This window comes from Paractinoplanes rishiriensis, from assembly GCF_016862375.1.
Lineage (GTDB): Bacteria > Actinomycetota > Actinomycetes > Mycobacteriales > Micromonosporaceae > Actinoplanes > Actinoplanes rishiriensis.
On the sequence record NZ_BOMV01000024.1, the window covers coordinates 1 to 51,947 of the forward strand.

Genomic DNA, 51,947 nt, shown 5'->3' on the forward strand with positions numbered 1-51,947 from the left:
AACCGCGCGGTCCCACCGGACCAGCCCACCGGACTGGGCCCACCCAACCGACCCCACCCGGCCCGTCCCACCGAACCCACCGAACCCACCGAACCCACGGAACCCGAGCAATGCCCGAGGCCCCCGCCTTCGTTTCGTTCCTGCTGCCACCCGCCGGTCCTGGAACGCGAGCCAAATGCGCATTGGCCCGTTTTGCCTAGTTCGCGCCAGCCCAAAAGCAACCACCGGCGAGGACAGATCACCCAAATCGCCCTCCTGTCGCCGATCTTGTGGAGTAGCCGTTCGTCAGTGACAGTTCGTCAGTGACCCGAAAGACAAACTCCGCGCTGACCGCCATGACATTTCGGACATCCTAGTCAAAGACGACAGCACAAGACATAGTTAAGCCTGATATATCCGGCTAAGCCGACCGGCCAACCGATCCGTGGGTGGGCGGAAAGAAGGGTGGCGGTCAGCTTCGCGTTCGGTGCGGCCAAGCTACGGCTCGGTCCGCCGGCATGCCCGGGTGCCGACCACCTGGGCCTGCCCGCGCCCCGAAAGGTGGAGCCAACTCGCCGGGGACAGGCCCAGCGCGGGAAAGCGCCAACCAGCGCGGGAAAGCGCCAACCAGCGCGGGAAAGCGCCAACCAGTGCGGGAAAGCGCCACCCAGCGCGGAAAGCGCCAACCCGACACGGGAGCGCCAACCCGCCCAAAACCGTCACCGCCGCGGTGTCGGGCCGCGGCTCCGGGGCCACTCCGGCGGCGTGAACCGGCCCGCCCGCACCTTCTCCGCCAGCAACCGCCGCCTCCTCGCCCGCGCGTCGGTCTCGAGCCCGAACCGCTCCCCCGGCAACATCACGCCACCGCCCGGTCGTCGGCCACGCCGGCCGGGGCCGCGCGGTGGATGCGGATGTGGCCGCTGACCGTGCGCACCCGCAGTTCCAGCTCGACCGGGCCGTCCGCCGGCGGCACGTCGCCCTGCGCCGTCAGGTCGGTGGTGGACCGGCCCGACACTGTGTTCAGGTCCATCCACAGCGCCGACCCGGCCGCGACGCCGACCTGGACGTCGCCGGACACCGTGCGCACGCTCGCCTGGCCGCGCCGGAGCCGGCCTACCTCGATGGTGCCGCTCGCCGAGCCGGCCCGCAGCGAACCACCGACCGCGTCGAGGCGGATCCGGCCGCTGGCGGTCTCCACGGTGACGTCACCCGTGACGTCACCGGCGTGCAGCTCGCCCGAGGCGCTCTTGAGGTGCAGCGCGCCGCCGACCCGGCCGACCGTCAGATCGCCGCTGGCCGCGTCCAGGCGCACGTTGCCGGTGGCCTCCGCCAGGTTGACCGCGGCCGAGGCCACCCCGAGCTGGACGTCCGCGAACCGGCCCGCCAACCGCACGTCGGCCGAGGCGCTCTCGCCGGCGACGCTGCTGCCGGCCGGCACCCTCGCGACGATCCGCAGTCTCGGCGATCGGCGCCCGGCCGGTGCCCGGATCACCAGGCTGTCGCCCTCGAGCACCACCTGGGTCTGCGACGCGTCGCCGCCACCCGGCGCCGCCACCTCCACCTCGATGCCGTCCCGGTCCTCGGCGGTGATGTCCACCGACCCGCTCAGTGCCCGCAGCACCACGGTCACCGGGGCCGCTCGCTCAAACTCGTACATCTCCTGCTCCTAAGCTTGGAAAAAGCCACTGATCCGCCGACCCGGCCCGGACGCCCGGTGCGGCCCGGAGACCGCCGCGGTGACCGCCCGCACCAGCCACGCGTTGACCGAGATCCCCTCGGCCGCCGCCAACTGCTCGACGTGCGTCTTGAGCGCCTCCGGCATCCGCAGCGTGAGCCGGGTCAGGTCGCCGCTGTCCGGCGGTGGCGCCGCCGGCGGCACGTGCGTGGCCTCCTGCTGCGTCACCACCAGATCGGCCTCGCGCCCCCGCAGCCGCACCTCGACGCTGGCGTCGGACAGCCGCGTGGTGATCTCGGCGGCGGCGTCGGACAGCGCCTCCAGCAGCGCCAGCCGCGCCGACGCCGCCAGCGAGTGCCCCAGCAGTTCGGCCGCCCGGGTGGTCTCCGGGCCACCCGGTGCAGCCGCCGCGGCGAGGTCGGCGCGGAGTGTTTCGAGGTACGGCGTCAGGTCCATGTCACCACTATGACGTCATAACTGACGTCATGCAAGTGCCACTATGACATCTCAGGGACGCCCCTGAGTCCGGGTTGGGGTGCTCCCCGTACCCGAATCTCCTTGCGCCCTCCCCCGCTGGACGGACGATTCGGCGCCGGACCGCCGAAACACTGAGTCAGCCGGCCGGGCAGGTCTGCCCGGCCGGACCAACGGCGGACGGACGGGCCGGCCTGACGGGGGCGGCGCCGCACGTGCATGAGGGGCGAAGGGGCACGACGGATGGATGGGACAAGGGCGCTGGAACCGGTGGCGGCACGCGCCGACGAGGTGTGGAAGGTGTACGGGACCGCGGAGGCGCGGGTGGTCGCCCTGCGCGGCGTGAGCGCCAACTTCGCCCGCGGGAAGTTCACCGCGATCATGGGGCCGTCCGGCAGCGGCAAATCGACGTTGATGCACTGCCTCGCGGGGCTCGACACGGTCAGCCGCGGCACCGTGCACATCGGCGGCACCCAGGTGACCGGGCTCGGCGACAAGGCGCTCACCCGCCTGCGCCGGGACCGGGTGGGCTTCATCTTCCAGCAGTTCAATCTGCTGCCGACGCTGACCGCGGCGGAGAACATCCGGCTGCCGCTGGACATCGCCGGCAAGAAGCCCGACCCGCAGTGGTGGGACACGGTCATCGGCACCGTGAACCTCCAGGACCGGCTCGACCACCGCCCGAGCCAGCTGTCCGGCGGCCAGCAGCAGCGGGTGGCGTGCGCGCGGGCGCTGATGAGCCGGCCCGACGTGATCTTCGCGGACGAGCCGACCGGCAACCTGGACTCGAAGTCCGGCGCCGAGGTGCTGTCGTTCCTGCGGTCCAGCGTGCGCGAGCACGGCCAGACCATCGTGATGGTGACCCACGACCCGGTCGCGGCCAGCTACACCGACCGGGTCGTCTTCCTGGCCGACGGCGAGATCGTGCAGGAACTCGACCGGCCCACCCCGGAGTCCGTGCTGGAGGCCATGAAGCACGGGGAGGTGCTGGTCTGATGCTGCGCGCGACGCTGAAGAGCCTGCTCGGCCGCAAGCTGCGGCTGGTGCTCTCCGGTCTGGCCGTGGTGCTCGGGGTGATGTTCGTGGCCGGCGCCTTCGTGCTGACCGACACCCTGGGCCGCTCGTTCGACCAGGTCTTCGCGCTGGGCTACTCGCAGACCGATGTCGGCGTGACGGCCAAGCCCAAGATCGCCGTGTCCGAGATGGAGGGCGAGCAGGTCGACGCCACGCTGCCGGCGAGCGTGGTCGACGACGTCCGGCAGATCCCCGGGGTGCGGACCGCGACCGGCATGGTCGGTGCCGACGGCGCCCGGGTGATCGGGTCGGACGGCAAGGTGCTGCAGAGCTTCGGCCCGCCCCGGCTGGGCGTGAACTGGGTCGGCACCGACGATCTCACCCGGCTGCGCGAGGGCCGGGGGCCCGAGAAGGACACCGAGATCGCGGTGAATGCCGAGGTCGCCAAGGCCGCCGGGCTCAAGGTCGGCGACCAGGTGGGCGTGCTCACTCTGGAGCCCAAGAAGACGTTCACGCTGGTCGGCATCTGGGGCTACAACAGCGACAAGGACAGTCTCAGCGGGGTGCAGGAGGTCGCGTTCACCGACGCCGCGGCGCAGCGCCTGATGCTCGGCGAGACCGGCGTCTACAACATGGTCAGCGTGCGGACCGCCGACGGGGCGGATCCCGCGGAGGTACGCGACCGGATCGCGGCCGCCCTGGGCAGCGCCTACGAGGTAAAGACCGGCGAGCAGCTGGCGGCCGACGACGCCGCCGAGCTCAAGGAGTTCCTCGGATTCTTCAACCAGGTGCTGCTCGGCTTCGCGGCCGTCGCCCTGTTCGTCGGCATCTTCCTCATCCTCAACACCTTCTCGATCATCGTGGCCCAGCGGACGCGCGAGCTGGCCCTGATGCGGGCCCTCGGCGCGAGCCGCCGCCAGATGATCGGCTCGGTGCTGCTGGAGGCCGTGGTGATCGGCCTGCTCGCGGCGGCGATCGGCCTCGCGGCCGGGGTCGGCGTGGGCGCGGGCCTCGGCTACCTGTTCAGCGCGATGGGCGGCGGCATCGACCTGGCCCCGGTCGGGGTGCCGATGGCCGCGGTGCTCAGCTCGCTGATCGTCGGCGTGGTGGTGACCGTGGTGGCGGCCGTGCTGCCCGCGCTGCGGGCCTCGCGGATCGCCCCGGTCGCGGCCATGCAGGACGTAGCGACCCCGGACCGTCCGCTCACCAAGGTCAGCGTGGCCGGTGCGCTCGTCGGTGCGGCCGGCGCCACGACGCTCGGCATCGGCCTCTACGCGACCAGCTCGCTCTGGCTGATCCTGACCGGCGTACTGGTGAGCTTCATCGGCGTGGCGCTGCTGACGCCGCTGATCTCGCGACCGGTCGTGGCCCTGCTCGGTCGCATCTTCTCCTGGTCGGTGCCGGGCCGGCTGGGCCGGCTCAACTCGGGCCGCAACCCCCGGCGTACGGCCATCACGGCGGCCGCCCTCATGGTCGGCATCGCGCTGGTCACCGGCGTCACCGTGGTGATGAACTCGGCCAAGACGAGCCTCGCCGCGCAGGCCGAGGACACCATCAAGGCCCAGATCGTGATCGGCGGCGAGCAGGGCGGCCCGCGGGCACCCACCTTCGACCCGGAGGTGCTGGCCAAGGCCCGCCAGGTCGACGGCGTGCAGGCGGTCGGCGGGGTGTGGAACGACCAGGCGCTCATCGACGGCCGGCTCACATACGTGAACGCGACCGACGACCTGGCCCAGCTGGCCGCCGCATATGGCAGCCCCGCGCTGCCCACGCTGCGACCGGACCAGATCGCGCTCAGCACCCAGCAGGCCACCGAGCACAACTGGACCATCGGCAGCGTGCTGACCGTCCAGACCGCGCGCGGTGACCCCACGAAGCTGACCGTAGCGGCCACCTACGACGAAAACGCGATGCCCGGCAGCTACCTGCTCCCGGCGGCGCTGACCAAGGACTTCGGCCTGACCCAGCCGATCTTCGGCTTCGTCCGGCTGGCCGACGGGGTGACCGTCGAGCAGGCACTACCGGCCGTCAAGCAGCTGGTCGCGGACAGCCCCGAGGTCACCGCCACCGACCGCACCACGTTCGTCCAGCAGCAGGTCGCCGACTTCGACACGGTGATCACCATGGTGCAGGTGCTGCTGGCGCTGGCCATCCTCATCGCGGTGCTGGGCGTGGTCAACACGCTGGCCCTGTCGGTGCTGGAGCGCACCCGGGAGCTGGGCCTGCTGCGGGCGGTCGGGCTGAGCCGCGGCCAGACCATGCGGATGGTGACCGTCGAGGCCGTGGTCATCTCGGTCTTCGGGGCCCTGCTGGGGGTCACCGTCGGCGCCGGCCTGGGCGCCGCCGTGGTCCGCGCGCTGGACGGCGAGGGCATCACCCAGCTGGTCCTGCCCTGGGGCGGGATGGGCCTCTACCTCGGCCTGGCCGCCCTGGTCGGCGTCCTGGCCGCAGTCCTACCGTCGATCAAGGCGGCCCGGCTCAATGTTCTGGCTGCAATAGCTCATGACTGATCAGTAGCGACGTCAGGTAGGCGGGGTCCACACCCACCAGCGAGGTGCGGAGGTGGACCCCGTCGGTCGCCGGCAGCTCCAACTCGGCCGGCACCGCCAGCACCACCGCACCGGAGGCGAGCGCGCTGGCCACCCCGGTGGGCGAGTCCTCGACCGCGATGCACTCGGTGATCGGCACCCCGAGCAGGGCCGCCGCGGTGCGGTAGGGCTCCGGGTCGGGCTTGGGCATGGTCACCTCGTCACCGCAGACCACCACGTCGAAGTTTTCCCGCCCGAGCGTGTCGAGCGCCGCCTCGACGAGCAGCCGCCCGGTCGAGGTGACCAGGGCGGTCGGCATCCCGGCCAGCTTGACCGCGCGCAGCAACTCGGCCGCGCCCGGCCGCCACACCAGCCCTTCCCGGAAGAGCTCGAAGACCCGCGAGGTCAGCCACTTGACGTCGGGCTCCTCGGGCCGGTCGGGCTGGCCGAGATCCTCGCGCAGGATCCGCATGCTGTTGGCCATGCTGTTGCCGACCATCGCGTGCCGGGCGCCCTGGGACAGCTCGCCCCCGGCCCGGACCGCAAGTTCGTACAGCGCGATGTCCCATACTTTTTCGCTGTCGACCAGGGTGCCGTCCATGTCGAAGAGCACCGCGGCCGGTCGTTGAGAGTTCATCGCTCCCGATTCTCCCCGCCCCACCCGCCGATCGGGGCACAGAATCAACGATCGTCCTGTCAGCTGCATCACGGCAGCAGTAGCTTCCGCTCATGGAGCTGCACGCCGAGGACGTGACCCCCGAGACCGCCCGCCCCGTCCGCAGCCCCCTGCTGCTGCAACGCTGGGCGGATCTGGCTTTCCTGCACTGGCCGGTGGCCCCCGAGGTGGTCGCCCCGCTGCTTCCAGCCGGCACCAGACCCGACACGCTCGACGGCGTCACCTACGTGGGCCTGATCGGCTTCCGGATGGAGGGCTTCGGCTTTCTGGGCGGTCCCGGCGTCCCCTATCTGGGCACGTTCTGCGAGACCAACGTGCGCCTGTACAGCGTGGACCCCCAGGGCCGCCGAGCCGTGGTCTTCCGCTCACTGGAAGCCGAACGTCTGATCCCCGTGCTGGTGGCCCGCGTCTCGCTGCGCCTGCCCTACATGTGGTCCCGCATGCGCCTGGCCCGCCACGGCGACGTCCGCACCTACTCGTCGCGCCGCCGCTGGCCCGCTCCCCGAGGCGCGCGGAACGCGATGTCGATCCGGATCGGCGCCCCCATCACCGAGCCGACCCCGCTGGACCACTTCCTGACCGCCCGCTGGGGCCTGCACACCCGAGCCTGGGGCGCCACCCGCCATCTGGCCAACGAGCATCCCCGCTGGCCCCTGCACCGGGCCACCCTGTTGTCGCTGGACGATTCCCTGGTCAGCGCGGCCGGTCTGCCCGCACCCGCCGGGCCCCCGAGCAGCGTCCTGTACTCGCCCGGCGTCCCGGTGATATTCGGAAGACCCAAAATTCATAAGGTACGCGCGACCCCGGCGCCAACCGCACAAACGCCCGAACCCGATCGAGCGACCGGGCCGTAGCCACCCCGGGCCATACCGGCCACCGGCCCGGCGGGTGGTCACCGAGGCGGCCGTGGCCCGGAACCGGGCCACGGCCGCTGGTGCGCACTACCGTCAGACGCTGATCCGGCCGGCGCCGGCTCCGCCCGACACGATGGACTTCACGTTGCACGCGGTGTCCAGCGCGTACGAGTACGGGATGCTGGCCACGCTCCCGCCCTGCTGGCCCGAGCCCGAGCCCACATGGCAGTTGTTGCGCGCGACCAGGGTGCCCGGCCCCGAGTCGCCCTCACCCAGGTGGAACGGGTCGTCGGTGTTCTCGAAGTAGTTGCCTTCGACCAGCACGCCCGCGCCCTCGGTGGACGCGACGCCGTACCCGCCGACGTTGCTGTACAGGTTGTTGTAGACGTGCACCGGGTTGCCGAAGCGGACCCGGGGGTGCCGCTGGTTCGAGCCGTCGAACCAGTTGTGGTGGTACGTGACCCGCAGGTGGCCACGGTCCTGGCTGCCGTTGTCGTCGCTGTGGCCCAGGAGCATCGACTTGTCGTGGCCGAACACCCGGTTCCAGGAGATCGTCACGAAGTCGGAGCCGCGCTTGACGTCGACCGCACCGTCGTAGCCGTTGGTGAAGCTGTTGTGGTCGATCCAGATGTTGGTCGCCGACTCCTGCACGTTGATCGCGTCATCGTCCCAGTTGCGGAACGTCAGGTTGCGGATGATGACGTTGCGATCGCCGTTGATGTTGAAGCCGCAGCCGGAGATCGTCGCGCCGGCGTTGCCGAGGACGGTCTTGTTGGACCGCACCCGCAGCATGCCGGAGCAGGAGATCGTGCCGGACACCCGGATCACCGCGGCGTTCGTCGAGCCGAGCGCCGAGGTCAGCGCGGACGCGCTGGTCACGGTCGTGGCCGCGGCGCTGCCGCCACCGGTGGTGCCACCGTTCTGCGTCGCCCATCCGGCCAGTCCACCGGACGAGGGAGGCGGGTTGGTAGGCGGGTTGGTGGTGCCACCGCCGACACGGATCAGTTGCCACTGCTGGTTGAAGCCGTCCAGGTCGCCGAACTGCGAGACGATGCCGCCGTCGGCGGTGGACCACTCCCACAGGTCCAGTGCCTTACCGCTGTGCCGGCTGATGAACCGGACGTAGCCGTCGGCCGAGTCCCGCAGCGCGAAGTGCTGCTTGTTGTCGCTGCTGGCCGTGGCCTGGACGACCTGGGCCCCGTCGGTCGCGTTGGGCACCGCGACGACCTTGCCGCTGTGCCGGTTGCGCAGCTGGTAGTAGCCGCTGCCGACACTGACGAACTGGAACTGCTGGTTGGTGGCATCGGTACGGGTGAACTGGCGGATCTGACCGCCGTCGGCCGTGGACCACTCCCACAGGTCCATGGCCTTGCCGCTGTGCCGGTTGACGAACACATACTGGGCCGACGTGTCGACGGTGGCCGCCTGGGAACTGGTGGCCAGCACCGCCAGCGTGGCGGGAATGGCGACCACGAGGGCCGCCGCCGGAGCCAGCCGGCGCAGCACCCGGTGCCGCGTCAGCCGGTTGAGGAATGTGGAACGATCGGTGGACATGACGCTCCTTCAGAACTCATACGAAGGAAGGGCAATAAGCGCGCACATCACCTGCCGGATCGCAGTTCAATGCGATTCCGGAACGGGGGGCGGTACGGTTGATTCACACGGCTACGAGCGGAAACAGCGCCACGCCGGCAGGGACGACTGCCTGGATGGACGCCCACCAATACCCGAAGCCGGCCGGAAGCCTCCTCTCATGAGATCGTTAACATCCCCAGAGTGTATTTGCGGTATCGAATGGAGTCGATACCCATTAGTTGCAGGTTATTTGCAGCCCATTCACAAATATCGATGGACTATTAAAAGCGTCCCAGAATTACGCCAGATGCCGCCCAAAACCACCGATGTCCACATGATCAGCCCGCACTCGCGAGGCTGACGGGAACGACAGAGGCCCTCGATGATCCACTCCGTGCCGACCCGCCCGCAGACCGTGGCCTGCGAAACCGCCACCCGCGCACCCCACCCGGCCCTGCAAAGGTATGTCGTCGGCTACGGCGCCTTCCGCTCCGGCACCCGGCACGCCCTGGCCCACCGTCTGCTGCCCTTCGGCCTGGTCACGCTGATCCTCGACCCCGACGAGGAACTGCTGGCCACCGGCGCCCGCCCGCGGATGACCGAGGCCGGCCCGACCCGCTGGGGCAGCGGCGTCACCGTCGCACTCACCCCGGCCGGCGTGCCGGCCCTGCTGGGCATCCCCATGAGCGAACTCACCGGCCAGACCGTGCCGCTCACCGACCTGCCGGCTCCCCGAGCCACTGACCTCACCGAGCCCCGCACCGCCGGCCTCACCAGGCCCCGCGCCACTATCCTCACCGGGCCCCGCGCCACTGGCCTCACCAAGCCCCGCGCCACTATCCTCACCGGCCGCCGCGCTGTCGAACTCGCTGACCGGCTCGCGGCCGCCCCGGACTGGTCGGCCCGGTTCACCATGCTCGACGACCTGCTGACCGGCGCGTTGTTCCCCGGCGCTCACCTTGCCGGCACACGCACCGGAAGCCGCGAGCCGCAGCCGGAACCCCGCGCTCCGCACCCCGGCGGCCGGAGACTCGGGCCCGACCCCGCGACGCTCGCGGCCTGGCGCCTGCTGCACCGATCTCGCGGCCGCCTCCGAGTGGGCGCCGTCGCGACCGAGGTCGGTGTACCGCGGCGTCAGTTGGAGCGCGCGTTCCGGCAGCACTTCGGCATGTCGCCGGGGGCCGTCCAGCGGGTCGCCCGGTTCCAGCGGGCCGCCGACCTGATCGGGCTCGGCGTTCCGCTCGCCGCGGTCGCGGCCCGCAGCGGCTACGCCGACCAGTCGCACCTCAGCCGCGAGACGCGCGACCTCGCCGGGTGGACGCCCGGGGAGCTGCGCGCAATCGTCCAATACCGGGAGATGGCCGCCGCCTAGCTTCGGCGGCATGACGCTGACTGGCAAGACCGCGATCGTGACCGGTGGCTCGCGCGGAATAGGGCGCGCGATCGTGCGCCGCCTGGCCGACGCCGGGGCACGCGTGGTCTTCACCCACGCCGGAGCACGGCGCGTGGACGCGTACCCGGGAACCCAGCCGATCGTGGCCGATCAGAGTGACCTCGCCCACCTGGCCGTGGTTTTCGACCAGGTCCGCGACAGCGGCCTGGACATCCTCGTCAACAACGCCGCGATCAGTTCGCCGACCCCGATCGCCGACCTGACGACCGCGGAGCTGGAGCGGGTGATGACCGTCAACTTCACGTTTCCGCTGCTGGCCATCCGCGAGGCGCTGCCGCTGCTGCGCGACGGTGGGCGCATTGTCAACCTGTCCAGCCTGAACACCGTGATCCCGGGGCCGGGCCTGACTCTCTATTGCGCCAGCAAGGCAGCGTTGGAGCAGGTCACGGCCGTGGCCGCCCGCGAGCTCGGGCACCGTGGCATCACCGTCAACACCGTCTCCCCGGGTGCCACGGACACCGACATGTTACGCGCCACCAACCCGCCCGAGGCGCTCGCGCAGACCGCCGCGCTGACCGCTCTGCGACGCCTCGGCGAGCCGGACGACGTGGCCGCCGTGGTGGCTTTCCTGGCCGGCCCGGACGCCCGCTGGATCACCGGCCAGAACATCCGGGCCACCGGCGGCCTGCTGGTATAGACCCATGAGACCGCCACGATCGGGTCGGGCGCCGTGCTTGTACCGTGCCCCGCATGCGGATCCTGCACCTCTCCGACACTCACGTCCGCCGCGAAACCGGCGCGGACGCCCGTGGCGTGGACGCCCGCGAGTCGCTCCGGCGCATCCTGCACGACTGCGCCGAGATTCCCGGCCTGGATGCGCTGGTGCTGACCGGCGACGTCGCCGACGACGGGTCCCGGGAGGCCTACGCCGACGTCCGCGACCTGCTGGCCGCGTTCACCAGGGAGCAGGGCATTCCCGCGTACGTCACCACCGGTAACCACGACGAACGCCACGCCTTCACCCAGGTCCTCGGCACCGGTCACGCCGACCGCCCGATCACCCACCTGGAATCGGCGGACGGCGAGCGGGCCGCGGTCAGCACCGTGCGGGGCGTCCGCATCGTCACGCTGGATTCGCTGGTTCCCGGCAAGGGTTACGGCCTGCTGAGCCGCACCCAGCTCGACTGGCTGCGCGCCGTGCTGGCCGGCCCCGCCCCGCACGGCACCGTCGTGGCGTTCCACCACCCGCCGATCCACGTGCCCGGCGTGGCCGTCCAGCGCGCCCTGGGCCTGCAGAATCCGGCGGAACTGGCCGAGGCGATCGCCGGCAGCGACGTCCGCCTGCTGCTCTGCGGCCACTTCCACCTGCAGCTCACCGGAGCACTCGGCGGCGTACCGGTCTGGGTCACCCCGGGCGTGGTCAACCGGATCGACCTGACCGCCGCGCACGGCACCGAGCGCACCGTCCGCGGCGCCTCGGCCTCAGTGGTCGACCTGCCGGAGGACGGGCCGCCGGTAATGCACACCGTGCACGCGCATGACCCGCGGGCCGGCGCCACGCTCCATCACGCCGACGCCGTCGAGGTGTCCGAGATCATCGCCAAGCTGGGCCCGGAGCCGTAGCGGCCCCCCGCGTCGCAGTCTCTCCCGGCGCCGCGGCGGTTCCCGGCCCCGCGGCGGTTCCCGGCCCCGCGGCTTTCCCGGAGCCGTAGCGTTCGGCGATCGTGGCGAAGGCGGCCTTTGGTTCCCACGGCAGCCCGGTCGCGGCGGTGCGCCCGTCGAGCACCTTCACGATCCCGAGGCTCGCCAGGTCGAGGTCGTCCCGCGGAGCGCCGCCGGGCCGGTGCGGCAGGTTGTGCAGGGCGAAGAGATGCACGAATGCGCTGTCCACGCCCTCACTGTCGAAGATCTCCAGCAGCTCGCCGAGGTACGCCGCCTGGCCGGGCTCGTCCCGCTCGTACTCCCCGTTCAGCCGCAGCGGCAGACCGGTGACCTCGTCGAACTCCAGGATCTCCATGCTGCGCGGTGCGACGTCACCGGCGCCGCGCCAGGTGGCGGTGCCGAACCCGGTGACGGCGACGGGCTTGGGCTGCGCCACCAGGCTGCGCACGCCGGCCCGGAACTGGTCGGCTACCTCGGCGGACCGGATGAGTTCCACGGTCACGACGTCGAACAGTTCCCAGTCGACCCCCTCGAACGGGATGGCGGCGTACGTGACCTTGCCTTTGAAGATCTGCCGGATTTCTGCCACCGCGGCGCGCAGGAACTGATCGAGCCGGCCGCGGACCTCGGCCATCCGGGCGGCAGGGTCGGCGAACAGCCAGCCGAGCCGGTCGCCGAGCCGGTCGCCGGGGATGAAGCCGCGGTTCATGATGCTCAGCTCGACGCCCGCCACGAACACCACCTCGGCACCGGCCATCCGGATTCGCTCGGCCCGTGCGGCGCAGTCGAGGAAGAGTTCGCGAATCTCGCCGTCCGTCAGATCGAGCGGGTACGGCGAGAACCAGATCTCCAGTCCGAGATCGGCGGCGGTTCGAGCGGCCGCTTCCAGGCGCTGGGGGTCACCGCCGACCAGGTGAACGGCGGTGCAGTGCAGGTCGTCCCGGATGATCGTCAGCTCGCGCCGGATGAGCTCCGGGTCGAGGTTCTCCAGGGAGTTGCGCCCGTGCTGGACGAATCCGGTGTCGTAGGTGATGCCGTTGGCTCGCATAAATCTTGCGTACACGCAATTTTGCGCGCACGCAAGTTTCTGGCAGGATCACGGCGTGACACGCGAGCAGAAGAAGCAGGCCACCCGGGAGGCCCTGCGGTCGGCGGCCCTGAGGCTCGCCCTGGAGCGCGGCCCGGAGAACGTGCGGGTCGACGACATCGCCGAGGCCGCCGGGGTGTCCCCGCGGACCTACAACAACTACTTCGCGAGCCGTGAGCAGGCGATCGTCGCCGCGGTCATCGCCGGCCGGACGGCCGGCTTCCGCACCGCCCGGGTGAGCCTGACCGACGCCGTCGTGGGACTCTACACCGGCGAGAGCGACCAGTCGCCGCGCGTGCTGACGATGCTCCTGTCCACCCCGGCCCTGCGCGACTGCTACGTCGACGCCGCGACCATGATCGAAATACCGCTGGCCGAAGCGCTCACCGCACGCCACCCCGGCATCGACCCGCTGACTGCCGAGGTGCTCGCCGCCGCGGTCAGCGCCGCCGTCCGGGTCGCCCTTCGCCGCTGGCTGCAAGAGGCCACCGCACTGCGAGCGGCCACCGCGCCCGATGAAGGCAGCGCGCCCGATGAAGGCAGCGCGCCCGATGAAGGCAGCGCGCCCGATGAAGGCAGCGCGCCCGATGAAGGCAGCGCGCCGCAAGAGGGCAGCGCGCCGACGTCGACGCCCGGTTTTGTGGTGCCGTCCGGCTCGCTGCCCGATCTGATCCGCGCCGCCCTGCGCCCGCTCGCCCCGGCCCTAGACCTTGGTCGGCAGCCGGCGGTGTAGCTCGGCGATCAACACGTCCGGGCCGGGGGACATCAAACCCACATCGACCAGGTACGCGACCTCGCCGCCGCGACGGCGCATCCGCGGACGGCGGCCGGGACCGTCGCCGATCGTGGCGAAGTCCTCGGCGACCGGGGTGACGACCAGCTCCCGGAACGGGCCCCAGTGACGCAGCGACACCGTGGCCACGCCGGCCCACGGCAGGTGCACCGGCTTACGGCCGGTGGCCGCGAAGTCCAGGCCGTGCATCGAACTGTGCAGCCAGCCGAGCCGGCGCCAGGCGACCAGCAGGATCAGCGCCGCCAGCACGACCGGGACGATCAGGGCCAATTCCAGGCTGGTCACCAGGTCGCCCGCGGTCGGCGGGTAGCCCATGACCAGGCGGATCAGCAGGTGCAGCACCAGACAAACCGACCAGACGGCGGCGATCACCCAGAGCATCGTCACGTAGACCATGGCCCGGGGCTGGAAGAACGTCACGGTGTCGTCGGCCGGTCCGAGGACTTGGTCGATGTGCGCCACCGTTGCATTATGCGGGTTTTTAGGGCTATTTGCGGTGCTCACCGCGATTATGACGCTATGACCGTGACGGCGCGGCTCACCGCGGCCACCGAACCGCTGTTCGCTGGGGCGGCCACGCTCTTCGACGAGTACCGGCAGCACTACGGTGCCAATCCGGCTCCGGAGACCGTGGCCGATTGGATGCTCGAGCAGGTGCTGTCGTCCCGGGCGCGGATCTATGTGGCGGGACAGGGCGTGACCGCGTACGGGATCTGCTCGGTAGCCGTGGTCCCGGCCGCCTTGACGCTGCGTACGGCCTGGTTGGTCCGGGATTTGTATGTCCGGCCCGAGTCCCGGCACCAGGGCGTGGCCCGCGCGCTGCTCACCCAGGTGGCCCAGGAGGCGCGCGCCGGCGGGGCCCACCGGCTGTCGCTGCAGACCGACCTGGCCAACGCGCGCGCCATCGAGTTGTACGCGCGCAACGGCTACAGCGTGCTGACCGACGTCGCCGTCATGGAGCTGACGTTTTAGAGAACAGGCACGCCGTCACGGTCCGCAGCGGGCGCGGGAATCCGCGGGCCGGCGGCTACCTGCCGTGCGTACGACTTCGTCGCGATGTAGAGCTTGTAGATCAGCAGCAGTTCGAAACCGGCGAGCAGGGCCGCCGAGATCAGCGTGGTGCCGATGATCCCGTTCACCACCGGGCCGACGATGAATACGAACATCATGAACTCGATGCCGCTGATCACGTGCGCCCGGATGCGCTGGCGGATGAGCGCGTTGCGAATCCGGATGAACAGCCCGAAACGCGTCCGAAAATCGCCGTAGACGTCGGCCACGTCCGGCGACTCGACCCGCTCGGCCGGGTGCTCGTCCTCGCCGTCCTCGACGAACACGACCGGCGGCGCGTCCTCGCCCCGCAGCGCGGCGAGCCCGGCCTTCATCTCGTTCTTGACCTTGCCCATCTGGAGCGCGTTCAGATAGCGGAACATGTCCAGGAAGAGCACCAGACCGGCTAGCCAGACGTACGCGAAGTTCCCGGTCAGCACGTACTGCCCGCCGAAGAGGCCGATCGTGCAGACCGCCACCCGCAACCGGTCGAAGACATAGTCGAGCCAGGCGCCGAACACCGATCCGGTCCCGTTCAGGCGAGCGATCTTGCCGTCCATGCAGTCCAGCACGAAGCTGAGGTGGAACAGCAGCGCGCCGGCGAGCAGCCACGCGTACGTGCCCTGCCAGAAACAGACGGCCGAGACGATGCCGATCAGAAACGCCGCGGTGGTCAGCCGGTTCGGCGTGACCCAGCGCCACGGGGCGACAAGCTGGACCAGACGGGAGGCAAGCGGATCAACCAGCCAGACGGTCCACCACGCGTCGCGGCTCTTGTAGGTCCGGGTACGGATCTCGTCGAGGGTTACCCGTTGCGCCATGAGACAACCCACCTGGTGCTCTGAACATGAACTTTCGAACGCGCGGACATTACCGGAAACCAACGCCCGGTGAGAACCCGTACGCGAAATGACCTTTGTGTGGGCTTTGACCGCCGAGCCGAGTCACTTTCCGTTCACCCATCCGTGATCCGAGGGGGCAGCAGACATGGAGGCCAGCCACGTGGCCGGCGACCTCGAGACGGTGATCCTCACCGAGGAGCAGATCCTCGCCCGGGTGACCGCCCTCGCCGACGAACTCCACCGGCAGTATGAAACCCGCGCGCCAGTCCTGGTCGGCGTGCTCGGCGGCGCCGCCACGTTCACCGTCGACCTGGCCCGCGCGTACCCCGGACAGGTCGAGATCGGCTGGATGGCGCTCAAGTCCTACACCACCGGCAACCGCGCGTCCGGCTCGGTCCGCCTGCTCAAGGACCTGGAGGTGGACATCGCCGGCCGCGACGTGGTCATCGTCGACGGCGTGATCGACACCGGCCTGACCATGCGCTGGCTGATCAGCAGCCTGCGCCAGCGCGACCCGGCCTCGATCACCGTATGCGCCCTGCTCCGCAAACCGGACACGGCGCGTTTCGGGGACACGCCGACCTTCGTCGGCTTCGACGTGGGTCCGGGGCTCATCGTCGGTTACGGCCTCGACTACCAGGGCCAATATCGAAACTTACGCTGCGCGGCGGTCCTCGCCGCGCACGCGTACGCCTGAAATGCCCGCCCCGGCACCCCGGTGGGCGGGCCGTGCGCGGCGCGGCCGCCGGGTGCCCTGCACGGTCCGCACGTAGGCTGTCACCTATGACTGAGTTCGACGGCCTCCCGCTGCTCCGCTCCCCCGTGGCTATCGCCGCCTTCGAGGGCTGGAACGACGCTGCGGACGCTTCCACCGCGGCCGTGGAACACCTCGAACAGGTGTGGCAGGCCCGGGAGATCACGACCATCGATCCCGAGGACTTCTACGACTTCCAGGTGAGCCGGCCCACCATCACGATGGCCGAGGGCGAAACCCGGAAGATCGAGTGGCCCACCACCCGCTTCATGGTCGCCTCGCCGGAGGGCAGCGACCGCGACGTGGTGCTGATCCGCGGCATCGAGCCGAGCATGCGCTGGCGCACGTTCTGCGAGCAGGTCCTCGAGGTGTGCCACAGCCTCGAGGTCAACCGCATCGTCCTGCTGGGCGCCCTGCTGGCCGACGTCCCGTACACGAGGCCGCTGCCGATCAGCGGTTCGGCAAGCGACCGCGAGGCCGCCGACAAGTACAACGTCGTCCCCACCCGCTACGACGGCCCCACCGGCATCGTCGGCGTCCTGCACGAGGCGGCCGGCCGCGCCGAGTTGGAGGCGCTGAGCTTCTGGGTGCACGTCCCGCACTACGCCAACAACCCGCCCTGCCCCAAGGCGACGCTGGCCCTCCTGAGCCGCCTGGAGGACGTACTGGACCTGCCGGTACCCATGGCCGACCTGGCCGAGGAGGCTGACGAGTGGGAAAAGCGCGTGCGGGTGGCCGCCGAACAGGACGCGGAACTCGGCGAGTACGTACGCGAGCTGGAGGAACGCGTGGGCGACGAGGGCATACAGCCCTTGACCGGCGACGAGATAGCCAGCGAGTTCGAGAAATACCTGCGCCGCCGGGGCGGCTCAGCCGGCCCGACCGCCGGCTCCTGGTGATGCGCTAGTCGCAGTCACCACGCTTCACGCCGTTGGGGAAGCATTCCCACAGGGGCGTGAAGCGCAGCCCTCCCGACCAGACCCTAGACTGGGAGGCAGTTGTCGATCTTGAATGCGACCAACGTGCCTTCCTCTATCCAGGCAAGGAAACCGGCCCAATCAGGTCGGGTGAAAATTATGGGCTCGGAATCGCGGTTCTTACTGTCGCGCATGGCTACCCGATCATCGTCGAGCACCGCGACCTCCACGCAGGCGTTGTCGGCGCAGTAGCTGCTTCGCGTCCACTCCTGATCATTCAATTTAATACAACCTCTCCCTACTCGTTTTTGGGTATGCCAAAGGGACCCGCTCGATGCACGAACCGAGCGAGGCGAGACATGTTCAACCCTGCGGCACGAGATATGGCCGACCGGTCGGCGGATCGCCGAGGTTATCTATTGTGTTATACGTCGCAATTGTTCATATAGCATCCTCACGGTCCAGCGCGGCTCGCAACTTCGCCGCTCGAGCCATGATCAAGCTCAGACTGGCGTTCTCGTTGAGTGAGTTCGCGCTGATATCTTCGAAATAGGCCCGATGTGTGGCAACCACCTGCGGATCATCGATTATCTGGTCGCCGTCCCAGCTTTCCCGGTAGAGCACGGCGTCCCGGGTGTCCTCGTCATCCAGGTCGACCAGGGTGAATCCGCCCAGTAGTCCTAGCACCCCACGATCCAACGGCAGAATCCTGATGTGCACGTTCGGCCGGCGGGCAGTTTGTTCGAGCGCCACCATCTGATCCGCCGCCAGTTCCGCGCCGCCGATGTCCCGGGAGAGCACGGACTCGTCCAGGACCAGCCGGTAGTCGGGCGGGTTTTCGCGATCCAGCAGGAATTTACGCCGTAGCACGCGAGATTCGGTGCGGACCCGGATGCGATCCTCGTTATCGACGGAATTCCAGATCTGCAAGATCTTCTCCGCCACCGCGGGCGTCTGCAAGGGACCCGGGATCACGACGGGCTGGAACACCCGGATCGCTTTCGCGGAAGCCTCGAATCCCATCAGTTGAATCGTTCCCGGCGTCAGATGGTCGCGAAACTCGGGCCGGGTCAGCCACCGGCTCCGCCGGGACAGCCGGGCGTCCTCCGCGAGCGCGCTGAAGCGCTCGCCGGAGATGCCTCCATACAGGTCGATGAGAGCGCGCAGATCCGTGCCGGAGACCGCGACCTCGCCACTCTCGATACGTTGCACCTTGGAGAGGCTCCAGCCGAGCCGATCGGCGACATCGCTCTGGCTGCGACCACTTGCGTGCCTGGCTTCACGCAGTGCACGCCGCACGCGTCGGCGCGCGACGGCCGGGTGCTCTCCGAAGTAGGCAGTCAAGCTCACGCCACCTCCGCCATCTGCAGCACAGCTATCAGCCACACTGCTGTTTCGTCTGGCGGACGCCATGCTACGTCACACGCACCGGTCCTGTCGCCGGTCAAATCCCGGCTAGACATGCCGCGCCCGGTCCTCACGATGCTCGAGAGCGCGTCGTAATCCTCGCCCGACCTGCTGAAACTCGACTCGGTTCGAGGTCTCGACGAGAGTCGTCCACTCCTCGTCGACCAACCCGTTCAGTTGATATCGCACCCGCGGCCGCACCCGGATACACGCACCGGCGTAGCCCAGCAGAACCACGGCCACCACCACCGCCAGAATGATCGACACGCCGCCGAGGGCCGGGCCGGCAACAACCAGGCCGAACAGCGCCGTGCCGCCAAGAACACGGTGTTTGTACTGGTCACTCGCGGATCCGAGCTCCACCAACTGCACTGCGGTCAACTCGTCGAACCGCACAATTCGCCGTTCCGTCCGGGAAACAGCGATCATTTCGTGGGTGATTGTCGCCAGCCGTCCGCGGTAATAGACAGGCATCTGCGCTTCTCCATCTCTGCATGGAAATCGAAGCCCGACTTGGGCGACAGCACCCAATGGATCGAGCCTCCCGGCATGGGGCCTGCGCTCAGTGTGTGTATGAACAGGACATGATTGCTAGGCAGCAACCTGCGGTATAGCTGATAGCGCGAAACGACCTCTCTACCGCTACGAAGACGCCATCGGCGTGTCGATGCCACAATCCGCACCCGGCCATGCATCCTAGGAACCTAGGGTCAAGGAGGACATCCCATGGCGATCAACCCCGGAGCTGCCGAGTTCCCGCACCGCCAGATCGCGACCCAACTCCGCGAACGCATCCGCCGCGGCGACTGGCAGCCCGGCGAGCGCCTCCCCTCGATCCCCGCCATGGCCGAGATGTTCGGCGTCGCCAAGCAGACCGTCCAGCGCACCGTCGACCAGCTCCGGGTCGAAGGCCTCCTGATCACCAAGCCCGGTTCGGGAACCTACGTCCGCGGCACCCGCCGCCGCCTGAACCGTCTTTCTCGCGGTCGCTACGGCGCCCACCGCGGCTACCACGCCGATCTCGCCGCGCGCTATCGCCAGCAGCTGGTATCCGTCGGCCGGGAGCCCGCCCCGCCCGAGGTGGCCGACGCATTCGGCGTCCGCGACGGCACCGAGATGCTGGTCCGCCGGCACATCGTCCGCACCGACGACGCCACCGTCGAGCTGGGCGCGTCCTGGTTCCGGGTAGCCGAGGCGTCCGGCACCTCCCTGGAACGCGCCGAGGCGTTCGGCCGCCCCCTCTATCAGGAGGCCGAGGAGGTGCTGGGCAAGCGCTACGCCTCGGCCACCGACACGATCAGCGCCCGCCAGCCCAGCCGCGACGAGGCCGAGATTCTGCAGATCCGCCCGGACACCCCGGTCCTGCACCTGCTGCACGTGGCCTTCGACGAGACCCGCAAGCCCATCGAGGTGGCGCAGGCGACCTGGCCGGGCCCGATGACGACGCTCACCGAGGAGTACAAGATCCCCGCGCCTACCCCGGCGCCCGATCCGGGCCCGGGCCTCGCTCTCGCCTAGAACCCGTAGAAAGCACCCGCAACGCCCGCGCCGCCGCCACGCGAACCCGGGGCACCTCATCCGACAGCAGCTCCACCACCACCGGTTGCGCGTCATCCACCCCGTACCGCGCAATGATCTTGAGTCCCTGCTCCCGGACCCGCCACCAACCGTCCCCCAACGACGTCAGGATCGCCCCCACGATCGCCGGCTCGTCCGCCGCCGGGGCCCCCGTCACCCCCAGCGCCCACCCGAGCCCGCGCGTCCCCCAGACCCGCAGCCAGTACCGCTGATCATCCGGCGCGTGCAGATACTGAGGCGCATCCGGCCCACCGAGCACGAGCAACAGCGCCGGATCCGCCTCCCCGCCCTCGATCAGCTCCACGCACGCCGCCACCACCTCGCGCACGCCCCGCGCAGCACAGGCCACCTCGATCTTCTGCCGCGGCGTAGACATGGCTGGGAGCGTAAAACAATCAAAAGCAAGAGGAGGTACGCGTCGGCACGAGTCCCGTGGCGCACGACCGGCCGGGTGGGTGGTCACCCCCGCCGCCCGGCTGCCGGGCTGTCCCGGGGGGCTGAGGTCAAACCAGGAACCTGAGTTGTAGCTCACGGTCCACGGCTTCTGTCACAGGCGCTGGATAGGCTCCTGACCATGGACGCTTGGAGCGGGCACGACATTCCGACGCTGCCGGGAGACGCGCAGTTGCCGCGGCTGTACGACTCGGCGCGGCAGTCGGTGCAGGCCACCGCCCCCGGCGACGTCGCGACCATGTATGTCTGCGGCATCACGCCCTACGACGCCACCCATCTCGGGCACGCGGCCACCATGATCACGTTCGACCTGATCAACCGGGCCTGGCGGGACGCCGGCCGCACGGTGCGATATGTGCAGAACGTGACCGACATCGACGACCCCCTGCTCGAACGCGCCCAGCGCGACGGTGAGGACTGGGTGGTCCTCGCCATGCGGGAGACCGCCCTGTTCCGGGAGGACATGGAAGCGCTGCGGATCATCCCGCCGGAGCACTACATCGGTGCGGTCGAGTCGATCCCGGCCATCGCCGCGCGCGTACGCGACCTCCTGGCGTCCGGCGCGGCCTACACCCTCGACGACGGCACCGGCGACGTGTATTACCCGATCGCCGCCGCGCCCCAATGGGGCTACGAGTCACACCTGTCCGGCCCCGAGATGATCGCGCTGTCCGCCGAACGCGGCGGCGACCCGGAGCGCCCCGGCAAGCGCGACCCGCTCGACCCCCTGCTGTGGCGCGGCGCCCGCGACGGCGAGCCGGCCTGGGACGGCGGCGACCTGGGCCCCGGCCGCCCCGGCTGGCACATCGAGTGCGCCGTGATCGCCCTCGACCTGCTGGGCGACACCATCGACGTGCAGGGCGGCGGCAACGACCTGCTCTATCCCCATCACGAGTGCTCCGCGGCCCACGCCGAAACCCTGACCGGCAAGGCCCCCTTCGCGGCCCACTACGTACACGCCGGCATGATCGGCCTGGACGGCGAAAAGATGTCCAAGTCCAAGGGCAACCTGGTCTTCGTCTCCCGCCAGCGCGCCGACGGCGTAGACCCGATGGCGCTACGCCTGGGCCTGCTCTCCGGCCACTACCGTGCCGACCGCGAGTGGACCGACGAGGTACTGAAGGACGGCCAGCAACGCCTGTCCCGCTGGCGAGCGGCCGCCGCAGCCCCCGCCGGCCCGTCCGGCGAGGGCTTACGAGCCGCAGTCCGCGAATCCCTGCACAACGACCTGGACTCCCCCACCGCACTGGCCATAGTCGACGCTTGGGCCGAGTCCGCCCTGACCGGCGCCGGAGACGACGAAACCGCCCCAGCCGCGATGGCCCAAACAGTCGACGCGCTGCTGGGCGTCCGCCTCTGAGCGTCAGACCACCCAGAGCCTGACCAGGTTCGCCCGCCAGGTCAGCTCACTCCACCGTCGCGGCCGCGCCCCGACCCAATCCACACCGGGCGCAGCGGACACGCGTTGCCGGGCGCCGTCACGCCCCAGGGCGGCGGAAGCGCTGTCATCCCCATGCCGATTCACCCACTCCCTGAACCCGGCGGGGCGGGCGGTGCTGCTGTGCCGGCGGGATTCAAGAGACGACGGCCCGCGCGGACTCTAACCGCCAACCGAGGACGCCGGGCCCTTTTGCCGAAAAAGAACGCCTTTGTCTGGACTTAGCGGCAAACGGCCACATTTTGCTAACAAGACCGCCAGACTGTTCGTGGTCCTAATCTCGTTCGAAAGGAAACATCATGCGTCGTCCGGTTATGTACCTCGCTGGCATGCTCCTGGCCACCGGCGCGAGCCTTGCTCTCGCGGGACCCGCGTCCGCCGCCCCCGGACACACGCCGTGCCCGTACGGCCAGAGCTACTACGCGGGCTACCCGAGTGGTTTCGGCTCCGACTACGAGCAGAACTCGTTCAACGGCATCCAGCTGCTGGGCAACCAGGGCAGCGGCAACCAGGGCGGCCTCATCCCGATCCTGTCGCCGTTCAGCTGACCCGCCCGCCGCGCGACCGGTGAATGCCGGTCGCGCCGGCCGATAACCCTCGACCCGAGGAGCCTGCCTGGCTCCTCGGGTCGTGCATTTTCGCCGGTCAGACCGGAGGCCAGGGAATCGCCGGCCAATCCTGGGGCGGCTTGGGGAAACGGCCCGCCCGCAGGAGGCGTTTCACGCGCAGCCGGATGTGCTGGACCTCGGAAAGCGTCAAGTGGCCTTCCAGGATCTCGCCCAGTTTGGACTCCAGGGCGACGGCCAGGCGCGGCAGGATTTCGCACGCCTCGGCCGGTAACGGCCTTCCGGTCCAGCCCCATAGGACAGTGCGCAGTTTGTTTTCGGTGTGGAAGCTGATGCCGTGGTCCACGCCGTGTACGGCGCCGGTGGCGGGGTAGAGGACGTGCCCGCCTTTGCGGTCGGCGTTGTTTATCACCGCGTCGAAGACCGCCAGGCGGGCCAGCCGGGGGTCGTCGGCGTGGGCCAGGGCGTAGGCGTCGCCGTCCTCGTCCCGGGCGTTGGCCACCGGAAGCCAGCCCGGCGGTACGTCGTAGGCGGGGACGAAGCCGATCATGGACTCGGCCTCGGCGGGCTCGTCTATCCACAGTTGCAGCGCGCCCGCACCGAGCGGGCCGTCGCGGAGGATGGTGGGTGGCACCAGATCCCAGCCGGTGGCCTGGGAGACCAGGTAGGCGCTCACCTCGCGACCGGCCAGGGTGCCGTCGGGGAAGTCCCAGAGTGGTCGTTCGCCGCGGACCGGTTTGTAGACGCAGCGGCGGGTCAGGCCGTGCAGGGTGATCTCGGCGCGCAAGGTGGTGTTGGAGGCGTCCACGAGCCGGCCCTCAATCTCGATCCGCCCGTGGGTGAGCAGGTCCAGAGCATCGCTCTCGGCGAGCGCGGCGGCCGGCTCGGTGGTCACCGGTGGTAGCCGTTGTGGCGGGGACAGAGGTGACCGGCCGGGTCGAGTGGCTGGCCGCAGAGCGGGCAGGGTGGGCGGCCGGCGGCCACCACGCGGCGGGCCCGGTCGATGAACGCCCTGGTGGCCTCGGGGCTGAGGCGGACGCGGAGACGGTCGAGGTCGTCGTCGGGCTCGTCGTCGTCCTCATCGGCGTCGTCGGGCTCGTCCGGGTCGTCAGGGCCCAGCTCGATCTCGACCTCGGCGTCGCCGGCCTCGATCGCCTCGATCACGACGGTGCTGGTGTCGACGTCGAAGGCCAGCCCCAGGGTGCCCACCCGGAATTCCTCGTCGACCGGAGTGTCGAGCGGCTCGTTGTCGTGGGTGCTGGTCTGCGGCAGGTCGGGCAGGGAGACGCCGAAGCGCTTGTTGGCCTCGACGAGCAACTCCTCGAGCTTTTCGGCGAGGAGCGACACCTGGACCTTCTCCAGCGCGACGCTGATCACCCGCCCGCCGCCCCGCGCCTGGAGGAAGAACGTCCGGTCGCCCGGCTCGCCCACCGTCCCGGCCACGAACCGCTCGGGCGGCTCGAACGAGTGCACCTGGTGGGTCATGCCGTCAACCCTATCGAGCCGGGCCCAGGATCGCCCATCCTGCAGGACCGGGTTCGCCTAGGGCGCAACGCCGTGGACCTGCGGTAACACGGATGTCACGCAGTGTGCCCGGCGCCACCGCCGACCGCCGCGTCAGATTCCTTCGGGGGTACGAGCGACGCCAGGTCGGCGGTGTCGTTCATCCGCACCACGAACGGCCTCGTCGGCGTATAGGAGATGACGCTCACCGAGGCGGGGTCGGCCACGATCCGCTGGAACTGGTCGAGGTGCAGGCCCAGCGCGTCGGCCAGGATGGCCTTGATCACATCGCCGTGCGTGCAGGCCAGCCAGAGGGCGCCGGGGCCGTGCTCGGCACTGATCTTGGCGTCCCAGCGGCGGACCGTGGCGATCGCCCGGGCGGACATCTCGGCCATCGCCTCGCCGTTCGGGAACACCACGGCGCTCGGGTGGGCCTGCACCACCGGCCAGAGCGGGTCCTTGGCCAGCGTCTTGAGCTCCTGGCCCTCCCAGTCGCCGTAGCCGCACTCGATCAGGCCGTCGTCCTCGATGATCTGGGCCTCGGGCAGGGCCAGTTCGACGGTACGACGGCAGCGCGGCAACGGGCTGGACACCACCGCCGACAGCGGCAGTTGACGCAGCCGCTCGCCGGCCCGCACGGCCTGGGCCCGGCCGGTGTCGTCGAGGTCGACCGGGCGGCGGCCGGCCAGTTCGCCGGTGGCGTTGGCCGTGGTGCGCCCGTGCCGGAGCAGCAGAACGGTGGCCACTACTCGCCCACGCCGGACTCTTCGTACGCCTCGAACACGATCCGCAGCGTGTCGATGCCGCTCTTGAGGTCGCCCACGTACGGGCTGACCGACAGCGTGCCGACGCCGGCCGCCGCGTACTGCCGGATCCGCTCGACGATCACCGGCTTGGGCCCGACGATCGAGGTGCGCTCGATGAACTCCTGCGGCACCGCCTCGGCGGCCTCGGCCTTCTGCCCGGACAGGTAGAGGTCCTGAATCGTGCGGGCCGCGTCCGGGTAGCCCATCCGGACCGCCAGCTGGTTGTAGAAGTTCTGCTCGCGGCTGCCCATGCCGCCGACGTACAGCGACGCGTACGGCCGGATGACGTCGGCGCACCAGGCCACGTTGTCGCCGACCACCACCGGCACGGTCGGCGCCACGTCGAAGCCGGTCAGGCCCAGCCCGTGCTTGGCCCGGCCGCGCTCGATGTGCTGGAGGTACTCGCCCGCGGCGTCCGGCGCGAAGAAGATCGCCAGCCAGCCGTCGGCGATCTCGCCGGCCAGTTCCAGGTTTTTCGGGCCGACCGCGGCCAGATAGATCGGGACCGCCGGGCGGGGCGGATGGAAGCCGAGCTTGAGCGGCTTGCCGGGGCCGTCCGGCAGGGGCAGCGTGTAGTGTTCGCCGGCGTACGACACCGGCTGCCGGGCGACCGCCATCTTGACGATGTCGACGTACTCCCGGGTGCGGCCCAGCGGCTTGCCGAAGCGGACCCCGTGCCAGCCCTCGGACACCTGCGGGCCGGAGACACCGAGGCCGAGCCGGAACCGGCCGCCGGACAGGGTGTCGATGGTGGCCGCGGTCATCGCGGTCATGGCCGGGGTGCGGGCCGGGATCTGCATGACGGCCGAGCCCAGGTCGATCTGCTCGGTTTGGCCGGCGATCCAGCTGAGCATGCTGACCGCGTCGGACCCGTACGCCTCGGCCGCCCAGACCACCGAGTAACCGAGCCGGTCGGCCTCCTGGGCCATCGCGAGGTGGTCGGCCGGCGTGGTCCACGCCGACTGATATCCGAGGTTGAGTCCGAGTCGCACGTTTGCAGCCTACTGACCTACGGAGCGTTATTTCCCGTCCGGTAACCGACGCGGTTGACCTGGGCCGGAGCATTTCGTCAAGGGGCGTCTCTGAATAAGGTTCACTACATGCAACAGCGACCGCTCGGCCGAAGCGGGCTGGGGGTCTCGCGGCTCGCCCTCGGCACCATGACCTGGGGCCGGGACACCGACCCCGACGACGCGGCCGCCCAGCTCAAGCTCTATCTCGAGGCCGGCGGCACGACGCTCGACACGGCCGACGTGTACGGCGACGGCGACGCCGAGTCGGTGATCGGCTCGCTGCTCGACCACCTGGTGCCGCGGGACGAGGTGGTGATCGCCACCAAGGCCGGGCTGACTCCGCACGGTTACCGCCGCCGGGACGGTTCCCGGGGCAATCTGCTGCGTTCGCTCGACCTGTCGCTGCGCCGGCTCGGCACCGACTACGTCGACCTGTGGCAGGTGCACGGCTACGACCCGCAGACCCCGGTCGAGGAGACCCTGGCGGCCCTCGACCACGCGGTGACCAGCGGCCGGGTGCGCTACGTCGGGGTGTCCAACTTCGCCGCCTGGCAGACCGCGCGGGCCGCCACCTGGCAGTCGGCATACCCGGGCCGGGCCCCGATAGTGGCCGCCCAGATGGAATACTCGCTGCTCGAACGCGGCATCGAGCGGGAACTGCTGCCGGCCGCCGCGGCGCTCGGCTTCGGCGTGCTGGCCTGGTCGCCGCTGGGCCGCGGGGTGCTGACCGGCAAATACCGCAACGGCCGCCCGCTGGATTCGCGGGCTGCCACCGAGCACCTGGCCCCGTTCGTGCAGACCTACCTGGAGCCGCGCAGCTCGAGCATCGTGCAGGCGGTGGTGACCGCGGCCGCCGGCCTCGGGGTGTCGCCGCTCGAGGTGGCCATCGCCTGGGTGCGCGACCGGCCCGGGGTGGCCGCGCCGATCCTGGGTGCCCGCACCGCGGCCCAGCTGCAGGGCGTGCTGCAGAGCGAGGATCTGACCCTGCCGGCCGAGATCGCCACGGCGCTCGACGACGTGTCGGCCATCGACGTGGGCTATCCCGAGCGCGACGGCGAGGGCTGAGGCGCTCGTGCTGCTGCGGCGCGCGGTCTTTCTGCTGCTCGGTGCGGTGGTGCTGCTCCCCTGTGCGCTGGTCGCCGGGGTGCTGGTGCAGGCGGTCCGGGCCGGCGACCCGGGCGGCCTGATCACCGGACTGGTGGCGCTGACCGCGGCGGCGGTGCCCCCGTTCCTGGCCGGCACCCGCGAGTTGGAGATCGCCGCGACCCGGGCCCTGCTCGGCACCGACCTGCCGCCGCCGGAGCCGGGCCGGCCGGCGCTGGAGACCCGGTTGCGGGCGGCACTGTGGTTCGGCCTGCATCTGGTGACCGGTGGCCTGGTGGCCGCGGCGCTGGTGGTCGCGGTGCCGCTGGCCCTGCTGGCCTTCACCGAGCGGCTCGGCATCACCCGCGGCCAGCTGGGCGGCGACCGGTGGCTCTGGACCGCGGCCGGGGTGGCGCTGCTGGCGGCCACCTTCTACGCGACGAAGTGGCTGGGCGCGCTGGCCCACGCGATGGCGCCGGTGCTGCTCGGGCCGTCGCCGGCCGAGCGGGAGGCGGCGCTCGCGGCCCGGGAGCGGGCGCTGGCCGACCGCAACCGGCTGGCCCGCGAGCTGCACGACTCGGTGGGGCACGCGCTGACCGCGACCACCCTGCAGGCGGGCGCGGCGCGGGCCGTGTTCGACCGCGATCCGGAGTTCGCCCGGCGCGCGCTCGGCGCGATCGAGGAACTGGGCCGCACCGCACTCGACGAACTGGACGCGGTGCTGGGGGTGCTGCGCGACGACGCGCCCGACCGGACTACCACGCCCAACCTGGGGGTGCTGCGCGACGACCCGGCCGGCCGGACCACCGCGCCCACTCTCGACGACCTGGGCCGGCTGCTCACCGACGAGATCACGGCCGAGGTCGCGGCCGTCGACGTGCCCGAGCCGGTGTCCCGGGAGGCATACCGGATCGTGCAGGAGAGCCTCACCAACGCGGCCCGGCACGGCGCCGGCGAGGTCCGGCTGCGGCTCGGCGTGGAGGGCGATCGGTTGATCATCGAGGTCCGGAACCGGCTCGCGGCCGGCCGGGGTGTCACCGGGATGCGCGAGCGGGTGATGCTGCTCGGCGGCGACCTGACCGCCGGACCGGACGGCGAGGAGTGGCGGCTCCGGGTGCGGCTGCCGTGCTGAGCGTGCTGATCGTCGACGACGACGAGCTGATCCGGGCCGGGCTGCGGGCGATCATCGAGGCCGAGGACGACCTCACCGTGGTCGGCGAGGTGCCGGACGGCTCCGAGGTGGTTGCGGCGGCGGTCCGGCTGCGCCCGGCCGTCATTCTGATGGATGTACGCATGCCCCGGGTCGACGGCATCCAGGCGACCCGGTTGCTGCTGGACCGGGTGCCCGACCCGCCCCGGGTGCTGGTGCTCACCACGTTCGAGAACGACGAGTACGTGTACGAGGCCCTCCGCGCCGGCGCCGGCGGCTTCCTGCTGAAACGGGCCCGGCCCGCGCAGATCGTCGAGGCGGTGCGGGTGGTCGGCGGCGGCGAGTCGCTGCTGTTCCCGGCGGCCGTGCGCCGGCTGGCCGCCGCGTACGGACCGGCCGAGGCCCGGCTGCCCGGCGCGCGGCTGACCGAGCGGGAGGCCGAGGTGCTGGCCCTGATGGCCGACGGCCTGTCCAACGCGGAGATCGCCGGCCGGCTGTTCCTCGGCGTCGAGACGGTCAAGACGCACGTCGGCAGCATCCTGGGCAAGCTCGGGGTCCGGGACCGGACCCAAGCGGTCGTGGTCGCGTACCGCTCCGGATTTATCTCCCCCTAGAGAGGGACGCGCCCCGCTCCCCGGAGGGATCACCCAGGCTCGCGTCTTCGCGAGTGTCGAGGCATGACCAAATTTCTCGCGGCCGGCTGGTCGGCCGCCTACGCCACGATCGCGCTCGGCTGGACGATCACCGGTCGCGGCTTTCCGTTCGGGCCGGACGACCCGGGCCGGGACGGCAGCCCGCTGCGCAACCTGGACCCGGGAATCGGGGCGCCGCTGTTCGCCGCGGTGCTGGCGATCACCACGGTGGTCCTGCTCGTCATGGCCGGACGGGAACTGCCGCGCGGGCCGGCCCGGACCGCGCTGCTCACCTGGATGTGGCTGGTGATCGCCGCCCTGCTGCTGGTGGTGCCGGACATCCGGCTGCTGATGATCACCGGATACGTCCCGATCCTGATCGTCGGTTTTCCCTTCGGCTACCCGCCGGTGGACTACTCCGAGATTCTCACCTGGGTCCTCGGCAACCAGGCCTTCGCGGTGGCCGGTGGCCTGCTGCTGTGCCGGACCGTGCTGCGCTGGCAGTTCCGCACCGCCGGGGCCTGCGCCGACTGCGGCCGGCCGGCGCTGTCCGGGCCGGTCCGGTGGGGACCGGCGGTCACCTACGTCGCCGCGGTGATCCCGCTGCTCTACGCGGTCAGCCGGGTCGGCTGGGCGCTCGGCATCCCGGTCGGCGTCACCCCGGAGTTCCTCGACGAACTGCGGCGCACCGGCCTGGTCTGGGCCGGCCTGGGCCTCGGCCTGTTCGCGATCGCCGGCTCGATCCTCACGCTCGGCCTCGTGCAGCGCTGGGGTGAGGTGTTCCCGCGCTGGATGGTGGGGCTGGCCGGTCGTCGGGTGCCGATCCGGCTCGCCACGATCCCGGCCACGCTGGTCGCCGTCTTCGTGGGTTCCGCCTCGGTGGCGCTGGCCGCCGATCCGGAGAGCTGGCGCACGATCCTGACGCCGGACGGCCTGGCCAGCGCGCCGTGGGTCACCTGGCCGGCGTGGAGCGTGGCGCTCGGTGCCGCGACCCTGGCCTACTATCTGCGCCGCCGCCCGGCCTGCGAAATGTGTGGCGTAGGAGATCCCCCCGCAGGGGTAGTGCCGGTCACGCAGGCGGGCGCATATTAGACCGCATGGACTACGAATACGCGCCGCTGCGGTTGCCCTCAAATGTCGACAGGTTGACCGCGGCGGCGCAGCTCGCCATTCAGGCGGAGTTTTCCGGATGGGAGCTGGCGCGGGTCCAGCTCTTCCGGGACGGCACCCGCAAAGTGATGCTCCGCCGCCGGATCCAGCCTAACCCCCAGCCGGGACTCAGTTACTAGCCAACCCTCAGTGGTTGTGCCCGGCGTGATCCTCTTCCTCGTCCGACAGGAAGGGGTGCTCGTCGAGCCTGCCCACCAGCAGGTCGCCCTCCCTGGGCGCGAACGGCCCGTCGCCGTCGGAGTCCTCGTACGCCTCCAGGTCGAGCGGCTCAGTGATCTCGCTGACCGTGAGCAGCCCGTCGAGCGGCTCGAGCTCCGGCACATCCAGCGACGACAGCGATCCGTCGCCGGCCTGGAGCAACTCCAGCACCGCCTCGCCGACCGATTCCACGGGGCCCGCGTCCTCGTCCTCCGGCACCGAGTTGCGCCGCGCCACGTCGGCCACCCGGAGCAGCGCCGACACGCTCGGCACCCGGTAGTCGCGGCGCTGCCGCACCGAGATCACCTGCGGGTACGGGTCGGTCGAGTCGCCCGGCTCGGAACCGTCGATGCCCAGGCCGAACCGGTGGTCCGCCTCGTCCGGGTCGATCGACTCGACATCCCAGGGCGTGACCTCACCGAAGGCGTCCAGCAGCTTCTCGTCGTACGCGAACGAGGCGTTGTTCAGATCGACGTACGCCTGCCAGACGTCGTCGTCGTCGATTCGGCCGGCGGCCGACTTGACCGCCGCGAGGTGCGCCCGGGCAGCCTCCACGACACGGTCGAGGGCGGCGTCGAGCTCCGCGTTCTGGTCGGTCATCGATGTAGGTCCTTCCGGGAATCAGCTGTTTCGGAGCAGACGGTCGAGCACACGCACGCCGAACTTTAGTCCCTCCACCGGGACCCGCTCGTCGATGCCGTGGAACAGCGCCGCGAAGTTCAGGTCGGCCGGGAGCCGCAGCGGCGCGAAGCCGAAACAGCGGATCCCGAGCGTCGCGAACGCCTTGGCGTCGGTGCCACCGGACATCAGGTACGGCACGGTACGCGCACCCGGATCCTCGGCACGCAGCGCGGCGCCCATGGCGTCCACCAGCGGCCCGCCGAACTCGGTCTCCACGGCCGGCTGCCGGTGCATGTGCTCGATCTCGATGTCCGGCCCGATGATCTCGCGCAGCTCGGCCAGGAACGACTCGGCCTGACCGGGCAGCGTGCGGCAGTCGACGGTGGCCGACGCCTTGCCCGGGATCACGTTGTCCTTGTAGCCGGCCTCGAGCCGGGTCGGGTTGGCCGTGTTGCGGATGGTGGCGCCGATCAGGTTGGCGATCGGGCCGAGCTTGGCCACCGCGATCTCCGGGTCGTCCGGGTCGAGGTCGATGCCGAGCGCGTCGCCCACCTCCTGCAAGAACGTGCGCACGGTCGGGGTCAGCACCACCGGGAAGCGGTGCCGGCCGACCGCCGCGACCGCCTCGGCCAGCGCGGTGACCGCGTTGTCGTCGTGGATGAACGAGCCGTGCCCGGGCCGGCCGGTGGCGTGCAGGCGCAGCCAGTCCAGGCCCTTCTCGGCGGTCTGCACCAGATAGAGGCGCAGGTTGTCGTTCACCGTGTAGGAGTACCCGCCGACCTCGCCGATCGCCTCGGTGCAGCCCTCGAACAGGTCACGGTGCTCCCGGACCAGCCACTGCGAGCCGTACTCCATCCCGGCCTCCTCGTCGGCCGTGAAGGCGAGCACGATGTCGCGCGGCGGTACGTAGCCGGTGCGCTGCCAGTCCCGGACCACGGCGAGCATCATCGCGTCGAAGTCCTTCATGTCGATCGCGCCGCGGCCCCAGAGATAGCCGTCCTTCTCCGCACCGGCGAACGGCGGGACGGACCACTCGCTCGCGTCCGCCGGCACAACATCAAGATGACCGTGTACGAGGAGAGCGCCGCGGGTCCGGTCCGCGCCGGGGATCCGGGCCACCAGGTTGGCCCGTTTCGGCGCCGACTCGTGCAGCTCGAAGTCGAGGCCCACCTCGGCGAGCTGCGCGGCGACGTACTCGGCGGCGACCCGCTCGCCGGCCGTGGTGCGCGGGTCGCCGGTGTTGGTGGTGTCGATGCGCAGCAGGTCACGGCAGATGCCGGTGACCTCGTCGGCGGCGGTGGTCGTCATCCGCCCTTCATACCAGCCGGGGTTTGACGGGATGTTGCTACCGGGTACTGCGGCGGCCGTGTCCTCCCTCAATCTGCCCCCGCTGCCGCCGGTCGGCGGCGAGACCACCGGCCGCAACGTCGTCGACCTGCTGGCCGAACAGCATCGCGAGCTGGTCGAGCTCTCCGACCGGCTGGCCGCCGAGCCGGACGACCGCCGGCTGGCCGACGTACTGATCGCCACGATCTCCCGGCACCTGTCCGCCGAGGAGCAGTACCTCTATCCCGCGATCCGCTCGGCGGTGCCCGGCGGCGAGGAACTGGCCGACCGCGAGCTGGCCGAGGACCACGACCTGCTGGTCACGCTGCAGCGCCTGGACCGGGGCGAACAGGCCGCGACCGAGGTCGCCGAGGCGGTGCACCGGCACGTCGCGGCCGACGCCGAGGAGCTGCTGCCGGTGCTCACCCAGATGGTGTCGCACGAGGATCTGGTGCGGGTCGGCAACCGGATCGAGACGGCCGAGGAGGCCGCGCCGACCCGTCCGCACCCGGGCACGCCGTCCACCCCGCCGTGGAACAAGATCGTCGATCCGGCGGTGGCCGTCGTCGACAAATTCCGGGATGTTGTCACACGGCGTACGACGTACAGTCGCGATTTGTAACGTTACCAACGGGTTGCGTAACCGTTTTGTCACAAGTGGAGAATCTTTCACCTGTCTCCAGGGCTAGCCTTCGATGTCTCGGAGGTCCTAACGTCACGCTATGAACCTGGAGCTGCGCCATCTCAAGGTGGTATGTGCCATCGCCGAGACCGGCAGCGTGACCAAGGCAGCGTCGCAGCTCGGGCTCGCCCAGCCGGCCCTGACCGCTCAGCTGCAGCGAATCGAGCGCACCCTCGGCGGCCCGCTCTTCGAGCGCGACCGCCGCGGCGCCCGGCCCACCGCCCTGGGCGAGCTGGTGCTGGCCCGCGCCCGGGTGCTGCTGCCCGCCATGAAGGGCCTGCAGGACGAGGCGGCCCGGCTGGCCGGTGCCACCGGCACCGAAAAGATGAGCCGCTACCGGATCGGCGCCATCGGCGGTCCGATCCTCGGCGGCATGGTGCACCGGCTGTCCCAGGCACAGCCGGATGCTCAGGTGACCACCTATGCGACGTACTACGTCGAGGAACTGGCCAACATGGTGCTGGCCGGCAAGCTCGACTACGCGCAGGTGGGTGTCTGCGGGGACGCGATGCCCTCCGCCGAGTTCGGCCTGGTCTGGCAGACCATCGCGGTCGACGCGGTCTGCGTGCTGATGCCCGAGGACCACCCGATGGCCAAGGGCAACGACGTCGACCTGGCCGAACTGGCCGAGGAGCAGTGGGTCGGCGGCACCGGCGACGGCTGCTTCGCCGACTGCTTCGCGGCGGCCTGCGCCCGGGCCGGGTTCACCCCGCGCCGGGTGCTCGAGACCGACATCCGCGGCTGCGTCGACATGGTCGAGTCGGGCTCGGCCCTGGGCCTGTGCCAGCCGACGTTCCGGCCACCGGCGGCGCTCACCCACCGCCCGATGCGCGGCGCGCCGCTGCGGTGGCGGCTCGTGCTCGGCTGGCACCCGGACTCCCCCGCGGCCCGCAACGCGTCCACGCTGATGTCCATGGCCCAGGAGTCCTACCAGGAGGTCGTCGGGCGCAACCCGCAATACCTGGAGTGGATGGCCGACTATCCGCACCTGGGTGGCGCGGTAGACGGCCTCGCTCCGCTCGGTAACGTCTGACCGGCTTTTCTAGGCCGGCGCCGGGTGCGGCGTGCTCGGCGTGAAGCTGAGCCCGCCGCCGGACACGTCCACCCGCACCGTCTGGCCCGGTGCCAGGTCGGCGGCCAGCAGCAGCGTGGACAGCCGGTTGTCCAGCTCGCGCTGGATCGTGCGGCGCAGCGGCCGGGCCCCGAACTCCGGCTGGAAGCCCTTGCCTGCCAGCCAGTCCACGGCCGCCGGGGTGATGTCCAGCGTCACGTCCTGCGCGTGCAGGCGGCGCCGGGTCTCGGCCAGCAACAGCTCGGTGATCTGCCGCAGCTGCGCGGTCTCCAGCTGCCGGAACACGATGATCTCGTCGATCCGGTTGATGAACTCCGGTCGCAGCTGCTCGCGCAGCCGCCGGTCCAGCCGCTCCCGCAGCTCGGTGTCGTCGCCACCCTCGCCGGCGCCGAATCCGACGCTGCGCCGGGTGCCGCTGATCAGGTCCGAACCGATGTTGCTCGTCATGATCAGCACGGTGTTCTTGAAGCTCACCGTGCGGCCCTGGCTGTCGGTCAGCCGCCCGTCGTCGAGCACCTGGAGCAGGATGTTGAACACGTCCGGGTGCGCCTTCTCGATCTCGTCCAGCAGCACCACGCTGTACGGCTTGCGCCGCACCGCCTCGGTCAGCTGGCCGGCCTCGTCGTAGCCGACGTATCCGGGCGGCGCGCCGACCAGGCGGGACACGGTGTGCCGCTCCTGGAACTCGCTCATGTCCAGCCGGATCATCCGGTCCGAGTCGCCGAACAGCGCCCCGGCCAGCGCGCGGGCCAGCTCGGTCTTGCCCACCCCGGTCGGCCCGAGGAACAGGAAGCTGCCCACCGGCCGCTCCGGGTCACCCAGCCCGGCCCGGGACCGGCGGACCGCCTCGGCGACCGCGACCACCGCGTCGTCCTGCCCGATCACCCGGTCGTGCAGGTGTGCCTCGAGGCGCAGCAGGCGGTCCCGCTCCTCCTCGGTGAGCTGGGCGACCGGGATGCCGGTGGCCCTCGACACCACCTCGGCGACGTCCGACTCGGTCACCTGCGGCACCCCGGTGGCCGCCACCGTGACCGCCGCGAACTTCTCCTTGATCGCGTTGATCTCGTCCCGCAGCGACGATGCCCGCTCGTAGTTCTCCGCGGCCACCGCCTGATCGCGGTCCCGGCTCAGCTGCTCCAGCCGGCGCTCGTCCTCGCGGGTGTCCGGCGACGGGGTCTTCACCCGCAGCCGCACCCGCGCGCCGGCCTGGTCGACCAGGTCGATCGCCTTGTCCGGCAGGAAGCGGTCGGTGATGTAGCGGTCGGACAGCTGCGCGGCCGCGTCCAGCGCCTCGTCCGTGATCCGCACCTGGTGGTGCGCCTCGTAGTTGTCCCGCAGGCCGCGCAGGATCGCGACGGTGTCCTCGACGCTCGGCTCGCCCACCAGCACCGGCTGGAACCGCCGGGCCAGCGCCGCGTCCTTCTCGATGTGCTTGCGGTACTCGTCCATGGTGGTCGCGCCGATCACCCGCAGCCGCCCGCGGGCCAGGGCCGGCTTGAGCATGTTGCTGGCGTCCATGCCGCCGCCCTCGCCACCACCGGCGCCGACCAGCGTGTGGATCTCGTCGAGGAAGACGATCAGCCCGTCCCCCTCGTTCTGGATCTCGTCGATCACCTTGCGCAGGCGCTCCTCGAAGTCACCCCGGTAGCGGGTGCCCGCGACGAGCCCGGCGAGGTCGAGCTGGATGACCCGCTTGCCCTCCAGGGTCTGCGGCACGTCACCGTCCACGATCCGCTGGGCCAGGCCCTCGACCACGGCGGTCTTACCGACGCCGGCCTCCCCGATCAGCACCGGGTTGTTCTTGGTACGCCGGGACAGGATCTCGACGGCCTGCTCGATCTCGTCGGCCCGGCCGATCACCGGGTCGACCTCGCCGCGCCGGGCCAGCTCGGTGAGGTCCACGCCGTACTGCTCCAGCGTGGGGGTCTTGCCGCTGCCGCCACCGCCGGCCGGACCGCCGCGACCCGGGTGCGGCTGCGGCTCGGCGTGCTGGAGCGCCTGCGGGTCGAGCTTGCCGCCCAGCAGCCGGCCGGCCGCGGAGTCCGCGTTGAGGCCGAGGGCCATCAGGATGTGCTCGGGCCCGACATAGGAGGCGCCCAGCGCCCGGGAAATCTGCAGGCTGTCCAGCAGCGCGCGCTTGGCGGCCGGGGTCAGCGCCACCTGGGCGGGACCGTCCTCGCGGACTCCCGCGGGCCGGCCCAGCGCGGACAGCAGACTCTCCGGATCGACGCCGGCGCGGCGCACGGTCTGCCGCATCGGCTCCTGCTGCAGAACGGCCCAGAGCAGGTGGTCGGTGTCCAGGTCGGCGAGCGTCCGGTCCGGATCCGCGAGATCGGCGGCACGACGCGCGGCGGTGGACAGCACCTCACGGGCGTCACCACTCATGTACTTCGTGATGTCGATGCGCGGCTGCCGGCGCGGCTCGGCCGCCCCGAAGAAGCGCGCGAACAGGTCGTCCCAGTTGCCGGGCCCGCCCGGTCCGATCGGTCCGATGCTCATTGGTCCACTTCTCTCCTGTTGCTAGCGGCTGCACGCCCCCGCATTCCCCGGCGTGCGACCGTTATCAGCGCTGGTGACCATCCGTTGATTCCCAGATTTCGCAGAAACTTGACTCAGGTACGCTCAACTTTCATGACCCCACCTCAGGCTCCGGTTCCGCCCCCGGTTCCGCCCCCAGTTCCGCCCCCGGCACCGGCTCCGGCACCGGCTCCGGCACCGGCTCCGGCACCGGCTCCGGCTGCGGCTGCGGCTGCGGCTGCGGCTGCGGCTCTGGTGATCGTCGACGGCGCCAACGTCGTCGGCTCCGTCCCCGACGGCTGGTGGCGCGACCGAGCGGGCGCCGCCATCCGCCTCCGCGATCGCCTGGCCACACTGTTAGAGCCCGGCATCTCCGATATTTCAGGACCGGTGGAGATTGCGCTGGTAGTGGAGGGCAAAGCCCGAGAAATTCCCCAAACCACCAACGGCGTACGCATCGAGCGAGCCCCCGCCTCCGGAGACGACAAGATCGCCGACCTGGTCAGAGCCGCAGCCCCCACCAGACGCACCGTCGTGATAACCGCCGACCGCGGCCTGCGCACCCGGGTCCTGGCCTTGGGCGGCGAGGTCCGCGGCCCGTCCACCATCCCCCGCTCCTGACCACCCGCCGACAGCCACCTCCCACCGCCCGCCACTCCCACACCGGCAGTAGCCACGAGACCCGGGGCCCCACACCGGCAGTTCGTCACGAGACCCCGCCCCCAGCGCCCCACCCGGCGCCCCACCGCTCCGCCGACCTGCCACCAAGCACCACCACGAGCGCCCCCACCCGTCGACCCCACGCCGCCCGGACCCGGCACCAACGCACTGTCCCCATAAGCGCGCCACCCCGAACCCGCCAGCAACGCACTGCCCGAGCCCGGCGCCGCGTTGCCCGAGGTGCGGCACATAGCCGGCGACCGGGGGCTGACCGGGCGGCTGTTGGCGGCGCAGGCGGGTGGCGCTCTGGTGAGCGGGTTGCTCTACACCCTGGCGAGCGCGGGCGGGACCTGGCTGGCCGCGGTGTTCACAGCGGGTTATGTGCCGCTTCTTCTCGTGCCGTCACCGCGGCCGATGTGGTGCTACCGGCGGTCAGCGGGTTGGGACTACCGCCGCTGCTCTCACGCGGCGTTCCTGGCGGCCGATCGGCTGGCTCCGCCGGGAACGGCCGTGGAGGCGTTCGCTGGATCTTCACGGCGTTCACCGTGGTGGCGCGACCGGGGCGGCGCGACCGGGGCGGCGCGACCGGGGCGGCGCGACCGGGGCGGCGCGACCGGGCCGCTGACCGCGGCGCCGTCGGCACCGGGTTCCTGGTCGCGCCGGTGTCCGGCCTGCCCGCGGTGGCCGCCATGACCGCGGCGGCCTGGCCGCATAACCCCTGGACCCGTGCCCCCTGGGCCCGTACCCCCTGGACCCGTACCCCTCTGCGGTGAATTTTGAGCATTGTGGAGATAGCGCCGGGCGCGCGGATTCCGGCTTGCGAGGTAGCTTTAAGTATTCAATCCTGTTCATTCAGTCGTCAGATCTCGGACACGTCGGCGGGAGTGGGTATCAGTCGGGTCGATGCTTCCCGCATGAACGGGCTCGCCTCGCAAAAGGGGTGTGCGCGGACGACGAGGCAGGAAGGGGCCAGTAGTCTGAGGGCCGAAATCGGGTTCCGCACAGCAGGAGGCTGCACGGGTGGCCAGTGTCGCCGAGGTCAAAGCGGCCGTCGACGCCGCGCTCCAGCAGGTGAGCGAGGGGCAGGCGGCGATACAGGCAGCCCGGGAGAAGCTGGGCGAGGCCCAGCAGAGCCTGGCGGCGGCGCTCGACGGCAGCGGCAGCGACGCGGTCGGCGCGGCACACGCCTCGCTCTCCCAGGCCGACCAGTCGCTCGAGGAGTGCCTCGGCGCGACCGCCATGGCGGTCGAGCAGGCCGAGACCTACACGGCGATGCTCTGACGCGATGTCGCTGATTCAGGAACTCGGCGCCCAGCTCCGTGCCACGTCCGACGAACTGCCGACGGGGCTCGTCTCGGTGGCCCTCGAACGGCTGCGCAGCGCCACCGAGCTGCTCGCCTGGGTGCGCGAGGCGTCGGTCGACCCGGTCGGCGTGCCGCAGCTGGGCAACGCCACCGAGCACGCCGAACGGGCCGCCGCGGCGCTGCGGCTGGCCCAGGACGCCATCGCGACCTATCTGGCCTCCATCGGGCTGACCGGCGACGCCAGCGCGCCGCCCGAGCAGGAGTGGCGGGCCGGGCTGCGGCCGGCGCCTCAGGTCGAGCCGACCGACGCGGCCGAGCCGCCCGCCGAGCGGCTCGGGCCGTGGTGGCAGCAGCGGGTCGCCCAGCTGACCGGTGAGCCGGCGCCGGCCGAGGGTGCGGGCCAGGGTGCCGGACAGGGTGCCGGACAGCGCGGCGACACGGCCGATCTGCTGCGCCGGGTGGCCGCCGCGGTGCGCTCCGGGGACAAGGCGCAGGTCGGTCGCGACCTGCACGCCGCCAACGCCGCCACCGGGCTCGGGCTGGCCGCGGTCACCTCGCCGGTGCTGCACCGGCTCGCCGGTGACCTGCTGGGCCACGAGCCGCGACCGGACGATGTGGAACGACTGCGCACGGCCACCACCGGCCGGGTGCGCTCGCTGTTGCCGGGCACCTCACCGGCCGTACTGGACACCCTGCTGGCCCGGATCTGCCGGGCGCCCACGAAGCAGCAGCAGGGTCAGCCCGCCGCACACCCGGCAGACAACGCTGTCACCGCCGGTGTGCTGGCCGGGGTGCTGCTGGCCCGGCTCGGCCGGGACGCCAGCACCCTCGATCCGGACGCCCCCGAGCCGTTGCGCCGCCCCGAGGCCGCCGACGCCCGATGAGAACGAGTCATGGCTGATTCGACCGCACAGCAGGTAATGGACATCCGGGCCGGGTTGTCGCACGCCCTGGGCGCCGCCGAGACCGCGCTGGTCGCGGCCCGGGAGGCGTACACGACGGCCCAGGAACGACGGGAACGCGTGGTGGCCGCCGCCATCGCCCGGCGCCGCAGAGTCGCCGAGGCGCTGGACGTCCGCCTGCGCCAGATCGACGAGCAGCACCGCACCGACCTGGCGGCGCTGGCCGGCGCCGCCGCGGGTGCGGCCGACCGGGCGGCACCGGGAGCGGCCGGCGACCCGTGGGACGACTGGCAGCCGTCGCCGCTGGACCGGGCCGCCGAGCTGCGGGTGGGCCGGGTGCTGCTGCCGCATCCGGAGGAGGTGCCGGCGCTGGTCCCGCTGCTCGACCACGGCCACGTGGTGGTGCGCGGCGACCGGCAGATCGGCGACGATGTGGTGGCCGGGCTGCTGCTGCGGGCGGTGGGCACGGCCGCACCGGGCGCGCTCAAACTGATCGGCTACGACCCGGAGCACCTCGGCGGCGGGCTGGCCCGGTTCGCCACGCTCGCCCCGGCGGGGGTGCTCACGTTCGTGGGCCCGGGCGGGCTGGGCGGGCTCCTGGACGACCTGGTGGAGCACGTACGCCGGATCAACGAGACGGTGCTGGCCGGTGAGTACACGTCGCTGCGCGAGCTGAACGCGGCCACCCACCGGCGGCCCGAGCCGTGGCGGGTGGCGGTGCTGCTGGGCGCCGGCGAGCTGAGCCGGCACGAGCAGACCCAGCTCCAGCGGCTGCTGCGCACCGGGCCGGCCGCGGGCGTGCACCTGGTGATCCAGGGCATGCCGGTGCAGTCCGGTCCGGGTGTGGAGTTCATCACCGCGGCGCCGGACGATCGCGCCCGGGTGTCGGGTGCGGGTGCGTTGCCGGTACGGCTGGACGGCGGCCCGCCGCAGGCGGTGGTGGCCGCGGCCTGCCGCCGGATCGCCGACGCGGTCGCCGCGGGACCGGCCCCGGTCGCCCTGGACAGCCTGTTACCGCAGACGGACTGGCAGGAGAGCTCCGCCACCGGACTGACCGCGCCGCTCGGTGACGGCCCGCAGGGGACGCCGGTGGCCGTGACGCTCAGCGACTACCCGCCGCACGCGCTCATCGCCGGTCCGTCCGGCACCGGTAAGACCAACCTGATCTACGCCTGGATGGGCGCGCTGGCCGCCCGCTACTCCCCCGCCGAGCTGGCGTTCTATCTGCTCGACTTCAAGGAGGGGGTGTCGTTCGCCCGGTTCGCGCCGGGTCGGCGGGACCAGAGCTGGCTGCCGCACGTGCGCCTGGTCGGGGTGAACGTCAACACCGACCGCGAGTTCGGGCTGGCCCTGCTGCGCTTCCTCGGCGAGGAGCTGCGCCGGCGGGCCGAGGCGGCGAAACGGCACGAGGTCACCAACCTGGCCGAGCTGCGCGCCGAGGACCCGGAGGGCAGCTGGCCCCGGATCGTGGCCGTGGTCGACGAGTTCCAGGTGCTGCTCTCCGGCCGGGACGCGGTGGCGGGCGAGGCCGTCAACCTGCTCGAGGACCTCGCCCGCCGGGGCCGCTCGCAGGGCATCCACCTGATCCTGGCCAGCCAGGACGTCTCCGGCATCGAGGCGCTGTGGGGCCGGCCCGCGCTGGTGGCGCAGTTCTCGCTGCGGATCGCGCTGCCCCGGGCCCGGCGGATCCTGGCCGAGACCAACCAGGCCGCCGAGTCGCTGCCGCGCTATCACGCCGTGGTGAATGCGGACTCGGGCGCCACCGAGGCCAACCGGATCGTCCGGGTGCCGGCCGCCGGCGACCGGGACCGGTGGAACGCACTCCAGCACCGGCTGTGGCGCCGCCGCCCGGAGGGCCAGGGACCGCCGCGGCTGTTCGACGGCGACGTGGTGCCGTCGCTCGGCGAGAGCCCGGACTACCAGGGGCTGGCCCCGGTGGACGGCTCACCCGCGCCGGTGGTGCTGCTCGGCGAGACGATCGACGTGCTGTCCCGGTCGGCCCGGACCGTGCTGCGCCGCGCCCCCGGGCGCAACCTGGCCGTGCTCGGCACCCGGGTGGACGAGGCCTGCTCGGTGCTGGCCACCGCCGGGTTGTCGCTGGCCGCGCAGTTCCCGCCGGACGGCGCCCGCTACTCCATCCTCTGCCTCGACCCGGACGCCCGGACCGCGGCCGCGACACTCTGCGAGCAGTTGCCGGAGTGCGGCTGGTACGAGCCGGACAACGCGGACTGGCTGCTGGAGGACGCGGCCGCCGAGGCGTCGGCGTCCTGGCCGGCCGACCGGCCGCATTTCCTGCTGGTGTACGCGGCGGACGCGATGCCGGGTGGCAAGGGCGCGGCGGACCAGCTGCGCACCATTCTGCGGCACGGTCCGGAGCGGCGCATCCACGTGCTGGGCTGGTGGCGGGGCGCGGCACTGTTGCGCGAGGCGCTCGGCGGCCAGGGTTCGCGCACCGACGCGATCGGCGCCTGGGTGGCGCTCGACGTGCACGGCAGCGAGCTGGCGCCCTACTATCCGGGCACCGGGGCGCCCGCGTGGTACCCCCGTCCGTGGCGGGCGCTACATTTCGACCGCTCGGTGCATCGGGGCGCCGAGGTCATCATCCCCTACGGACAGTTATGAACAACGGAGTTCACACGACGGCGGCGGCGGACGCGCGGGGACGCGCGTCATGACGCAGCGCGATGTACAGCCGGCGGACTTCGAGACCGCCGACTACCGGGTGGTGCTGCGGCGGTTGGCCACCCTGGACGAGGAGGCCGCGAGCCTGCGCGCCGAGGCCGGCCGCTGGCACGACGGCCGGGTGGCCGCGGCCGACGACGCCGTCCGGCAGGCCGACCAGCAGCTGCGAGACGCCAAGCAGGCGGTCGCCGAGGCCCAGCGCAACCTGGAGGAGGTGGACGCGCGGGCCGCCGGGCTGTGGTCGGACTACGTGCACAAGGTCGGGCCGGCGGCGGAGCGCTTCGGCCGGACCGTGCCGCAGCCGGTCATCCCGCGGCAGCGCAGCGAGCGCAACGCGGCCGACTACCTCGACGAGGTGGCCACCAAGGTGAAGTACACCGAGAAGGCCCGGCCCCTGACCTTCGGGATCAAGCTGCTGTTCGGGGCGTTCGGGGTGGCCGGCGGCCTGGCCGGGGTGGCGGCCTACCGGGTGCTGCGGGCGAACGGCGGCAGCCAGACCGGCACCTGGAAGGACGCGCTGCCGGTGGTGGCGCTCGTGGTGCTGCTGGCCTGCCCGGTGCTGTCGGTGGTGGCCGCCAAGAAGGTCGCCGACCGGCGCGGCGTCGGCCTGGACGCCGCGACGGTCGCCACGATCCTGCTGGCCGGCATGATCACCGCGGGCGCGCTGCTCGGCGCTATCGGGGTGCAGTGAAGCCCGGCACCACCAGGGCCTCGCGCAGCAGGCGGCGGGCCAGCACCAGCCGGTCCTCGTCGGTGTCCAGCGGCAGGTCGCCGACCCGCACCGGATCGCCGCCGAAGGCCCAGCGCAGCGCCGGTGCGCAGTAGGCCGGGAAACGCAGGGTCCGGCCGGTGAGCCGGAGCACCACATGGTCGGGACCGTCCTCGACGAGCCGCCAGCGCAGACCGGCGCGCACCTCGACCAGGCTGTCCGGGCCGAGGCCGGCGGCGTAGTCGAGCTGGGCCAGCGGGGCGATCGGGGCGGGCCGGGCGGACGGCCAGTCGCGGGTGGTGAGCCGCTCGGCGATCTCGGCCGGGCCGGTGCCGGACAGCCAGTCGCGCAGCGCCTCGACGGTCTCGGTGAGCTCCGGCTCGATCGCGTCCGGATCGGTGACGTCGAGTCCGAGCGGGAGGGTGGCCCGCAGCCGCCGGTCCGCGGTGGCCGCCCGGAGCAGTTCCTCGACCAGGGCGTACCTGGTCAGGGCCCGGACGCCGACGGTGACGTGCAGCGAGCGGCCGCCCTGCGCCTGGGCCGAGTGCAGCCAGCCGCGGGGCAGGTAGAGGGCGTCGCCGGGGGCCAGTTCGACATCCAGGGCCGGCTCGCCCTCGGCGGTCGCGGCCACCTCGTCGGCGCGGCCGCCCCAGGCCTGCTGCTCCAGCGGGTCGGGCAGCACCGGCTCGTGGATGCGCCAGCGCTTGGTGCCGTCGATCTGCAGCACGAACACGTCGTGGGTGTCGTAGTGGGTGCTGAAGCCCTGGCTCTGCGGCGGGGTGAGGTACGCGTTCACCTGCAGCGGGCGGCGCAGGTCGGCGCCGAGCCGGCGGGTGAACTCGGCGAGCGGCGGCCAGATCCGGTGCAGGCCCTGCAGGACCAGGGTGGCGCCGCTCGCGTACAGGGCCATGACCTTGTCGTCGTGCACCTGGTCGGCGATCTCGGCACCGGCCCCGCCCGGGCCGGTGAACTCGGCGGCCGGCAGCACCTTGCCGTTCCGGGCCACCCGCAGAAACGGTGTGCGCAGGCCGCGGCCGCTGAGCAGCTCGTCAACGGCGTGCGGCGACAGCAGGTCGGCGAACCCGTCCGGGCCGGCCAGTTCGGCGGCCCGGCTGAGCAGCGGCGCCCGGCCCCAGTGCGCGGCGGCGAACTTGTCCGGTTCGGCCGCGATCACCCGGGCGAGCGCCGGGCGGTCATCGCCCGGCGCTTCGATCGTCATGCGGTGCTCTCAGACCGCGGCGCTGTCGGCGCCGCCGTCGTGGCCGGCCGGGTTCGCGCCGCCGTCGGCCGGTCCCTCGTCGGCCGAGCCGTCCGCGCCGCCGTCGTGGCCCGACGGGTTGGCGCCGCCGTCCGCGGGGCCCTCGCCGGTCGCGCCGCCGTCCGCGCCGCCGTCCTGGCCGGCCGGGTTCGCGCCGCCGTCGGCCGGTCCCTCACCCGCCGTGCCGGTGCCGCCGGTGATGTCCTCGTCGCTGAGTGACATATGGATCTCCCTGCTGTTTCCGGTGTTGCTGTCGGGCCACCGGGTACCCGTCGGTGATCACGTCTAATCCGCTCCCGGCTGGGTATCCGCTGACCGTGCTGATGATCGGTACCTCCGGATGGCAGTACCGGGACTGGCGCGGCCGCCTGTACCCGGCAAAGCTGCCGCAGCGGCGGTGGCTCGAGCACTACGCCGAGCGGTTCGCCACCGTGGAGGTCAACAACGCGTTCTACCGGCTGCCCGAGCGGCACACGTTCGAGCAGTGGCGGGAGCGGACGCCGGACGACTTCGTGGTGGCGGTGAAGATGAGCCGCTACCTGACCCACGTGAAGCGGCTGCGCGAGCCGGCCGAACCGGTCGCGCGCTTCCTGGACCGGGCCGCGGGGCTCGGTGCCAAGCTCGGTCCGGTGCTGATCCAGCTGCCGCCCACGTTGCGCGCCGATCTGGATGCGCTCGACGACACGCTGGGGCAATTCCCGTCCGGGGTACGCGTGGCGGTCGAGCCCCGGCATCCGACCTGGTTCACCGACGACTGCCGGAAGCTGCTGGAACGTCACGGGGCGGCGCTGTGCTGGGCGGATCGTCGCAGTCGTCCGATCACGCCGCTCTGGCGCACCGCCGAGTTCGTCTATCTGCGGCTGCATGAAGGCAGAGCAAAACCATGGCCCGGGTACGGAGCGGCGGCCCTGACCCGGTGGACCGCACGACTGTCCGAGGTCTCCTGCGCGTACGTCTTCTTCAATAATGATCCCGGCGGTGCGGCAGTGCGCGATGCCAGCACGATGGCCGCGAGGGCCCGCCGCCTAGGCGTCGCCGTTACCCGCACGCCCTAGTCGTTCAGCAACTCGATGAGGGTCGAGGCGTTGCGCTGGGCATAGTCGGAATAGCAGTTGTTCATGAAAACCTGCGTGTGCTTTGCCTCGTCGGCGAGTTTGCGCAGGCGCGGGGCCCACTCGGCGAGTTCGGCGCGGGAATACTCGTAGCCGAACTTCTCGTGGATGTCCTTGCTGGTCCACTTGTCGCTGTGGCCGTGGAAACGGACCACGGCCAGGTCGGCGGTGGCCTCCAGGATCGGCGGGACCGACGAGCGGTGGCCCTGCGGCATGTCGACGCCGACGAACGGCAGCCGGTGTCTGCGCAGGAACTCGATGGTCTCGTCGCGGTTGTCGCCGTCGAACCAGGACGCGTTGCGGAACTCGAAGACCGGGCGCATCGGCTTGCAGCGCGCGGCCACCTCGAGCAGATAGTCCTTGTTGGAGCGGCGGATGCCGAACCACGGCGGGAACTGGAACAGCAGCGCGCCCAGCTTGCCGGCCTCGGCGAGCGGCTCCAGGGCGGCGAGAAAACGGCTCCAGATCTCCTCGTACGTCTGGGGCGGTACGTCGTCGGGATAGACGTTGCGCTTGTCCGTCTCGGGACGCAGGTCCTTGTAGATCGCCGACACCTTCGTCGGGTGGCCGGTCAGCAGGCTGAAGGCCTTGATGTTGAAGGTGAAGCCGTCCGGGGTGCGCTGCGCCCAGAGCCGCGCGGTCTGCTCGGCCGGCGGCCCGTAATAGGTCGAGTCGACCTCCACCACGTCGAACTGCCGGGCGTAGTGGGCCAGGCGCTTCTCGGGGGTGTCGGCTGACGGCGGGTACCAGCCGGAAGCCAGCAGCGTCCGGTCGGTCCAGGAGGCCGTGCCGACCTTGAGCGAACCCATACCGCCAAGTTAGCCCTGATACGACGGGTCCGCCGCGCCAGGCGGCGGACCCCTCGTACGTTTGGCTAGCTCGCCCGGCGCTCGCGCACCTGCTTGCAGTTGACGCAGGTGGTGGCCGAGGGGAAGACCTCGAGCCGCTCCCACGGGATCGGGTTGGAGCAACCCTCGCAGTTGCCGTAGGTGCCGTCGTCGAGACGCTGCATGGCGTGCTCGGCCTGCGTGCGCCGGTCGAGCAGGGTCCGCAGCAGCGAGGTGGCGGCGTCCCGCTCCGCCGTCTTGGAACCGCTGTCCGCCTGGTCGTCGCCGGCCGCATCGCCGATCTCGACCAGCCGCAGCTTGTGGTTTTCCGCGAGGGCTTGTTCGTACTCGGCGTTCAGGGAATCGAATTTGGTCCGCAGAATCGTCCGGATCTGCTCGACCTCCTCCGCCGACCGGCCCTTGGCGGCACCCTTGCCCGTGATCACCGCTCCATTGACGAGCATGCGCTCCCCCTGCCCTTCCTCTGCCCCTGCCGGCGGGCCCCCGCGGGCCGGCTCCATCGCACCGTGGAGCCGGCAGATACCCGCCGCCGGAGATCCCAAACGAGGTCTCCGCTAAAAAAGTAACCGGAGCATAACTGTCAGTGGTCGAATCCGCCACGGACTCGCTTCAGGAACGTTCCAGGACCACCGCGGGACGCCGGGGATCGTCGAGGCGGACCACCACGTCGGCGAACGCCGCGGGGTCCACCTCCTGCGCATAGCGGTCGAACGCCGGCAGGGTCCACGCCTCGGCAGGTGGGGTGCGCCGGTCGAGGGCCGCGCGGGACAGCTCCAGGTGCACCGTGAAGTCGAACGCGAGACCGCCGCCGAGCAGCAGCGGACCGCTCACCAGGACCACGGCACCGGGCGGCAGATCGTGGTATGGATCACGCGCGGCGCGGTCGGTGCCGGCGTTCCAGAGCCGGGTGAGGATGCGGCCGGAGCCGTCCGGTCCGGCCGGGTCGAGGACCTCACGGGCCAGGCCGGACTCGTCGAACCAGCCGGCGTAGAACGTGTCCGGGTTGTGCCGGCCGAACTCGAGGCGCAGCGACGCGGGCCGCAGGAAGTCGGCGGTATCCACGCGTACCGCCGGGCGGCCGCGCACCCGCAGCGGGTCGACCAGGGCGTCGGCGAGACGGCCCGGCCCGGCGGCGGCCGGTCCGTCGACCGCCACCCGCAGCCAACTGTCGGGTTCACGACTGATCAGCTCGTCGGCGATCTCGTCGACCAGGCCGTCGAGGGAGACCGGGCGGACGCGCACGCTACTCCTGGGCTGAGATCACCACTCGGGCGTCGTCGGACAGGCGGTAGCCCACACCGTACACGGTGGTGATCACCGGGTGGCAGTTGCCGAGTTTGAGCCGCAGCCGCCGGACGTGCACGTCGACCGTGCGCTCGCCGGTGTGCTCGTAGCCCCAGACGCCGGCCAGCAGCTGACCCCGGGTGAACACCCGGCGCGGCCGCTCGGCGAGGAACAGCAGCAGGTCGAACTCGAGCCGGGTGAGCGGCAGCGGCTCGCCGTCCAGCAGCACCTGCCGGGACGCGGTGAGCAGGCGCACCTCGGGACCGTTCGGCACCGGTTCATCGCGGACCGGCAGTTCCGGCTCGACGGTGATGGTGCCCTGGCTGATCTCGACGAGTTCGCGGACCGCCTCGATCAGCCGGTGCGCCTGCGGGGTGAACGCGTCGGTGGTGAGCGGAATAGCGACCGTCACGGTCAATGCGGGGTCGGAGGGCCGGCGATTCGCGGAACCGCGTCCCGGTCCGGTGAGATGGCGGGTGGTACGAGGCGACAGAGCGCTGACCGGCATAGTGAACGAGCCCCCTGAAATTGCAAAGGTCGGTAACCGTATACGACCGATCACCCTCCGTAAATCCGCGGAGAATGTTTCCGCCACCCCTACTGCCGGGTCAAGTAAGCAACCACACTGTGGGAAAAACGTTCCACAACGGCTTTGACAGTGGCAAATGCATTCTGCGAACAGATTCTGTCAGGCTCATTAAATATTGCCGAACTCGGAGACCGGCATCTAAATAAGTTTTGCCTGGTCAGGATGCGTGTCCGCGATCACGGTGTCGACCGTCACGACGCAATGCCGTGAGACGCTTACCACATCGGCCGCAGCACAGCCAGAAAGAATTCTTGGCGTCTCCTGAGAGGACGCCGAAAGTGTAGAACCAAAAATGGATGCCGCGCGGCGCATACGTGGCGCCGCGCGGCATCCGGGCGATCAGTTGCCGGCGGTCAGGCGACGGCCCACGGCCGCGATGAGCCGGTCCAGTTCGGAGCCGAACGGGTTGTCGTGAACCAGATATGTCCAGGTCGCGCTCGGCCGCACGATCTCGGCGCGTTCCGGTTGCCAGCCCTCGCTGAGATCGGCTTCCTCGAACGTCTCGATGGTGCGGGCCTCGATTTTGGTGAACAGATCCTGGAATGCCGGCACCGCGGCCCGGTGGAACTCGTCGAGCGGGTCGAGCTTGCCCAGCGCGCGCAGGTGCACGCCCTCGCGGACCTCGCTCAGCTCGGCCAGGTGCTCGGCCCAGAGCCGGTCCAGGTGGTACAGGGCGATGGCCCGGCCGGCGTCGGACAGCACGTCCTCGTCGGTCTCCTTGGCCTTCTCCGGCGAGCGCTCGAGGAGCATGATCGCGGCGACCTCGGAGGTGAGCAGCCGCTCGCGGCGCTCGGCCAGCGCGATCCGCTGCTGCTCGATCACGACGCTGTACCGCCAGGTGTTGCGGTGGATCTCGTGGTTGACGCCCTCGGCGACCCGCTGAGCGTGCTCGACGGCATAGTCCACCTGGTCGTCGTGCACGACGCCGTCCATGTCCATCCGCGGCGAGGACGGCAGGATATCGCCGGCGTGCCGGGTGACCAGCTCGTCCTCGAGACTCACGAAGAACACCGAGCCGCCCGGGTCGCCCTGCCGGCCGGCCCGGCCGCGGAGCTGGTCGTCCACCCGGCGGCTGTCGTGCCGGCCGGAGCCGATCACGTAGAGGCCGCCGAGCTCGACCACCCGGTCGCGGTCCTTCTCGTCGCTGCCGCCCAGCCGGATGTCGACACCGCGACCGGCCATCTGGGTCGAGACGGTGACCGCGCCGACCGCGCCGGCCTCGGCGATGATGGTGGCTTCCTCGGCGTCGTTCTTGGCGTTCAGTACGTTGCACGGGATGCCGGCCGCGGCCAGCTGCTTGGCCAGCAGTTCGGACGCCTTGACGTCGAGCGTGCCGATCAGCACCGGGCGGCCCTTGTCGTGGGCGATCTGGATCTCCTCGACCAGCGCCCGGTCGCGGTCGTCGTGCACCGAGTAGATGCGGTCCGGCTCGTCGTCGCGGATGTTCTCGGCGTTCGACGGGATGACCGCGACCTCGAGCTTGAAGTACTCCCGGAGCTGCTCGCCGACGTGCACCGCGGTCGCGGTCATGCCACAGACGGTGGCGTAGAGCGCGATGTAGGCCTGCACGGTAATCGTGTCGAGGACCTCGCCCTCGGCGGTGGCGCTCAGCCCCTCCTTGGCCTCCACGGCCGCCTGCAGGCCGTCCGGCCAGCGGCGGCGCTGGGCCACCCGGCCGCGCATCTCGTCGATCAGCTCGACCGAGCCGTTGCGGACGATGTAGTCGACGTCGCGGCGCAGCAGCGCGTGCGCGTGCAGCGCCACGTTGACCGCGGACAGGTGCTCGACCTGGTCGTCGGCGTACAGGTCGACGCCGCCCAGCTTCTCCTCGACGCGCTGGAGACCGGCCTCGGTGAAGGCCACGCTGCGGCCGTCGTCGGCCACCTCGAAGTCCTTGCCGGAGCGCAGGTCACGGACCAGCTCGGCGGCCTCGTGCACCGGGTCGCTCTCGGTGGTGATGCTGCCGGCCAGCACCATCGGCACCCGGGCCTCGTCGATCAGGATCGAGTCGGCCTCGTCGACGATCGCGGTGGCCAGCTCGCGCTGCACCCGGTCGGTCACGTCGGTGACCAGCTGGTCGCGCAGGTAGTCGAAGCCGGCCTCGCTGACCGAGACGTAGGTGACGTCGGAGAGGTAGGCCGCGCGGCGCTCCTCCGGGGTGGAGGTCTCGGTGACCCAGCCGACGGTGAGGCCGAGCCGGGTGTAGACCGGCTCCATCCACTCCGCGTCCCGGCGGGCCAGATAGTCGTTGACGGTGAGGACGTGCACCGGGCCACGGCCGAGGCGCACGTGACCGTAGGCCGCGATGGCAGCGGTCAGGGTCTTGCCCTCACCGGTGGCCATCTCGGCGACCTTGCTGGAGAGAAGGGCCATGGCACCGAGGAGCTGTACGTCGTACGCCCGCTGGTCGAGGGCGCGGCGAGCCGCCTCGCGGCCGATCGCGGACACCTCGGTGAAATCGCTCGCTTCCTGGGCGGCCGCGGTCAGCGCCTCGTCATCGAGTTCGCGCAGCGCCTCCTCACGAGCTTCGATGGCTGGCAGGCGCTTCCGGAACGGCGCAAGGTCGACCGTCGTGCCCGGACGCTGCAAAAACTTGCGAAACCGGCTCTTCAGCCGCTGCGACACACCCATGGCGCGCAACGGTACTTTATTTTCCTGAGAGGGTGGTGGACGCCTCCCGTCCACCTTTCCGCGGCCGCCTCTGCCATCCCTGGTGCCTGACGTTTGCCGGGCCCCGACTCCGGGCACTGATCTGCACGAGACCCAGGGGAGGGAGACGAATTGCCTGGCCAACTCGTCTGCCGCCCGGAGAGGGACCGGCCGGTGGCGGTGTTGCGAGTCAACGGCACCCTCGACCCGGTCACCGGCGACGCCCTGCAGCAGGCGATCCGGCGCAGCCTCGCAGTGCAACCCACCCGGCTGCTGATCGACGTGACGCAGGTGCGCATCGGCGACCCGCTGGGCCTGGCCGCCCTCAGCGCCGTGGTCTGCCAGACCCAGGACTGGCCGAGCGTACCCATCGTGCTCTGCGGCGCCGACGAGGAGACTGCGGCCGCGATCGCGGCGGTACCCGACTGCTCGGGTCTCGACTACGCACCCGACTGCGAGAAGGCTTTGGCGGAGGCCCGCATGGAACCCGAACCCCCCAAGATCCGGGTACGCCTGCGGCCGGTGCCGGACGCCTGCCGCGAGGTCCGGCAGCTGGTCACCCAGGCCTGCGAACGCTGGAACCGCTCCGACCTGGTCGCCACGGCCACCCTGGTCGCCACCGAACTGGTCGCGAACGTGGTGCGGCACGCGCACACCACGATGGAGTTCACGCTGTCCCTGCGCAACGGCCGGGTCAGCATGAGCGTCCGGGACGGCAGCCGGCGGATGCCGAAGCCGGGCGACCCCGGTCTCAGCTCGGCGGGCGGCCGCGGCCTGCGCCTGGTGCGTGATCTCACCGAGGCGTGGGGCGTCCTGCCGGTCAGCGACGGCAAGGTGGTGTGGACCCAGCTGGGCGCGGCCTGAGGGCCTCCTGGGCGCTCCTCGCGCCCCTCACCCTCGGCGCGCCCCTCACCCTCGGCGCGCCCCTCGCCCTCGGCGCGCCCCTCACCCTCGGCGCGCTAGGTCGCGATCTTGGAGAGTTCACGTTCGACACCACCAGAAACTCTCCCACCCCTACCGCCGCCTCGCCATTATGAGCGGTAATAGGGCTTTTGTACCGGCTGATCTGGATGGACCGGCGGCTCATCGTCCGCATTGCGGGAGCACGTCCCGGTATCCGGCGACCCTCGCAGCGTGGCGCACACTGGTTCGCAAATGGCGGAAATCAGGATTTCCTAGTTGCCGCCTGCCTGGTTCTGGTCGGGCTGGTCGGTGCCGGCGATCGGGCGGTTGAGCTGGCCCATCTGCGGGGGCTCCAGGGGTGGGCGGTTGCGGCGCTTGGTGGCCGGCGCAGACAGCGGCGGCTGGTTGGGCATGGTGGCGCCGTCGGCGGACGGGGGCTCCAGGGGCGGGCGGTTGGGGCGCGGGGTGCCGGGACCGCTCGGAACGCCGGGGGCCGGGCCGCTCGGTGCTGCCTGCCCCGGTCCACCCAGCTGACCCGGCCGGCCCGAACCACTCGGCT

The 51,947-nt window shown here is 71.2% G+C and carries 53 protein-coding genes and 1 pseudogene; 28 read left to right on the top strand and 26 right to left on the bottom strand.

Annotated elements, in window-relative coordinates:
- Positions 1–835 precede the first annotated feature (835 nt).
- Positions 836–1,636 carry a DUF4097 family beta strand repeat-containing protein gene (locus Ari01nite_RS12795; protein ID WP_203781418.1) on the bottom strand — a complete coding sequence of 267 codons (801 nt, stop codon included), beginning with the start codon at positions 1,634–1,636 and terminating at the stop codon, positions 836–838.
- A 9-nt stretch (positions 1,637–1,645) separates the two neighbouring features.
- Positions 1,646–2,110, bottom strand: a complete 465-nt coding sequence (locus Ari01nite_RS12800; protein WP_203781419.1) for a hypothetical protein — start codon at positions 2,108–2,110, stop codon at positions 1,646–1,648.
- Between the two features lie 261 nt (positions 2,111–2,371).
- Here Ari01nite_RS12800 and Ari01nite_RS12805 point away from each other — a divergent pair, with 261 nt between their 5' ends.
- Both Ari01nite_RS12805 and Ari01nite_RS12810 read left to right on the top strand, forming a co-directional pair.
- Positions 2,372–3,124 (top strand): ABC transporter ATP-binding protein, encoded by a 753-nt coding sequence (locus tag Ari01nite_RS12805; protein WP_203781420.1) that lies wholly within the window; start codon positions 2,372–2,374, stop codon positions 3,122–3,124.
- Entirely contained in the window at positions 3,124–5,652 is a 2,529-nt protein-coding gene (locus Ari01nite_RS12810; protein ID WP_203781421.1) for an ABC transporter permease, read from the top strand. Before Ari01nite_RS12805 ends, Ari01nite_RS12810 begins: the two co-directional genes overlap by 1 nt.
- Here Ari01nite_RS12810 and Ari01nite_RS12815 read toward each other — a convergent pair.
- Positions 5,621–6,307 carry an HAD family hydrolase gene (locus Ari01nite_RS12815; protein WP_203781422.1) on the bottom strand — a complete coding sequence of 229 codons (687 nt, stop codon included), beginning with the start codon at positions 6,305–6,307 and terminating at the stop codon, positions 5,621–5,623. The genes Ari01nite_RS12810 and Ari01nite_RS12815 overlap by 32 nt on opposite strands.
- Positions 6,308–6,399: 92 nt before the next feature.
- Between Ari01nite_RS12815 and Ari01nite_RS12820 the strand changes: the two genes are divergently transcribed.
- Positions 6,400–7,200 carry a YqjF family protein gene (locus Ari01nite_RS12820; RefSeq protein WP_203781423.1) on the top strand — a complete coding sequence of 267 codons (801 nt, stop codon included), beginning with the start codon at positions 6,400–6,402 and terminating at the stop codon, positions 7,198–7,200.
- A 93-nt stretch (positions 7,201–7,293) separates the two neighbouring features.
- Here Ari01nite_RS12820 and Ari01nite_RS12825 read toward each other — a convergent pair whose 3' ends face one another.
- Positions 7,294–8,754, bottom strand: a complete 1,461-nt coding sequence (locus tag Ari01nite_RS12825; protein WP_203781424.1) for a pectate lyase family protein — start codon at positions 8,752–8,754, stop codon at positions 7,294–7,296.
- A gap of 403 nt (positions 8,755–9,157) precedes the next feature.
- On the opposite strand from Ari01nite_RS12825, the gene Ari01nite_RS12830 reads away from it, so the two are divergent.
- From Ari01nite_RS12830 to Ari01nite_RS12840, 3 genes are read left to right on the top strand one after another with little or no spacing between them, the layout of a single operon-like run.
- Positions 9,158–10,147, top strand: a complete 990-nt coding sequence (locus Ari01nite_RS12830; RefSeq protein WP_239162706.1) for a helix-turn-helix transcriptional regulator — start codon at positions 9,158–9,160, stop codon at positions 10,145–10,147.
- Between the two features lie 10 nt (positions 10,148–10,157).
- A complete protein-coding gene (locus tag Ari01nite_RS12835) occupies positions 10,158–10,865 on the top strand; it encodes an SDR family NAD(P)-dependent oxidoreductase (RefSeq protein WP_203781425.1) in 708 nt (235 codons plus the stop codon).
- A gap of 53 nt (positions 10,866–10,918) precedes the next feature.
- A complete protein-coding gene (locus tag Ari01nite_RS12840; protein WP_203781426.1) occupies positions 10,919–11,791 on the top strand; it encodes a metallophosphoesterase in 873 nt (290 codons plus the stop codon).
- Here Ari01nite_RS12840 and Ari01nite_RS12845 read toward each other — a convergent pair.
- The gene (locus Ari01nite_RS12845; protein ID WP_239162707.1) at positions 11,763–12,878 is read right to left on the bottom strand and encodes a glycoside hydrolase family 113 protein; all 1,116 of its coding nucleotides are present in this window, start codon (positions 12,876–12,878) and stop codon (positions 11,763–11,765) included. The genes Ari01nite_RS12840 and Ari01nite_RS12845 overlap by 29 nt on opposite strands.
- 55 nt (positions 12,879–12,933) lie before the next feature.
- On the opposite strand from Ari01nite_RS12845, the gene Ari01nite_RS12850 reads away from it, so the two are divergent.
- On the top strand, positions 12,934–13,650 hold the full coding sequence (locus Ari01nite_RS12850) for a TetR/AcrR family transcriptional regulator (protein WP_239162708.1): 717 nt from the start codon (positions 12,934–12,936) through the stop codon (positions 13,648–13,650).
- Here Ari01nite_RS12850 and Ari01nite_RS12855 read toward each other — a convergent pair.
- Positions 13,621–14,172: a hypothetical protein gene (locus Ari01nite_RS12855; protein ID WP_203781427.1), complete on the bottom strand. Its 552-nt coding sequence runs from the start codon at positions 14,170–14,172 to the stop codon at positions 13,621–13,623. The two genes, Ari01nite_RS12850 and Ari01nite_RS12855, sit on opposite strands and share 30 nt — an antisense overlap.
- Before the next feature lie 57 nt (positions 14,173–14,229).
- Between Ari01nite_RS12855 and Ari01nite_RS12860 the strand changes: the two genes are divergently transcribed.
- A complete protein-coding gene (locus tag Ari01nite_RS12860) occupies positions 14,230–14,682 on the top strand; it encodes a GNAT family N-acetyltransferase (protein WP_203781428.1) in 453 nt (150 codons plus the stop codon).
- On the opposite strand, the gene Ari01nite_RS12865 is transcribed toward Ari01nite_RS12860, so the two are convergent.
- A complete protein-coding gene (locus Ari01nite_RS12865; RefSeq protein WP_203781429.1) occupies positions 14,679–15,581 on the bottom strand; it encodes a CDP-alcohol phosphatidyltransferase family protein in 903 nt (300 codons plus the stop codon). The genes Ari01nite_RS12860 and Ari01nite_RS12865 overlap by 4 nt on opposite strands.
- A 166-nt stretch (positions 15,582–15,747) precedes the next feature.
- On the opposite strand from Ari01nite_RS12865, the gene hpt reads away from it, so the two are divergent.
- Together hpt and Ari01nite_RS12875 are read left to right on the top strand one after the other, a co-directional pair.
- Positions 15,748–16,299, top strand: a complete 552-nt coding sequence (gene hpt, locus Ari01nite_RS12870) for a hypoxanthine phosphoribosyltransferase (protein ID WP_203781430.1) — start codon at positions 15,748–15,750, stop codon at positions 16,297–16,299.
- Between the two features lie 86 nt (positions 16,300–16,385).
- The gene (locus Ari01nite_RS12875; RefSeq protein ID WP_203781431.1) at positions 16,386–17,255 is read left to right on the top strand and encodes a PAC2 family protein; all 870 of its coding nucleotides are present in this window, start codon (positions 16,386–16,388) and stop codon (positions 17,253–17,255) included.
- Between the two features lie 83 nt (positions 17,256–17,338).
- Here Ari01nite_RS12875 and Ari01nite_RS12880 read toward each other — a convergent pair whose 3' ends face one another.
- From Ari01nite_RS12880 to Ari01nite_RS12890, 3 genes are all read right to left on the bottom strand, one after another.
- The gene (locus tag Ari01nite_RS12880; RefSeq protein ID WP_239162709.1) at positions 17,339–17,554 is read right to left on the bottom strand and encodes a DUF397 domain-containing protein; all 216 of its coding nucleotides are present in this window, start codon (positions 17,552–17,554) and stop codon (positions 17,339–17,341) included.
- Positions 17,555–17,714: 160 nt separating this feature from the next.
- Complete coding sequence (locus tag Ari01nite_RS12885; protein WP_203781432.1) at positions 17,715–18,617, bottom strand: helix-turn-helix domain-containing protein; 903 nt, start codon at positions 18,615–18,617, stop codon at positions 17,715–17,717.
- Positions 18,618–18,728: 111 nt separating this feature from the next.
- Positions 18,729–19,154: a DUF6232 family protein gene (locus tag Ari01nite_RS12890; RefSeq protein ID WP_275410846.1), complete on the bottom strand. Its 426-nt coding sequence runs from the start codon at positions 19,152–19,154 to the stop codon at positions 18,729–18,731.
- 252 nt (positions 19,155–19,406) lie between these two features.
- Here Ari01nite_RS12890 and Ari01nite_RS12895 point away from each other — a divergent pair, with 252 nt between their 5' ends.
- A complete protein-coding gene (locus Ari01nite_RS12895) occupies positions 19,407–20,198 on the top strand; it encodes a GntR family transcriptional regulator (RefSeq protein ID WP_203781434.1) in 792 nt (263 codons plus the stop codon).
- Here Ari01nite_RS12895 and Ari01nite_RS12900 read toward each other — a convergent pair.
- Positions 20,155–20,634: a HEAT repeat domain-containing protein gene (locus Ari01nite_RS12900; protein ID WP_203781435.1), complete on the bottom strand. Its 480-nt coding sequence runs from the start codon at positions 20,632–20,634 to the stop codon at positions 20,155–20,157. The genes Ari01nite_RS12895 and Ari01nite_RS12900 overlap by 44 nt on opposite strands.
- A gap of 198 nt (positions 20,635–20,832) precedes the next feature.
- Between Ari01nite_RS12900 and mshC the strand changes: the two genes are divergently transcribed.
- Positions 20,833–22,071, top strand: a complete 1,239-nt coding sequence (gene mshC / locus Ari01nite_RS12905; RefSeq protein WP_203781436.1) for a cysteine--1-D-myo-inosityl 2-amino-2-deoxy-alpha-D-glucopyranoside ligase — start codon at positions 20,833–20,835, stop codon at positions 22,069–22,071.
- Positions 22,072–22,448: 377 nt separating this feature from the next.
- Complete coding sequence (locus Ari01nite_RS12910) at positions 22,449–22,697, top strand: hypothetical protein (RefSeq protein WP_203781437.1); 249 nt, start codon at positions 22,449–22,451, stop codon at positions 22,695–22,697.
- A gap of 97 nt (positions 22,698–22,794) precedes the next feature.
- On the opposite strand, the gene Ari01nite_RS12915 is transcribed toward Ari01nite_RS12910, so the two are convergent.
- The 4 genes from Ari01nite_RS12915 to Ari01nite_RS12930 form a co-directional block, all read right to left on the bottom strand.
- The gene (locus Ari01nite_RS12915; protein ID WP_203781438.1) at positions 22,795–23,610 is read right to left on the bottom strand and encodes an SCO1664 family protein; all 816 of its coding nucleotides are present in this window, start codon (positions 23,608–23,610) and stop codon (positions 22,795–22,797) included.
- Positions 23,607–24,200 carry a DUF3090 domain-containing protein gene (locus Ari01nite_RS12920; RefSeq protein ID WP_203781439.1) on the bottom strand — a complete coding sequence of 198 codons (594 nt, stop codon included), beginning with the start codon at positions 24,198–24,200 and terminating at the stop codon, positions 23,607–23,609. Before Ari01nite_RS12920 ends, Ari01nite_RS12915 begins: the two co-directional genes overlap by 4 nt.
- A 95-nt stretch (positions 24,201–24,295) precedes the next feature.
- A complete protein-coding gene (locus Ari01nite_RS12925; RefSeq protein WP_203781440.1) occupies positions 24,296–24,964 on the bottom strand; it encodes a histidine phosphatase family protein in 669 nt (222 codons plus the stop codon).
- On the bottom strand, positions 24,964–26,016 hold the full coding sequence (locus Ari01nite_RS12930) for an LLM class F420-dependent oxidoreductase (RefSeq protein WP_203781441.1): 1,053 nt from the start codon (positions 26,014–26,016) through the stop codon (positions 24,964–24,966). Before Ari01nite_RS12930 ends, Ari01nite_RS12925 begins: the two co-directional genes overlap by 1 nt.
- 108 nt (positions 26,017–26,124) lie before the next feature.
- On the opposite strand from Ari01nite_RS12930, the gene Ari01nite_RS12935 reads away from it, so the two are divergent.
- The 5 genes from Ari01nite_RS12935 to Ari01nite_RS12955 all read left to right on the top strand — a co-directional run bounded on the left by Ari01nite_RS12935 (position 26,125) and on the right by Ari01nite_RS12955 (position 30,191).
- On the top strand, positions 26,125–27,102 hold the full coding sequence (locus tag Ari01nite_RS12935) for an aldo/keto reductase (protein ID WP_203781442.1): 978 nt from the start codon (positions 26,125–26,127) through the stop codon (positions 27,100–27,102).
- 7 nt (positions 27,103–27,109) lie between these two features.
- On the top strand, positions 27,110–28,252 hold the full coding sequence (locus Ari01nite_RS12940) for a sensor histidine kinase (protein ID WP_239162710.1): 1,143 nt from the start codon (positions 27,110–27,112) through the stop codon (positions 28,250–28,252).
- Positions 28,246–28,884 carry a response regulator transcription factor gene (locus tag Ari01nite_RS12945; RefSeq protein WP_203781443.1) on the top strand — a complete coding sequence of 213 codons (639 nt, stop codon included), beginning with the start codon at positions 28,246–28,248 and terminating at the stop codon, positions 28,882–28,884. Before Ari01nite_RS12940 ends, Ari01nite_RS12945 begins: the two co-directional genes overlap by 7 nt.
- Positions 28,885–28,947: 63 nt before the next feature.
- Entirely contained in the window at positions 28,948–29,994 is a 1,047-nt protein-coding gene (locus Ari01nite_RS12950; RefSeq protein ID WP_203781444.1) for a hypothetical protein, read from the top strand.
- A gap of 5 nt (positions 29,995–29,999) precedes the next feature.
- Positions 30,000–30,191 (top strand): DUF5703 family protein, encoded by a 192-nt coding sequence (locus Ari01nite_RS12955; RefSeq protein WP_203781445.1) that lies wholly within the window; start codon positions 30,000–30,002, stop codon positions 30,189–30,191.
- A 7-nt stretch (positions 30,192–30,198) separates the two neighbouring features.
- On the opposite strand, the gene Ari01nite_RS12960 is transcribed toward Ari01nite_RS12955, so the two are convergent.
- Positions 30,199–30,870 (bottom strand): hypothetical protein, encoded by a 672-nt coding sequence (locus tag Ari01nite_RS12960; protein ID WP_203781446.1) that lies wholly within the window; start codon positions 30,868–30,870, stop codon positions 30,199–30,201.
- A gap of 21 nt (positions 30,871–30,891) precedes the next feature.
- Positions 30,892–32,199: a M20/M25/M40 family metallo-hydrolase gene (locus Ari01nite_RS12965; protein ID WP_203781447.1), complete on the bottom strand. Its 1,308-nt coding sequence runs from the start codon at positions 32,197–32,199 to the stop codon at positions 30,892–30,894.
- Positions 32,200–32,257: 58 nt separating this feature from the next.
- On the opposite strand from Ari01nite_RS12965, the gene Ari01nite_RS12970 reads away from it, so the two are divergent.
- Entirely contained in the window at positions 32,258–32,839 is a 582-nt protein-coding gene (locus tag Ari01nite_RS12970) for a hemerythrin domain-containing protein (protein WP_239162711.1), read from the top strand.
- Between the two features lie 100 nt (positions 32,840–32,939).
- Entirely contained in the window at positions 32,940–33,932 is a 993-nt protein-coding gene (locus tag Ari01nite_RS12975; protein ID WP_203781449.1) for a LysR family transcriptional regulator, read from the top strand.
- 9 nt (positions 33,933–33,941) lie between these two features.
- On the opposite strand, the gene Ari01nite_RS12980 is transcribed toward Ari01nite_RS12975, so the two are convergent.
- Positions 33,942–36,470 (bottom strand): ATP-dependent Clp protease ATP-binding subunit, encoded by a 2,529-nt coding sequence (locus tag Ari01nite_RS12980; protein WP_203781450.1) that lies wholly within the window; start codon positions 36,468–36,470, stop codon positions 33,942–33,944.
- A gap of 273 nt (positions 36,471–36,743) precedes the next feature.
- On the opposite strand from Ari01nite_RS12980, the gene Ari01nite_RS12985 reads away from it, so the two are divergent.
- The 6 genes from Ari01nite_RS12985 to Ari01nite_RS13010 all read left to right on the top strand — a co-directional run bounded on the left by Ari01nite_RS12985 (position 36,744) and on the right by Ari01nite_RS13010 (position 42,727).
- The gene (locus Ari01nite_RS12985; RefSeq protein WP_203781451.1) at positions 36,744–37,109 is read left to right on the top strand and encodes a hypothetical protein; all 366 of its coding nucleotides are present in this window, start codon (positions 36,744–36,746) and stop codon (positions 37,107–37,109) included.
- 584 nt (positions 37,110–37,693) lie between these two features.
- Positions 37,694–37,921: a hypothetical protein gene (locus Ari01nite_RS12990; protein WP_203781452.1), complete on the top strand. Its 228-nt coding sequence runs from the start codon at positions 37,694–37,696 to the stop codon at positions 37,919–37,921.
- A 247-nt stretch (positions 37,922–38,168) separates the two neighbouring features.
- Positions 38,169–38,429: a hypothetical protein gene (locus tag Ari01nite_RS12995; protein WP_203781453.1), complete on the top strand. Its 261-nt coding sequence runs from the start codon at positions 38,169–38,171 to the stop codon at positions 38,427–38,429.
- Between the two features lie 4 nt (positions 38,430–38,433).
- A complete protein-coding gene (locus tag Ari01nite_RS13000; protein ID WP_203781454.1) occupies positions 38,434–39,336 on the top strand; it encodes a hypothetical protein in 903 nt (300 codons plus the stop codon).
- Between the two features lie 9 nt (positions 39,337–39,345).
- On the top strand, positions 39,346–41,976 hold the full coding sequence (locus tag Ari01nite_RS13005; protein ID WP_203781455.1) for an FtsK/SpoIIIE domain-containing protein: 2,631 nt from the start codon (positions 39,346–39,348) through the stop codon (positions 41,974–41,976).
- 49 nt (positions 41,977–42,025) lie between these two features.
- Positions 42,026–42,727: a hypothetical protein gene (locus Ari01nite_RS13010; RefSeq protein ID WP_203781456.1), complete on the top strand. Its 702-nt coding sequence runs from the start codon at positions 42,026–42,028 to the stop codon at positions 42,725–42,727.
- Here the strand turns inward: Ari01nite_RS13010 and Ari01nite_RS13015 are convergent.
- Positions 42,711–43,964, bottom strand: coding sequence for a cupin domain-containing protein (locus Ari01nite_RS13015; protein WP_203781457.1), 1,254 nt, complete (start codon positions 43,962–43,964; stop codon positions 42,711–42,713). The two genes, Ari01nite_RS13010 and Ari01nite_RS13015, sit on opposite strands and share 17 nt — an antisense overlap.
- A gap of 9 nt (positions 43,965–43,973) precedes the next feature.
- A complete protein-coding gene (locus tag Ari01nite_RS13020) occupies positions 43,974–44,225 on the bottom strand; it encodes a BatC protein (RefSeq protein WP_203781458.1) in 252 nt (83 codons plus the stop codon).
- A gap of 101 nt (positions 44,226–44,326) precedes the next feature.
- Between Ari01nite_RS13020 and Ari01nite_RS13025 the strand changes: the two genes are divergently transcribed.
- Positions 44,327–45,058, top strand: coding sequence for a DUF72 domain-containing protein (locus Ari01nite_RS13025; protein WP_239162713.1), 732 nt, complete (start codon positions 44,327–44,329; stop codon positions 45,056–45,058).
- Here the strand turns inward: Ari01nite_RS13025 and Ari01nite_RS13030 are convergent.
- The 5 genes from Ari01nite_RS13030 to secA2 form a co-directional block, all read right to left on the bottom strand.
- Positions 45,055–45,924 carry a DUF72 domain-containing protein gene (locus Ari01nite_RS13030; RefSeq protein ID WP_203781460.1) on the bottom strand — a complete coding sequence of 290 codons (870 nt, stop codon included), beginning with the start codon at positions 45,922–45,924 and terminating at the stop codon, positions 45,055–45,057. The two genes, Ari01nite_RS13025 and Ari01nite_RS13030, sit on opposite strands and share 4 nt — an antisense overlap.
- A 65-nt stretch (positions 45,925–45,989) precedes the next feature.
- Positions 45,990–46,406, bottom strand: a complete 417-nt coding sequence (locus Ari01nite_RS13035) for a TraR/DksA family transcriptional regulator (RefSeq protein ID WP_203781461.1) — start codon at positions 46,404–46,406, stop codon at positions 45,990–45,992.
- 166 nt (positions 46,407–46,572) lie between these two features.
- On the bottom strand, positions 46,573–47,205 hold the full coding sequence (locus Ari01nite_RS13040) for a nucleoside/nucleotide kinase family protein (RefSeq protein WP_203781462.1): 633 nt from the start codon (positions 47,203–47,205) through the stop codon (positions 46,573–46,575).
- 1 nt (position 47,206) lies between these two features.
- Complete coding sequence (locus tag Ari01nite_RS13045; RefSeq protein WP_438872165.1) at positions 47,207–47,659, bottom strand: winged helix-turn-helix domain-containing protein; 453 nt, start codon at positions 47,657–47,659, stop codon at positions 47,207–47,209.
- A 516-nt stretch (positions 47,660–48,175) separates the two neighbouring features.
- Entirely contained in the window at positions 48,176–50,467 is a 2,292-nt protein-coding gene (gene secA2, locus Ari01nite_RS13050; RefSeq protein WP_203781464.1) for an accessory Sec system translocase SecA2, read from the bottom strand.
- A gap of 192 nt (positions 50,468–50,659) precedes the next feature.
- Between secA2 and Ari01nite_RS13055 the strand changes: the two genes are divergently transcribed.
- Positions 50,660–51,349 carry an ATP-binding protein gene (locus tag Ari01nite_RS13055; protein WP_239162712.1) on the top strand — a complete coding sequence of 230 codons (690 nt, stop codon included), beginning with the start codon at positions 50,660–50,662 and terminating at the stop codon, positions 51,347–51,349.
- A gap of 311 nt (positions 51,350–51,660) precedes the next feature.
- Here Ari01nite_RS13055 and Ari01nite_RS13060 read toward each other — a convergent pair.
- Positions 51,661–51,947, bottom strand: a pseudogene (locus Ari01nite_RS13060) (hypothetical protein); the annotation flags it as partial.

What these genes read in the sequence shown, in the direction of transcription:
- Ari01nite_RS13035 (WP_203781461.1), bottom strand. Translation starts at nt 46,406, where the DNA reads ATGCTCGTCAATGGAGCGGTGATCACGGGCAAGGGTGCCGCCAAGGGC.
- Ari01nite_RS12950 (WP_203781444.1), top strand. Translation starts at nt 28,948, where the DNA reads ATGACCAAATTTCTCGCGGCCGGCTGGTCGGCCGCCTACGCCACGATC.
- Ari01nite_RS12975 (WP_203781449.1), top strand. Translation starts at nt 32,940, where the DNA reads ATGAACCTGGAGCTGCGCCATCTCAAGGTGGTATGTGCCATCGCCGAG.
- Ari01nite_RS13000 (WP_203781454.1), top strand. Translation starts at nt 38,434, where the DNA reads ATGTCGCTGATTCAGGAACTCGGCGCCCAGCTCCGTGCCACGTCCGAC.
- Ari01nite_RS12820 (WP_203781423.1), top strand. Translation starts at nt 6,400, where the DNA reads ATGGAGCTGCACGCCGAGGACGTGACCCCCGAGACCGCCCGCCCCGTC.
- Ari01nite_RS13010 (WP_203781456.1), top strand. Translation starts at nt 42,026, where the DNA reads ATGACGCAGCGCGATGTACAGCCGGCGGACTTCGAGACCGCCGACTAC.
- hpt (WP_203781430.1), top strand. Translation starts at nt 15,748, where the DNA reads ATGGAGGCCAGCCACGTGGCCGGCGACCTCGAGACGGTGATCCTCACC.
- Ari01nite_RS12960 (WP_203781446.1), bottom strand. Translation starts at nt 30,870, where the DNA reads ATGACCGACCAGAACGCGGAGCTCGACGCCGCCCTCGACCGTGTCGTG.
- Ari01nite_RS12840 (WP_203781426.1), top strand. Translation starts at nt 10,919, where the DNA reads ATGCGGATCCTGCACCTCTCCGACACTCACGTCCGCCGCGAAACCGGC.
- Ari01nite_RS12860 (WP_203781428.1), top strand. Translation starts at nt 14,230, where the DNA reads ATGACCGTGACGGCGCGGCTCACCGCGGCCACCGAACCGCTGTTCGCT.
- Ari01nite_RS13015 (WP_203781457.1), bottom strand. Translation starts at nt 43,964, where the DNA reads ATGACGATCGAAGCGCCGGGCGATGACCGCCCGGCGCTCGCCCGGGTG.
- Ari01nite_RS12965 (WP_203781447.1), bottom strand. Translation starts at nt 32,199, where the DNA reads ATGACGACCACCGCCGCCGACGAGGTCACCGGCATCTGCCGTGACCTG.
- Ari01nite_RS13025 (WP_239162713.1), top strand. Translation starts at nt 44,327, where the DNA reads ATGATCGGTACCTCCGGATGGCAGTACCGGGACTGGCGCGGCCGCCTG.
- Ari01nite_RS12810 (WP_203781421.1), top strand. Translation starts at nt 3,124, where the DNA reads ATGCTGCGCGCGACGCTGAAGAGCCTGCTCGGCCGCAAGCTGCGGCTG.
- Ari01nite_RS13005 (WP_203781455.1), top strand. Translation starts at nt 39,346, where the DNA reads ATGGCTGATTCGACCGCACAGCAGGTAATGGACATCCGGGCCGGGTTG.
- Ari01nite_RS12845 (WP_239162707.1), bottom strand. Translation starts at nt 12,878, where the DNA reads ATGCGAGCCAACGGCATCACCTACGACACCGGATTCGTCCAGCACGGG.
- Ari01nite_RS12835 (WP_203781425.1), top strand. Translation starts at nt 10,158, where the DNA reads ATGACGCTGACTGGCAAGACCGCGATCGTGACCGGTGGCTCGCGCGGA.
- Ari01nite_RS12900 (WP_203781435.1), bottom strand. Translation starts at nt 20,634, where the DNA reads ATGTCTACGCCGCGGCAGAAGATCGAGGTGGCCTGTGCTGCGCGGGGC.
- Ari01nite_RS12910 (WP_203781437.1), top strand. Translation starts at nt 22,449, where the DNA reads ATGCGTCGTCCGGTTATGTACCTCGCTGGCATGCTCCTGGCCACCGGC.
- Ari01nite_RS12825 (WP_203781424.1), bottom strand. Translation starts at nt 8,754, where the DNA reads ATGTCCACCGATCGTTCCACATTCCTCAACCGGCTGACGCGGCACCGG.
- Ari01nite_RS12830 (WP_239162706.1), top strand. Translation starts at nt 9,158, where the DNA reads ATGATCCACTCCGTGCCGACCCGCCCGCAGACCGTGGCCTGCGAAACC.
- Ari01nite_RS12805 (WP_203781420.1), top strand. Translation starts at nt 2,372, where the DNA reads ATGGATGGGACAAGGGCGCTGGAACCGGTGGCGGCACGCGCCGACGAG.
- Ari01nite_RS12795 (WP_203781418.1), bottom strand. Translation starts at nt 1,636, where the DNA reads ATGTACGAGTTTGAGCGAGCGGCCCCGGTGACCGTGGTGCTGCGGGCA.
- Ari01nite_RS13020 (WP_203781458.1), bottom strand. Translation starts at nt 44,225, where the DNA reads ATGTCACTCAGCGACGAGGACATCACCGGCGGCACCGGCACGGCGGGT.
- Ari01nite_RS12800 (WP_203781419.1), bottom strand. Translation starts at nt 2,110, where the DNA reads ATGGACCTGACGCCGTACCTCGAAACACTCCGCGCCGACCTCGCCGCG.
- Ari01nite_RS12920 (WP_203781439.1), bottom strand. Translation starts at nt 24,200, where the DNA reads ATGACCCACCAGGTGCACTCGTTCGAGCCGCCCGAGCGGTTCGTGGCC.
- Ari01nite_RS12875 (WP_203781431.1), top strand. Translation starts at nt 16,386, where the DNA reads ATGACTGAGTTCGACGGCCTCCCGCTGCTCCGCTCCCCCGTGGCTATC.
- Ari01nite_RS13030 (WP_203781460.1), bottom strand. Translation starts at nt 45,924, where the DNA reads ATGGGTTCGCTCAAGGTCGGCACGGCCTCCTGGACCGACCGGACGCTG.
- Ari01nite_RS12890 (WP_275410846.1), bottom strand. Translation starts at nt 19,154, where the DNA reads ATGCCTGTCTATTACCGCGGACGGCTGGCGACAATCACCCACGAAATG.
- Ari01nite_RS12935 (WP_203781442.1), top strand. Translation starts at nt 26,125, where the DNA reads ATGCAACAGCGACCGCTCGGCCGAAGCGGGCTGGGGGTCTCGCGGCTC.
- Ari01nite_RS12980 (WP_203781450.1), bottom strand. Translation starts at nt 36,470, where the DNA reads ATGAGCATCGGACCGATCGGACCGGGCGGGCCCGGCAACTGGGACGAC.
- mshC (WP_203781436.1), top strand. Translation starts at nt 20,833, where the DNA reads ATGGACGCTTGGAGCGGGCACGACATTCCGACGCTGCCGGGAGACGCG.
- Ari01nite_RS12895 (WP_203781434.1), top strand. Translation starts at nt 19,407, where the DNA reads ATGGCGATCAACCCCGGAGCTGCCGAGTTCCCGCACCGCCAGATCGCG.
- Ari01nite_RS12815 (WP_203781422.1), bottom strand. Translation starts at nt 6,307, where the DNA reads ATGAACTCTCAACGACCGGCCGCGGTGCTCTTCGACATGGACGGCACC.
- Ari01nite_RS12865 (WP_203781429.1), bottom strand. Translation starts at nt 15,581, where the DNA reads ATGGCGCAACGGGTAACCCTCGACGAGATCCGTACCCGGACCTACAAG.
- Ari01nite_RS12955 (WP_203781445.1), top strand. Translation starts at nt 30,000, where the DNA reads ATGGACTACGAATACGCGCCGCTGCGGTTGCCCTCAAATGTCGACAGG.
- secA2 (WP_203781464.1), bottom strand. Translation starts at nt 50,467, where the DNA reads ATGGGTGTGTCGCAGCGGCTGAAGAGCCGGTTTCGCAAGTTTTTGCAG.